Origin of the sequence: Umezawaea tangerina, assembly GCF_003002815.1 — a bacterium.
Taxonomy (GTDB): domain Bacteria; phylum Actinomycetota; class Actinomycetes; order Mycobacteriales; family Pseudonocardiaceae; genus Umezawaea; species Umezawaea tangerina.
Genome location: NZ_PVTF01000014.1, coordinates 172,036 through 224,774 on the forward strand (window position 1 = coordinate 172,036; position 52,739 = coordinate 224,774).

The 52,739-nt window shown below is 71.0% G+C and carries 70 protein-coding genes (2 of these 70 only partly in view); 44 read left to right on the forward strand and 26 right to left on the reverse strand.

The window, feature by feature from the left end:
- The 3 genes from CLV43_RS37700 to CLV43_RS37710 form a co-directional block, all read right to left on the reverse strand.
- Positions 1–513, reverse strand: the 5' end (the start) of a protein-coding gene (locus CLV43_RS37700; RefSeq protein WP_211304749.1) for an ATP-dependent DNA helicase. The gene continues 1,539 nt to the left of window position 1, outside the view; only the first 513 of its 2,052 coding nucleotides appear in the window; it begins with the start codon at positions 511–513; its stop codon lies beyond the left edge, outside the window.
- A gap of 57 nt (positions 514–570) precedes the next feature.
- Positions 571–1,071 (reverse strand): biotin transporter BioY, encoded by a 501-nt coding sequence (locus tag CLV43_RS37705; RefSeq protein WP_425445793.1) that lies wholly within the window; start codon positions 1,069–1,071, stop codon positions 571–573.
- A gap of 164 nt (positions 1,072–1,235) precedes the next feature.
- Complete coding sequence (locus CLV43_RS37710) at positions 1,236–1,940, reverse strand: class I SAM-dependent methyltransferase (protein ID WP_106193692.1); 705 nt, start codon at positions 1,938–1,940, stop codon at positions 1,236–1,238.
- Positions 1,941–2,077: 137 nt separating this feature from the next.
- Between CLV43_RS37710 and CLV43_RS37715 the strand changes: the two genes are divergently transcribed.
- Entirely contained in the window at positions 2,078–3,904 is a 1,827-nt protein-coding gene (locus tag CLV43_RS37715; RefSeq protein WP_106193694.1) for an elongation factor G, read from the forward strand.
- Here CLV43_RS37715 and CLV43_RS37720 read toward each other — a convergent pair.
- From CLV43_RS37720 to xrtP, 4 genes are read right to left on the reverse strand one after another with little or no spacing between them, the layout of a single operon-like run.
- Entirely contained in the window at positions 3,858–4,763 is a 906-nt protein-coding gene (locus tag CLV43_RS37720) for a hypothetical protein (protein ID WP_146175062.1), read from the reverse strand. The genes CLV43_RS37715 and CLV43_RS37720 overlap by 47 nt on opposite strands.
- Complete coding sequence (locus CLV43_RS37725) at positions 4,724–7,021, reverse strand: NACHT domain-containing protein (RefSeq protein ID WP_146175063.1); 2,298 nt, start codon at positions 7,019–7,021, stop codon at positions 4,724–4,726. The genes CLV43_RS37720 and CLV43_RS37725 overlap by 40 nt, the downstream gene beginning before the upstream one ends.
- Complete coding sequence (locus tag CLV43_RS37730) at positions 6,973–8,340, reverse strand: XrtP-associated glycosyltransferase (RefSeq protein ID WP_245887271.1); 1,368 nt, start codon at positions 8,338–8,340, stop codon at positions 6,973–6,975. The genes CLV43_RS37725 and CLV43_RS37730 overlap by 49 nt, the downstream gene beginning before the upstream one ends.
- On the reverse strand, positions 8,337–8,867 hold the full coding sequence (xrtP, locus tag CLV43_RS37735) for an exosortase P (protein WP_245887273.1): 531 nt from the start codon (positions 8,865–8,867) through the stop codon (positions 8,337–8,339). The genes CLV43_RS37730 and xrtP overlap by 4 nt, the downstream gene beginning before the upstream one ends.
- Before the next feature lie 312 nt (positions 8,868–9,179).
- Here xrtP and CLV43_RS37740 point away from each other — a divergent pair, with 312 nt between their 5' ends.
- The 4 genes from CLV43_RS37740 (at position 9,180) to CLV43_RS37755 (ending at position 12,298) form a co-directional block, all read left to right on the forward strand.
- Positions 9,180–9,977, forward strand: a complete 798-nt coding sequence (locus tag CLV43_RS37740; protein WP_106193699.1) for a choice-of-anchor protein CoaP — start codon at positions 9,180–9,182, stop codon at positions 9,975–9,977.
- Between the two features lie 18 nt (positions 9,978–9,995).
- Positions 9,996–10,166, forward strand: a complete 171-nt coding sequence (locus tag CLV43_RS37745; protein ID WP_106193701.1) for an LPXTG cell wall anchor domain-containing protein — start codon at positions 9,996–9,998, stop codon at positions 10,164–10,166.
- A 64-nt stretch (positions 10,167–10,230) separates the two neighbouring features.
- On the forward strand, positions 10,231–11,403 hold the full coding sequence (gene wecB, locus CLV43_RS37750; protein WP_106193702.1) for a non-hydrolyzing UDP-N-acetylglucosamine 2-epimerase: 1,173 nt from the start codon (positions 10,231–10,233) through the stop codon (positions 11,401–11,403).
- 235 nt (positions 11,404–11,638) lie between these two features.
- Positions 11,639–12,298, forward strand: coding sequence for a hypothetical protein (locus CLV43_RS37755; RefSeq protein WP_106193704.1), 660 nt, complete (start codon positions 11,639–11,641; stop codon positions 12,296–12,298).
- 1 nt (position 12,299) lies between these two features.
- On the opposite strand, the gene CLV43_RS37760 is transcribed toward CLV43_RS37755, so the two are convergent.
- Positions 12,300–12,869 carry an isochorismatase family protein gene (locus CLV43_RS37760; RefSeq protein WP_106193705.1) on the reverse strand — a complete coding sequence of 190 codons (570 nt, stop codon included), beginning with the start codon at positions 12,867–12,869 and terminating at the stop codon, positions 12,300–12,302.
- Positions 12,870–12,879: 10 nt separating this feature from the next.
- Positions 12,880–14,154, reverse strand: a complete 1,275-nt coding sequence (locus CLV43_RS37765; RefSeq protein ID WP_106193707.1) for a nicotinate phosphoribosyltransferase — start codon at positions 14,152–14,154, stop codon at positions 12,880–12,882.
- Between the two features lie 120 nt (positions 14,155–14,274).
- Between CLV43_RS37765 and clpS the strand changes: the two genes are divergently transcribed.
- The 7 genes from clpS to CLV43_RS37800 are packed head-to-tail and all read left to right on the forward strand — an operon-like array spanning position 14,275 to position 18,321.
- Entirely contained in the window at positions 14,275–14,574 is a 300-nt protein-coding gene (gene clpS, locus CLV43_RS37770; RefSeq protein WP_106193709.1) for an ATP-dependent Clp protease adapter ClpS, read from the forward strand.
- Positions 14,571–15,128, forward strand: a complete 558-nt coding sequence (locus tag CLV43_RS37775; RefSeq protein WP_106193710.1) for a DUF2017 domain-containing protein — start codon at positions 14,571–14,573, stop codon at positions 15,126–15,128. The genes clpS and CLV43_RS37775 overlap by 4 nt, the downstream gene beginning before the upstream one ends.
- Positions 15,125–15,739 carry a P1 family peptidase gene (locus CLV43_RS37780; RefSeq protein WP_106193712.1) on the forward strand — a complete coding sequence of 205 codons (615 nt, stop codon included), beginning with the start codon at positions 15,125–15,127 and terminating at the stop codon, positions 15,737–15,739. Before CLV43_RS37775 ends, CLV43_RS37780 begins: the two co-directional genes overlap by 4 nt.
- 51 nt (positions 15,740–15,790) lie before the next feature.
- The gene (locus CLV43_RS37785; RefSeq protein WP_281262196.1) at positions 15,791–16,246 is read left to right on the forward strand and encodes a M67 family metallopeptidase; all 456 of its coding nucleotides are present in this window, start codon (positions 15,791–15,793) and stop codon (positions 16,244–16,246) included.
- 49 nt (positions 16,247–16,295) lie between these two features.
- Positions 16,296–16,568, forward strand: coding sequence for a MoaD/ThiS family protein (locus CLV43_RS37790; protein ID WP_106193713.1), 273 nt, complete (start codon positions 16,296–16,298; stop codon positions 16,566–16,568).
- A 6-nt stretch (positions 16,569–16,574) separates the two neighbouring features.
- Positions 16,575–17,525: a PLP-dependent cysteine synthase family protein gene (locus tag CLV43_RS37795; protein ID WP_106193715.1), complete on the forward strand. Its 951-nt coding sequence runs from the start codon at positions 16,575–16,577 to the stop codon at positions 17,523–17,525.
- 31 nt (positions 17,526–17,556) lie between these two features.
- On the forward strand, positions 17,557–18,321 hold the full coding sequence (locus tag CLV43_RS37800; protein WP_106193716.1) for an MBL fold metallo-hydrolase: 765 nt from the start codon (positions 17,557–17,559) through the stop codon (positions 18,319–18,321).
- Positions 18,322–18,324: 3 nt separating this feature from the next.
- On the opposite strand, the gene CLV43_RS37805 is transcribed toward CLV43_RS37800, so the two are convergent.
- The 3 genes from CLV43_RS37805 to CLV43_RS37815 all read right to left on the reverse strand — a co-directional run bounded on the left by CLV43_RS37805 (position 18,325) and on the right by CLV43_RS37815 (position 21,078).
- A complete protein-coding gene (locus CLV43_RS37805) occupies positions 18,325–19,521 on the reverse strand; it encodes an FAD-dependent oxidoreductase (RefSeq protein WP_106193718.1) in 1,197 nt (398 codons plus the stop codon).
- Positions 19,518–20,114 carry a PadR family transcriptional regulator gene (locus CLV43_RS37810; protein WP_106193720.1) on the reverse strand — a complete coding sequence of 199 codons (597 nt, stop codon included), beginning with the start codon at positions 20,112–20,114 and terminating at the stop codon, positions 19,518–19,520. Before CLV43_RS37810 ends, CLV43_RS37805 begins: the two co-directional genes overlap by 4 nt.
- Positions 20,115–20,217: 103 nt before the next feature.
- Entirely contained in the window at positions 20,218–21,078 is an 861-nt protein-coding gene (locus tag CLV43_RS37815; protein WP_106193722.1) for an SMP-30/gluconolactonase/LRE family protein, read from the reverse strand.
- A gap of 56 nt (positions 21,079–21,134) precedes the next feature.
- Here CLV43_RS37815 and CLV43_RS37820 point away from each other — a divergent pair, with 56 nt between their 5' ends.
- From CLV43_RS37820 to CLV43_RS37840, 5 genes are read left to right on the forward strand one after another with little or no spacing between them, the layout of a single operon-like run.
- Positions 21,135–21,770, forward strand: coding sequence for a rhomboid family intramembrane serine protease (locus CLV43_RS37820; protein ID WP_245887275.1), 636 nt, complete (start codon positions 21,135–21,137; stop codon positions 21,768–21,770).
- Positions 21,767–22,561 (forward strand): glutamate racemase, encoded by a 795-nt coding sequence (murI, locus tag CLV43_RS37825; protein WP_106193723.1) that lies wholly within the window; start codon positions 21,767–21,769, stop codon positions 22,559–22,561. The genes CLV43_RS37820 and murI overlap by 4 nt, the downstream gene beginning before the upstream one ends.
- Positions 22,562–22,579: 18 nt before the next feature.
- A complete protein-coding gene (locus tag CLV43_RS37830; RefSeq protein ID WP_106193725.1) occupies positions 22,580–23,302 on the forward strand; it encodes an MBL fold metallo-hydrolase in 723 nt (240 codons plus the stop codon).
- Between the two features lie 46 nt (positions 23,303–23,348).
- A complete protein-coding gene (locus CLV43_RS37835) occupies positions 23,349–23,852 on the forward strand; it encodes a hemerythrin domain-containing protein (protein ID WP_106193727.1) in 504 nt (167 codons plus the stop codon).
- A gap of 10 nt (positions 23,853–23,862) precedes the next feature.
- Positions 23,863–24,255, forward strand: coding sequence for an OsmC family protein (locus tag CLV43_RS37840; protein ID WP_245887276.1), 393 nt, complete (start codon positions 23,863–23,865; stop codon positions 24,253–24,255).
- Positions 24,256–24,343: 88 nt separating this feature from the next.
- Here CLV43_RS37840 and CLV43_RS37845 read toward each other — a convergent pair whose 3' ends face one another.
- Positions 24,344–24,862, reverse strand: coding sequence for a DUF2231 domain-containing protein (locus CLV43_RS37845; protein ID WP_106193729.1), 519 nt, complete (start codon positions 24,860–24,862; stop codon positions 24,344–24,346).
- Between the two features lie 62 nt (positions 24,863–24,924).
- On the opposite strand from CLV43_RS37845, the gene rph reads away from it, so the two are divergent.
- Positions 24,925–25,695: a ribonuclease PH gene (gene rph / locus CLV43_RS37850; RefSeq protein WP_106193731.1), complete on the forward strand. Its 771-nt coding sequence runs from the start codon at positions 24,925–24,927 to the stop codon at positions 25,693–25,695.
- Positions 25,692–26,294, forward strand: coding sequence for an RdgB/HAM1 family non-canonical purine NTP pyrophosphatase (gene rdgB, locus CLV43_RS37855; RefSeq protein ID WP_106193732.1), 603 nt, complete (start codon positions 25,692–25,694; stop codon positions 26,292–26,294). The genes rph and rdgB overlap by 4 nt, the downstream gene beginning before the upstream one ends.
- 132 nt (positions 26,295–26,426) lie before the next feature.
- Here rdgB and bcp read toward each other — a convergent pair whose 3' ends face one another.
- From bcp to CLV43_RS37875, 4 genes are all read right to left on the reverse strand, one after another.
- Positions 26,427–26,900 carry a thioredoxin-dependent thiol peroxidase gene (gene bcp / locus CLV43_RS37860; protein WP_106193734.1) on the reverse strand — a complete coding sequence of 158 codons (474 nt, stop codon included), beginning with the start codon at positions 26,898–26,900 and terminating at the stop codon, positions 26,427–26,429.
- A gap of 14 nt (positions 26,901–26,914) precedes the next feature.
- Positions 26,915–27,463 (reverse strand): hypothetical protein, encoded by a 549-nt coding sequence (locus CLV43_RS37865; RefSeq protein WP_106193735.1) that lies wholly within the window; start codon positions 27,461–27,463, stop codon positions 26,915–26,917.
- 348 nt (positions 27,464–27,811) lie between these two features.
- Positions 27,812–28,819: an LLM class flavin-dependent oxidoreductase gene (locus tag CLV43_RS37870; RefSeq protein WP_106193737.1), complete on the reverse strand. Its 1,008-nt coding sequence runs from the start codon at positions 28,817–28,819 to the stop codon at positions 27,812–27,814.
- Between the two features lie 57 nt (positions 28,820–28,876).
- The gene (locus CLV43_RS37875) at positions 28,877–29,782 is read right to left on the reverse strand and encodes a serine hydrolase (RefSeq protein WP_245887277.1); all 906 of its coding nucleotides are present in this window, start codon (positions 29,780–29,782) and stop codon (positions 28,877–28,879) included.
- 94 nt (positions 29,783–29,876) lie between these two features.
- Between CLV43_RS37875 and CLV43_RS37880 the strand changes: the two genes are divergently transcribed.
- The 3 genes from CLV43_RS37880 to CLV43_RS37890 are packed head-to-tail and all read left to right on the forward strand — an operon-like array spanning position 29,877 to position 32,627.
- A complete protein-coding gene (locus tag CLV43_RS37880; protein WP_106193740.1) occupies positions 29,877–30,923 on the forward strand; it encodes an NAD(P)-binding domain-containing protein in 1,047 nt (348 codons plus the stop codon).
- A gap of 4 nt (positions 30,924–30,927) precedes the next feature.
- Positions 30,928–31,998, forward strand: a complete 1,071-nt coding sequence (locus tag CLV43_RS37885) for a sensor histidine kinase (RefSeq protein WP_106193742.1) — start codon at positions 30,928–30,930, stop codon at positions 31,996–31,998.
- Positions 31,989–32,627: a response regulator transcription factor gene (locus CLV43_RS37890; RefSeq protein WP_170156191.1), complete on the forward strand. Its 639-nt coding sequence runs from the start codon at positions 31,989–31,991 to the stop codon at positions 32,625–32,627. Before CLV43_RS37885 ends, CLV43_RS37890 begins: the two co-directional genes overlap by 10 nt.
- Here the strand turns inward: CLV43_RS37890 and CLV43_RS37895 are convergent.
- Complete coding sequence (locus CLV43_RS37895; RefSeq protein ID WP_106193744.1) at positions 32,612–33,265, reverse strand: DedA family protein; 654 nt, start codon at positions 33,263–33,265, stop codon at positions 32,612–32,614. The two genes, CLV43_RS37890 and CLV43_RS37895, sit on opposite strands and share 16 nt — an antisense overlap.
- Before the next feature lie 71 nt (positions 33,266–33,336).
- Positions 33,337–33,783, reverse strand: a complete 447-nt coding sequence (locus tag CLV43_RS37900; protein WP_106194016.1) for an SRPBCC family protein — start codon at positions 33,781–33,783, stop codon at positions 33,337–33,339.
- A 23-nt stretch (positions 33,784–33,806) separates the two neighbouring features.
- Here CLV43_RS37900 and CLV43_RS37905 point away from each other — a divergent pair, with 23 nt between their 5' ends.
- Positions 33,807–34,367 carry a TetR/AcrR family transcriptional regulator gene (locus CLV43_RS37905; protein WP_106193745.1) on the forward strand — a complete coding sequence of 187 codons (561 nt, stop codon included), beginning with the start codon at positions 33,807–33,809 and terminating at the stop codon, positions 34,365–34,367.
- Between the two features lie 111 nt (positions 34,368–34,478).
- A complete protein-coding gene (locus tag CLV43_RS47365) occupies positions 34,479–35,459 on the forward strand; it encodes a hypothetical protein (protein WP_146175064.1) in 981 nt (326 codons plus the stop codon).
- A gap of 186 nt (positions 35,460–35,645) precedes the next feature.
- Here CLV43_RS47365 and CLV43_RS37920 read toward each other — a convergent pair whose 3' ends face one another.
- From CLV43_RS37920 to CLV43_RS37930, 3 genes are all read right to left on the reverse strand, one after another.
- Positions 35,646–36,209, reverse strand: a complete 564-nt coding sequence (locus CLV43_RS37920) for a TetR/AcrR family transcriptional regulator (protein ID WP_106193751.1) — start codon at positions 36,207–36,209, stop codon at positions 35,646–35,648.
- Positions 36,210–36,234: 25 nt separating this feature from the next.
- Positions 36,235–37,074: an aldo/keto reductase gene (locus CLV43_RS37925; RefSeq protein ID WP_211304750.1), complete on the reverse strand. Its 840-nt coding sequence runs from the start codon at positions 37,072–37,074 to the stop codon at positions 36,235–36,237.
- Positions 37,075–37,141: 67 nt separating this feature from the next.
- Entirely contained in the window at positions 37,142–37,570 is a 429-nt protein-coding gene (locus tag CLV43_RS37930) for a MarR family winged helix-turn-helix transcriptional regulator (RefSeq protein ID WP_106193755.1), read from the reverse strand.
- Positions 37,571–37,698: 128 nt separating this feature from the next.
- Between CLV43_RS37930 and CLV43_RS37935 the strand changes: the two genes are divergently transcribed.
- Both CLV43_RS37935 and CLV43_RS37940 read left to right on the forward strand, forming a co-directional pair.
- On the forward strand, positions 37,699–38,643 hold the full coding sequence (locus CLV43_RS37935) for an ABC transporter ATP-binding protein (RefSeq protein ID WP_106193757.1): 945 nt from the start codon (positions 37,699–37,701) through the stop codon (positions 38,641–38,643).
- Positions 38,640–39,389, forward strand: coding sequence for an ABC transporter permease (locus CLV43_RS37940; RefSeq protein ID WP_106193759.1), 750 nt, complete (start codon positions 38,640–38,642; stop codon positions 39,387–39,389). The genes CLV43_RS37935 and CLV43_RS37940 overlap by 4 nt, the downstream gene beginning before the upstream one ends.
- Here the strand turns inward: CLV43_RS37940 and CLV43_RS37945 are convergent.
- A complete protein-coding gene (locus tag CLV43_RS37945; RefSeq protein WP_170156192.1) occupies positions 39,386–40,327 on the reverse strand; it encodes an endonuclease/exonuclease/phosphatase family protein in 942 nt (313 codons plus the stop codon). The two genes, CLV43_RS37940 and CLV43_RS37945, sit on opposite strands and share 4 nt — an antisense overlap.
- A gap of 74 nt (positions 40,328–40,401) precedes the next feature.
- Between CLV43_RS37945 and CLV43_RS37950 the strand changes: the two genes are divergently transcribed.
- The gene (locus CLV43_RS37950; RefSeq protein ID WP_106193761.1) at positions 40,402–41,025 is read left to right on the forward strand and encodes a nucleotidyltransferase domain-containing protein; all 624 of its coding nucleotides are present in this window, start codon (positions 40,402–40,404) and stop codon (positions 41,023–41,025) included.
- Between the two features lie 313 nt (positions 41,026–41,338).
- Here the strand turns inward: CLV43_RS37950 and CLV43_RS37955 are convergent, their stop codons facing one another.
- From CLV43_RS37955 to CLV43_RS37965, 3 genes are all read right to left on the reverse strand, one after another.
- The gene (locus tag CLV43_RS37955) at positions 41,339–42,571 is read right to left on the reverse strand and encodes a tyrosine-type recombinase/integrase (RefSeq protein ID WP_106193762.1); all 1,233 of its coding nucleotides are present in this window, start codon (positions 42,569–42,571) and stop codon (positions 41,339–41,341) included.
- Entirely contained in the window at positions 42,571–42,993 is a 423-nt protein-coding gene (locus tag CLV43_RS37960; RefSeq protein WP_146175065.1) for a hypothetical protein, read from the reverse strand. The genes CLV43_RS37955 and CLV43_RS37960 overlap by 1 nt, the downstream gene beginning before the upstream one ends.
- 158 nt (positions 42,994–43,151) lie before the next feature.
- The gene (locus CLV43_RS37965) at positions 43,152–43,601 is read right to left on the reverse strand and encodes a helix-turn-helix domain-containing protein (protein WP_170156193.1); all 450 of its coding nucleotides are present in this window, start codon (positions 43,599–43,601) and stop codon (positions 43,152–43,154) included.
- 235 nt (positions 43,602–43,836) lie between these two features.
- On the opposite strand from CLV43_RS37965, the gene CLV43_RS37970 reads away from it, so the two are divergent.
- From CLV43_RS37970 to CLV43_RS38035, 17 genes are all read left to right on the forward strand, one after another.
- Positions 43,837–44,091, forward strand: coding sequence for a helix-turn-helix domain-containing protein (locus CLV43_RS37970; protein WP_106193767.1), 255 nt, complete (start codon positions 43,837–43,839; stop codon positions 44,089–44,091).
- Positions 44,088–44,363, forward strand: a complete 276-nt coding sequence (locus CLV43_RS37975) for a helix-turn-helix domain-containing protein (protein WP_106193769.1) — start codon at positions 44,088–44,090, stop codon at positions 44,361–44,363. Before CLV43_RS37970 ends, CLV43_RS37975 begins: the two co-directional genes overlap by 4 nt.
- A complete protein-coding gene (locus tag CLV43_RS48150; RefSeq protein WP_170156194.1) occupies positions 44,360–44,518 on the forward strand; it encodes a hypothetical protein in 159 nt (52 codons plus the stop codon). Before CLV43_RS37975 ends, CLV43_RS48150 begins: the two co-directional genes overlap by 4 nt.
- Before the next feature lie 249 nt (positions 44,519–44,767).
- Complete coding sequence (locus CLV43_RS37980; protein WP_106193771.1) at positions 44,768–45,013, forward strand: globin family protein; 246 nt, start codon at positions 44,768–44,770, stop codon at positions 45,011–45,013.
- Positions 45,010–45,672: a hypothetical protein gene (locus CLV43_RS37985; protein ID WP_106193773.1), complete on the forward strand. Its 663-nt coding sequence runs from the start codon at positions 45,010–45,012 to the stop codon at positions 45,670–45,672. The genes CLV43_RS37980 and CLV43_RS37985 overlap by 4 nt, the downstream gene beginning before the upstream one ends.
- Positions 45,669–46,850 (forward strand): hypothetical protein, encoded by a 1,182-nt coding sequence (locus CLV43_RS37990; protein WP_106193775.1) that lies wholly within the window; start codon positions 45,669–45,671, stop codon positions 46,848–46,850. Before CLV43_RS37985 ends, CLV43_RS37990 begins: the two co-directional genes overlap by 4 nt.
- Positions 46,847–47,206 (forward strand): hypothetical protein, encoded by a 360-nt coding sequence (locus CLV43_RS37995; protein ID WP_106193777.1) that lies wholly within the window; start codon positions 46,847–46,849, stop codon positions 47,204–47,206. The genes CLV43_RS37990 and CLV43_RS37995 overlap by 4 nt, the downstream gene beginning before the upstream one ends.
- Complete coding sequence (locus CLV43_RS38000) at positions 47,203–47,661, forward strand: RNA methyltransferase (RefSeq protein WP_106193779.1); 459 nt, start codon at positions 47,203–47,205, stop codon at positions 47,659–47,661. The genes CLV43_RS37995 and CLV43_RS38000 overlap by 4 nt, the downstream gene beginning before the upstream one ends.
- Complete coding sequence (locus CLV43_RS38005; RefSeq protein ID WP_146175066.1) at positions 47,658–48,143, forward strand: hypothetical protein; 486 nt, start codon at positions 47,658–47,660, stop codon at positions 48,141–48,143. Before CLV43_RS38000 ends, CLV43_RS38005 begins: the two co-directional genes overlap by 4 nt.
- Positions 48,140–48,496, forward strand: a complete 357-nt coding sequence (locus tag CLV43_RS47370; RefSeq protein WP_146175067.1) for an HNH endonuclease — start codon at positions 48,140–48,142, stop codon at positions 48,494–48,496. The genes CLV43_RS38005 and CLV43_RS47370 overlap by 4 nt, the downstream gene beginning before the upstream one ends.
- A complete protein-coding gene (locus CLV43_RS38015) occupies positions 48,493–49,020 on the forward strand; it encodes a helix-turn-helix domain-containing protein (RefSeq protein WP_106193783.1) in 528 nt (175 codons plus the stop codon). Before CLV43_RS47370 ends, CLV43_RS38015 begins: the two co-directional genes overlap by 4 nt.
- Before the next feature lie 46 nt (positions 49,021–49,066).
- Positions 49,067–49,843, forward strand: coding sequence for a hypothetical protein (locus CLV43_RS47375; RefSeq protein WP_146175068.1), 777 nt, complete (start codon positions 49,067–49,069; stop codon positions 49,841–49,843).
- The gene (locus CLV43_RS38020; RefSeq protein WP_146175069.1) at positions 49,840–50,112 is read left to right on the forward strand and encodes a hypothetical protein; all 273 of its coding nucleotides are present in this window, start codon (positions 49,840–49,842) and stop codon (positions 50,110–50,112) included. Before CLV43_RS47375 ends, CLV43_RS38020 begins: the two co-directional genes overlap by 4 nt.
- 211 nt (positions 50,113–50,323) lie before the next feature.
- Positions 50,324–50,815 (forward strand): hypothetical protein, encoded by a 492-nt coding sequence (locus CLV43_RS38025; protein ID WP_106193786.1) that lies wholly within the window; start codon positions 50,324–50,326, stop codon positions 50,813–50,815.
- Complete coding sequence (locus CLV43_RS38030; protein WP_106193788.1) at positions 50,812–51,573, forward strand: hypothetical protein; 762 nt, start codon at positions 50,812–50,814, stop codon at positions 51,571–51,573. The genes CLV43_RS38025 and CLV43_RS38030 overlap by 4 nt, the downstream gene beginning before the upstream one ends.
- On the forward strand, positions 51,573–51,725 hold the full coding sequence (locus tag CLV43_RS48155; protein ID WP_170156195.1) for a hypothetical protein: 153 nt from the start codon (positions 51,573–51,575) through the stop codon (positions 51,723–51,725). The genes CLV43_RS38030 and CLV43_RS48155 overlap by 1 nt, the downstream gene beginning before the upstream one ends.
- A protein-coding gene (locus CLV43_RS38035; protein ID WP_106193790.1) for a DUF5131 family protein crosses the window boundary here: on the forward strand, positions 51,718–52,739 show its 5' portion. The gene runs 88 nt beyond the window's last position; only the first 1,022 of its 1,110 coding nucleotides appear in the window; it begins with the start codon at positions 51,718–51,720; its stop codon lies beyond the right edge, outside the window. The genes CLV43_RS48155 and CLV43_RS38035 overlap by 8 nt, the downstream gene beginning before the upstream one ends.

Consider the following 52,739-nt stretch of genomic DNA (forward strand, 5'->3'; position numbering starts at 1 on the left):
GGGCACCAGCTCGTCGCGGTCACCGGTCTCGGTGTCGGACGACCACTCGTGCAGCCGCTTCACCTCGCGCCCCAGCCGCGACACCGCGAACGGGTCGAACAGGGCGCCGTCGTCGGGTTCGTCCGGTGCGCCGGAGTGCAGCCGGTGCATGCACAGGTAGTTGCGCCTGCCCTTGAGGATCGCGAAGTTCGGCTCGCGTCCCAGCTCCTTCTTCAACGCCTTCGCCAGCCGCGGCAGGTCCCGGTCGACCAGCTGCCGCTGCAACGCGATCGTGGCCGTCGAGACGACGACCGTCGCCTCCTCGGCGACCGCGTGCCTCAGCGCGGGAACGAGGTACGCCAACGACTTCCCGGTGCCGGTCCCGGCCTGCACGGCCAGGTGTTCGCCGGTGCGGATCGAGTGGTCGACCGCCTCGGCCATGTCGACCTGACCCTGGCGCTCGGCTCCGCCCACCGACTCCACGGCGGTGGCGAGCAGGGTGCGGGTGTCGGGGATCGCGGAGGTGGCGGGCACACCGGAGAAGGTACCCGGAGGCACCGTCAGTTCCGCGCACGCACCAGCCGGTGGTCCCTACCGGAACCGGCGGACCAGGGCCCATCCGGCGGGCAGGAGCCCGGCGGCGAGGACGACCTTCAGGGCGTCACCGAGCAGGAACGGCACCACGCCCAGCTCCAGCGCCCGGCCGAGGCCGACGTTCGTGGCCGCCATCAGCCACGGCACGCCGAAGGCGTAGATGACGAGGCTGCCGAGCACCATCGTGCCCACCGTGCGCACCGGCGTGCGGTCACCGCCGCGACCCGCCAGCGTGCCGACCAGGGCCCCGGCGAACACGAACCCGACCACGTAGCCGAGCGACGCCGTCGCACCGGCCGCGCCGCCCTGGAACCACGGCACACCGGACACCCCGGCGATCAGGTAGAGCAGCATCGAGGTCGCGCCGCGCTGCCAGCCGAGGGACGCGCCCACGAGCAGGGCGGCGAACGTCTGCCCGGTGATCGGCACGGGACTGCCCGGAACCGGGAACGCGACCTGCGCGGCGAGCCCGGTGACCACGGCTCCGCCGATGACCATCGCGACGTCGCGCGCGATCGATCCGGGGACGAAGTCGGCCAGGACCGCCCTGCGGGGAATGGCGAGAACGGACACGGGACCTCCCAGGTGGAACGCGGCGCTCCAAGCAGGTTAACCGGATTTCCCGGTTCTGCTCCCTTGTCCACATCGACAAGTTGCGAACCTCACGCCCTCCTCACGACCGTGACCAGCTCTGGACTGGACTCGGACACCGGACCCCTCGCCCAGTCGCCGTACCGCTCGGCGACCTCGAGCCCCGCCTCGTGGAGGAACCCGTCCAGCCGTTCGGCGGACAGGAACCGCAGGCTGCCCCGGCTCACCTGCGGCTCGGGCCACGGCGGCCCGCTGAACGTCTCGCTGAGCCGGACCACGTCGCCGACGAGCTCGGCGTCGTGCTCGATCCGCACGGTCACGCCGTCCCTGGTCACCTCGGTGCCGTTCGCGGGCGTCCACCGCTCCCACGCCCGCGCGGCCGGGTTCCGGGTCTCGAACGCGAACCGCCCGGTGCCGGTGAGGGCGTTCCGGACCGCCGCCAGCGCCTCGCGCACCTCGTCGTCGGTGATCAGCGCCTGGAACGCGTGCCCGGTCATCACGGCCAGCTCGAACTCCCGGTCCCAGCGCGCCGAGGCGGCGTCCCCGAGCACCCACTCCACGTCGGACCGGCGGCGGGCCACGGCCAGCATCCCCTCGTCGGGGTCGAGCCCGACGAGCCGCCCGGTGTGCCCGGCGTCCCGTGCCGCCGCGAGCAGCGACCCGGTGCCGCAGCCGACGTCCAGCACGGACGCCTCGGGCAGCACCAGCCCGAGGTAGAAGTCGTCGCTCGCGTCCCAGGTGTTGACGGTGTCGTACCAGTCCGCCGTGTCGGCCATCGGGGCAGGTTATTCGGTTGCGCCCGTTGTTACCTTGGAATTTCGACGCCCCTGCGATCGAGGAGATGACGTGCCCCGAAAGACCTGTGTTGCGCCGGTTCCGCACGTGACGACCGAACACAGGGGACAAGCACGCCATGAAGACCGTGAACATCGGGATCCTCGCCCATGTTGACGCCGGGAAGACCAGCCTGACCGAACGGCTGCTGCACGCCACGGGCGTCATCGACCACGTGGGCAGCGTCGACCGCGGCGACACCCAGACCGACACCGACGACCTGGAGCGCAAGCGGGGCATCACCATCCGCTCCGCCGTGGTCGCCTTCACCGTCGGCGACGTCAAGGTCAACCTCATCGACACACCGGGCCACCCGGACTTCATCTCCGAGGTCGAACGGGCCCTCGCCGTGCTCGACGGCGTCATCCTGGTCGTCTCCGCGGTGGAGGGCGTCCAGGCGCACACCAGGCTGCTCATGCGCACGCTGGTGCGGCTCGGCCTGCCCGTGCTGCTGTTCGTGAACAAGATCGACCGCCGCGGCGCCCGCTACGCCGACCTGCTCGCCTCGATCCGCACCGCCCTCACCCCGGCGCTGGTGCCGATGAGCACCGTCACCGACCTGGGCACCCGCTCCGCGAGTCCCGTCCCGCGCGGTTTCGCGGCCGACCTCGCCGAGCACGACGACACGTTCCTGGCCCGCTACCTGGACACCACGCTGACCTACGACGACTGCCGCGCCGAGCTCGCCCGGCAGTCCCGCGCGGGCCGCCTGCACCCGGTCTTCTTCGGCTCGGCGGTCACCGGCGCGGGCATCCCCGGCCTGGTCGACGCCATCACCCGCTACTTCCCGGTCAACCACCCCGCACCCGACCTGCGCGCCACCGTGTTCAAGATCGACCGCGACGGCAGCGCCTACGTCCGCCTGCACTCCGGCACGCTCGCCGCGCGGGAGAAGGTCGACTTCCACCGCGGCGACACGTCGCTCACCGCCCGCCTGACCAGCGTTCTCGTCTTCTCCCACGGCTCCAGGACGGTCGCGGGCGTCGCGGGCAGCGGCGAGATCGCCAAGATCCGCGGCCCCCGCGACCTGCGCATCGGCGACCAGCTGGGCACCCCGCACCCCGCCGCCCACCACTTCTTCGCCCCGCCGACGTTGGAGACCGTCGTCGAGTCCCCGTCACCCGACCTGTACGACGCGCTGGTCCAGCTGTCCTCGCAGGACCCGTTCATCAACGTCCGCAAGGGCTCCGACATCGTCGTGTCGCTCTACGGCGAGGTGCAGAAGGAGGTCATCGCCGACACCCTCCTGCACGACCACGGCATCCCCGCCACGTTCTCCCCGACCAGCGTCATCTGCGTCGAACACCCCGCGGGCACCGGCTCGGCGCTGGTCGAGATGGGCGCGGGCAACCCCTTCGTCGCCACCGTCGGCCTCCGCGTCGAACCGTGGCCCACCCGCTCCTACGGCCTGGAGGTCGAGCTCGGCTCGTTGCCGCTCGCGTTCCACAAGGCCATCGAGGACACCGTGCTGGCCACCCTCGCCAGGGGCCCGCACGGCTGGGCGGTCCACGACATCCGCGTCACCCTCACCCACTGCGCCTACTCCAGCCCCGTCACCGTCGCCGCCGACTTCCGCGGCCTGGCACCGCTCGTGCTCATGGAGGCCTTGCGGAGCGCGGGCACCACGGTCCTCGAACCGGTCGCCCACTTCGACCTGGAGGTACCCGTCGACACCACCAGCCCCGTACTGGCCGCCCTGGCCGCGCACGGGGCCGTGCCGGAGGTGGTCGACGGACCGCTGATCGAGGGCACGATCCCGTTGCGGACGGTCCACGCCTTCACCCACCTCCTGCCCGGCCTGAGCCACGGCGAGGGGGTGCTGGTCAGCCGGTTCGACAGCTACCGGCCGGTGGTCGGGGCTAGGGCTCCCAGCCCTGTTCCAGCGCGACGTTCCGGAGCCGTTTGACCAGATCTGGCCGGGACAAGGCGACTTTGCCCTGATCCACCATGGACCACACGAAAGTGAGGTCGAGCAAATCCGTGTCACCGCCGCCTTCGGCCAGCCGGAGGGCCGCGTCGAGGGCGGCGATGTCGATCTGCTGGAACCCCCAGACGACGCTGGGCAGATTCACCGCCTCCGCCATCGTGTCGTCGTCCCCGCCTCGCCCGATGCGGTCGAACAGCAATGTCGTCATCTCGACTCCCATGACACTCCCTAAGAGGCCCAGGGGAACAACCGCGTCGAAGTGGGCGGAAGACCTCAGCAGGCGAGCAGTCAGGTTCCAGTCCTCGTCAAGAGCGTTCCAGAGGCCTGGTTCTCGCGCGTTCGCCTCAGCATGGCCGGAAAGAAGTTCGAGCATGGCGTAGGTCGGACTCGTACTCGTCCCGCGAGCGCGGTAGATCGCAAAAGGAGAGGGGCCCATGCTCTCCGCAGGAGCGACTGCATACCGGTAGTAGTCGATCACTGGATCGCAGAGGAAGTGGGCGTCCTCATCGGGGAAGAGGGTGTACCAGCCGTCGTTCTGATCGTGCGGCGGGGTGCTTATCTGCCAGCTCAGGTCTGGTTCGGGAATCGAGTCATCCGGCCGAGGCAGACGCAGGAGCAGGTCGCGCGTGTCGTTGCGCCAGATCTTGGTCAGGTGGATCGCGTCGACCAGACCTTGCCATTCGGCCCCGACGATCTGGGATTTCCACAGGAGTGCTTGTCGGTGCCAGGTGGACGGTACGTCCACAGGTCCGAACAAGGCCTCTGCCGAGAGTTCGCCGTGGGTGATGACCGAGAGGATCACGATGTTGGCGCTGTAGAAGGCGTATCTGCTCGGCATGTGAAAGGCACGGGTTCGTAGTCCGTCTTGTCCCTGTGCCGGTTCGCGGGGTAGAAGATCCGCAGCAGCATCGCCGCCAGGTCGGCGCGGATCGCCGATTCCCCGGCCAGTTCGTCGAGAAAACGTATGACTGGCTGCCGTGAGGACAGCGGTGCGAAGGACAGGAGGCTGTACAACTCGCTGTCGTCCAGTGCTCGGGAGCGGTTCAGGCGTGATGCGGACTTCTCCGCGTGCAGCAGGTTCTCCAAAGTGCGCCAGACGAACCGCGCCACCAGGTACTCGCTGAAGGTGGCGTGCAGGAACTCGTAGGTCCGCAGCACTTGTTCGTCGCGGACGGCTTGGGCGCGTTGGATGAAGAAGAAGCGGCCGAGCACTGCTTCGCCGGGACCGAGGGGTTTTCGGGTGCCGGTTCGTTCCGGGCGTTCGCCGAGCAGGGCCGCCAGGTCGCGGTCGAGTTCGTGTTCCTCGATCCACTGGGTGCCGCGGTTGAACATCGCGAGCGCGACCACGGACAGTCGTTGGAGTTCGTGCTCGACCGCTTCCTCGACGTGCTCCGGCGAGTGTTCCTCTACGTCCTTGTCGATCTCGCGGCGGGCGAAGCTGACGAGCAGTTGTTCGTACAGTTGGGCTTCACTGATGGTGCCGCTGAGGGGTTGGAGGGCGTTGTACAGGGCGAGCATCAACAGCAGCAGTGGCTGCTCGGCGAGTTCCGGGTAAGCGAGCACGGTGGCCACGTCGAGTGATGCGCCGTTGGCGTCGTTCCACGCCTGGACCCAGCGTCCGGTCTGTTCCGCGTCGAACGGCGCCAGACGCATGATCGTGGACTGGTCGGGGATGGTCGCGCGGTCGGCCACGCTGATGCGGCTGGTGACGATGACCGCGACCGGGCGGCGTTTGGCGGCGCTGTCGTGTTGGAACTGCTCGATCCTCTTCAGGTAGTTGGTCTGGCTGACGCCGGTGGCCTGGAGCAGTTCGTCGAAGCCGTCCAGGAACACCACCGGCAGCGCGCCGTCGGCCGACCTGGCGAAGTCCGCCCAGGTCACGGGCTCGTCGAGGACGGTGCGGAGGCTGTGTTCGAGCTGCTGGACCAGGTCGGCTTCAGTCGGTGCGGTGCGGAGTTCGACCCGCAGCGGCAGGAAGTCGGTGGCGGGCAGGCGGGCGGAGAGGACCTTGGTCAGCACCGACTTCCCGGAGCCGGGATCACCGAGGACGAGCAGGGGGACCTGGGTGGCTTTGGGGGAGGTCAGGTAGCCGACGAAGAAGTCGTGGGCGTCTGTGCGCACCGGCAACGATTTCCAGGACTGCGTCTGCGCCGGGCCGGACGGATGGCCGACCTGGAAGCGGGGATCGATGTAGCAGTCGCGGAACAACGGGATGGTCAGCCCGTCCGGCACCTCGCCGGGCGCGATGATCGGGGAGTCCAGCACCGAGTGGTACCAGTGGGCCAGCTCCGCGCGCCGCTGCTGCGGCGTGTTGCCCACCGTCAGGGTGGCGAAGAGGCGTTCGACCTCGGCCAACGCCGTCCGCACCACCACACGGGTCGCCTGGTGGTCCTGCGAGGACGACCAGAAGGCGAACTCCGGGCAGTCCACCGCGAGCCTGCGGATGTTCTCCTCGTACCGGCGGCAGGCGGCCTCGTGGAGGTCGTCCAGCAGTCCTCGCTGGCGCTCGTCCATGTCGTCCCATACCGCCAGCCCGCGCACGAAGGACGTCATCCCCACCGCCAAGCCCCGGTAGTACCTGGTGAGTGCTTCGAGGTTGTCCTCGTACGGGCGCTCCGGCGACACCAGTGGTACGGGGGATGTCGCGAGACCGGCCAGTTCGGGGAGCACCTTCGCCAGGCTCACCCCGTCCTTCTGGAGAAACCCCAAGTCCGCTGTGGAAAACGGCACGCCGGACTCGTCGACGACCTCGAAGAACGACACCAGCACGATGACGGTGTGCGCCGCGTGCAACCGCTGGGTCCGGTCGTAGCGGGAGATGCCGCTGCGCTTCTCCGACAGCTTCACCGCGTACTCGTGCGAGAAGCGGATGAGGTCCGCTTTGGCGTCGAACCAGCTGAGCACGTCGGGGATGCCCAGCACCGATCCGGCCAGCAGCGTTCCGCCGAGCAGCTTGTCGAGCACCGCGACGGCCTTGTGCTCGGAAGCCCCCATGAGCTTGACGGCGTCGCGATAGCTGAACGTGGTTATACCACCCAAGTCGAAGATCAGGTGTGAACCGTTAGCGGGTCGTCGTTGCGGCGGGTCTTGGTCCACGTGTTGTCGCGGCGGAGCAGGCGGGCCAGGGCGCGCCAGGACGTGACGTAGAACGTGTAGATGTACAGCGCGTAGCCGAATCCGTAGGCGAGGGAGCGCAGCAGGGAGGTGTCGGGGGAGCAGCGCTTGCGGTAGACGGGGCCCCACAGGACGAACGGGAGCAGGCCGAAGGCGCCGTAGACGGCGAAGAGGATCCAGGCGCCGTCGGAGAACCACGTCCACACCTCGCCGGGCGAGACGAGGGTGCGGTGGGCGAGCAGGAGCAGGGGGATGGGGTAGACGAGGCTGCCGAGGAGCTGCATCCAGGGTTGGGCGAGGTAGTAGAGCATCTCGGCGGCGCCCAGGGTGGACAGGTGCGGGGAGTCCCAGATGCGGCGCAGGTAGCGCATGCACTGCATGGTGCCCTGGCCCCACCGGGTGCGTTGGGCGAGGAACCGCCGCAGGCTGTAGAGCCCCTCCTGCCGCACGTGGGTGTCCATGGTGAAACCGGTGCGCCACCCGGCGGTGAGCAGGTGGACGCCCAGCTCGAAGTCCTCCAGCAGCGAGCCGCGCCACGGCTGCCCGGTGGGTCCGGCGATGGAGTCCAGCGCGGACAGCCTGGTGAACTGGCCGTTGCCGCCCATGGAGATGGTGCCGGTGACGCCGCGGGACAGCTGGATGGCGGCGATGGCGGTGCGGAACTCCAGGTCCTGCATGCGGACCAGCGCGGTGCCGAAGCGCCTGCGCCACCACGACCCGGAGGCCTGGGGGACGCCGGTGTTGCTCATCCGCACGTCGACCTGGACGGCGCCGACGCGGGGGTCGCCGAAGAGGTGGTCGGCGGCGCAGACCTCCAGGCAGTCGCGGGCCGGGCGCCCGTCGGCGTCGACGACCACGACGAGCACGCGGTCGGGGTCGGCGTGCCTGCCCATGGACAGCTTGAGCGCGCGGTAGGCGTCGTTGAGGGCGTCGCCCTTGCCGGTCCGCGCCAGCGGCAGCGCCCGGCTGACCAGGTGGATGTGGGTGTCCTCGACGCCACCGCCCTCCTGCCACAGCCGCACGACGGTGGCGGTGCCGTCGTCGGAGGCGTCGTCGACGACCCACACGTGCGCGGTGGGGAAGTTCATCCGCAGGTACGCGAGGGTGTCGCCGATGACCGCCTCCTCGTCGCGGCACGGCACCAGGAAGTGCCACTCGTAGTCGCCGGGCCTGCCCGCGGGGGCGGGGCGGTGCCGCAGGTACGGCACGACGATCACGAGCACGTAGGTGACGAACGCGACCGACATCGTCAGCGCGAGGGCCTGGGTGAACCCCAGCAGCACGTCCAGGCTCGACGTCATCCGCGGGTGGCCAGCCTGGCGAACAGCACGAGCGCGGCGGCGCCGCCCAGGACGCTGACCATCGACCCGAGCAGGGTGTGGCCCCAGTAGTAGCCGGTGTCGGTGCCCAGCCACTCCACCAGTCCGGCCAGCGCGAGCACGCGCACCTGGTTCACCACCACGACGGCCACCGCGGCGACGCCGACGGCGAGCAGCACCCGCCGCGCGACCCGCGGCCGCAGCGCGACCATGACCGCGCCGATCACCAGCAGCGGCAGCACCAGGAACGCCGACGTGCACTCCGGCGTCATCCGCAGGCCCAGCGGCGTGCCCGAGTGGAGTCCGAAGTAGACGGTCTGGCGCTCGGCGACCACCGCGACGCCGTCCGGGTCGACGGCCCCGAGCAGCAGGCCGGACACCGAGATCTCGGCGTCGCGGTAGGCGCGGTTCGCGAACACCAGGGCCGCGGCGACACCCAGGAGGGCTACGACGACCACCCGGCTCGGCAGGTCGGTGCGACGGGCCGCCGGGGAATCCGCAAGCGCCACCCCAGGTTCCTTTCAGCCATTGGAGAAAGCCCGAAAGAGGTACTGACTGGCCATCGGCCGGTCCTATCCCGAACAAAACCCCCGGATCGGGTGACCAAATCGGGCCGGTTCGAGCTAACCGTCCACTTTGGGTGGCTCCGACTGGGCGATCCGGGTGTACGCCGTCACTCCTTACGGTCAGCAACCCTTAATACGACGGTGTGTCCGCCGATGGGTAATTGCTGGCCACCGAGGTGTGGAGAGCGCTGCCCCGGTCGTGACCCCACCCGCGGATCACCCTTGTCCGGGACGCGGACGGGAAAGGGAGCTGTCATGCGTGTTCGTCCTCATCGGGCGTCGACCTCGGCGCGGAGGGGTTGCCTCGCCGTGCTGGCCGCCACCGCCGCGCTGCTGATCGGCGCGGTGCCCGCGTCGGCGGCGCCGGGGGACGCGTCCGCCCACGGCGTCAAGCTCGCCCTGTCGCTGCAGGGCAGCAAGGCCGCGTCGGCGGGCCCGTTCGCGGCCTCCGACGCGAACGGGCCGAGCACCAACACGTTCGCGGGCGTCGAGGTGCCCGGCGTGCTGAAGACCGGCGCCGTCAACACCTCCGCCTCCCGCGACGACAAGACCGGCGGGGTGTACGCCAACGCGAGCACGGCGGACGTGCGGGTCGACCTGCTCAAGTCGGTGACCGGCGGGATCACCGCCGCGGTCGTCGAGGCCGACTGCCAGGCGACGCAGAAGGGCCTGTCCGGCAAGACGAAGCTCGTCGGCGCCGACCTCGGGACGCTCGGCGTGGTGGGCTCCGACCCGGCGCCGAACACGACTGTCGACGTGGAGCTCGTCGGCGTCGACATCGCGCACGTCGTGTTCAACGAGCAGGTGCACAACGCCGACGGCAGCCTCACCGTCAACGCGGTCCACGTGGAGCTGGTCGGCGGTGTGCTCGGCTCGATCGGCACGGGCGACCTCGTGCTGTCGTCGGCCACCTGCGGCCCCGCGGGCCTGCCCATCCCGCTGGCGTCCGGCGCCGGGCTGTGGGTCAGCCTCGGACTGCTCGCGGTGTCCGCGGTCCCGGTCGGCGCGGTCGCCATCCGCCGGTACCGGTCCGACGACCCCAACGCGCTCTGACCGGCTGAGGAGCACGGCATGTACAAGGTCCCCGGCAGCGGGGTCGCCATCGGCACGGGTGTCGGGTCGCTCGCCGCGACCGGCGCGAACGTGACGTGGTGGCTCGCCGCCGCACTGGTGCTGCTGGTGGTGGGCGGCCTCCTCCTGCACGCGACCCGCAGGCGCAAGGCAGCGCGCGCACCCCGGTAGCCCGCGGGCGTCCCGGCCGGATCGCCCCGTCCGGCCGGGACCCCGCACCCCTGGAAGGAGAACGGTGACCAAGGAAATCCTGCTGCTGGCCGGGACGAGGCCCGAGGCGGTCAAGATCGCGCCGGTCGCGCTCGCGCTGGCGGACCACGCGGTGCTGCGGCCGTTCATCGTCCACAGTGGACAGCACGCCGACATGGTCGGCCAGGCGCTGGAGGCGTTCGGCCTCGCGCCGGACGCGACGCTGGAGGTGCCGCGCGCCGGTGGTGGCCAGGCCGAGCTGATCGCGGGCCTGTTACCCCGGTTCGACCGCGTGCTCGCCGAACGCGCGCCCGCCGCCGTCGTGGTCCAGGGCGACACCGCGACCACGCTGGCGGGCGCGCTCGCCGCGTTCTGGCGCGGGATCCCGGTGGCGCACCTGGAAGCGGGCCTGCGCACCGGCGACCTCGCCGGGCCGTTCCCCGAGGAGGGGACCCGGCAGATGATCTCCCGGATCGCCTCCCTGCACCTCGCGCCGACCGACGAGGCGGCCAGCGCGCTGAGCGCGGAACGCCCGCCGGGCAGCGACATCGTGGTCACCGGCAACACCGTCGTCGACGCCGTGCTCCGCGTCGCCGCGGCCGGGCTGCCCGCCAAGGACCCCGACCTGGCCGCGCTGGAGGAGGAGCTCGACGGGACCGGCGGCAGGCTCGTGCTGGTCACGGTGCACCGCCGCGAGTCGTGGGGCGCGCCGCTGCACCGGGTGCTGCACGCCGTGCGGTCCATCGCCGACCGCCACCCCGACATCCGGATCCTGCTGCCCGCGCACCCGAACCCGGTGGTGCGCGCGCAGGTCCGCGAAGTGCTCGGCGGCCACCGCGGCATCGTGATCACCGAGCCGCTGGACTACTCCGACCTGGTGCGCGCGCTGGTCCGCGCCGCGCTGGTGCTCACCGACTCCGGCGGAATCCAGGAGGAGGCGCCGTCGTTCGGCGTGCCGGTCCTGGTGCTGCGCGACTCGACCGAGCGGATGGCCGCCGTCGAGGCGGGCAGCGCGTGGGTGGTGGGCACCGACCCGACCCGGATCCTCGCCGAGGCGGGCTGGGTGCTGGGCTCCCGGCTGCGCCTCCCGTTGGGCCGCAACCCCTTCGGCGACGGGCTCGCCGCGGGCCGGGTGCGGGCGGCGCTGGAGCGCATGCTCGGGCTGGTGCCCGTGACCAAGCCGATCCGCTGGCGCGACCAGCTGGTGGTCAGCGGGTGAGGATTCAGTCAACTCCTGGCCCTTGCGCCCGCGAAGGCGGGTGGTCGTCGAGGTAATCCGCGAACGCGTTCCGTGACCAGCAGCTCGCTGTGCTCCCGGTCGGGTACTGCACGTGCCCCGACGGGTGACATGGGGTGCCGAGCTGTTACCGGCGGGCCCATCCCGATGGAGGGTGGAGCCGCCGGTGTCCGGCGTTCCGGGCCCGGCGGCAGAATTCTCGGAAGGGGAGCACCAGATGAACAGCACCACGGCGCGGCGCGCGGGGTTGGTGGCGGTCGGACTCGTCACCGGGCTGCTCGCGTCCACGGCACCCGCCTCGGCCGCGAGCCCGGCCGGGACCGCCTCGGTGGGCTTCGTCGACTTCACCAAGGCGGGGCGGCAGGTCTCGTTGCCGACCCAGGCGCCCTGCGCGGTCGACGGGGCCACGTCGGGCTCCGCGCCCGCCGTGAACGACCAGCCGGGCCTGAGGTTCGGCGGCGGCACGTCGTCGTGCACCACCAAGGCCGTCGACGGCGACCGCACGGAGACGACCTCGGAGGCCACCGGCCAGTCGTTCGAGCTCTCCGCCCTGATGTCCCAGGGCGGACCGCGGCTCAAGATCGGCTCGTGGAAGGCCGTCTGCGTCGGCAAGGAGACCGGCACCGACGCGGGGTGGCAGCTCGGCGGCATCTCCGGCTTCAGCGGTCTGCCGAGCCAGATCCCGAGCAACTACGTGCACCAGGTCAAGAGCTCGAAGGGCGTCGTCCTGGCGAACGTGACCTTCAGCGAGGTGGTGCTGCCCGAGCCCAACGACGGCGGCATCGGCATCAACGCCGTGCACTTCCGCTTCACGCCCGAGTCGGACGTGACCGGCGAGATCGTGCTCGGCGCGGCGGCCTGCTCGCCGACGCCGTAGCTCAGCCGACGCGGGGGTCGCCGCTCAGCACGACCCCCGCGTCGCGCAACCTCCCCAACGCGCTGTCCACGGTGGCCGCGGCCACGCCCGCGGTGAGGTCGAGCAGCACGGTCGTGGCGAACCCGGCCCGCGCGGCGTCGATCGCGGTCGCCCGCACGCAGTGGTCGGTGGCGATGCCGACCACGTCGACCCGGTCCACGTCGTGCACCCGCAGCCAGTCGGTGAGCTGCTCACCGGTGCCGCTGGTGCCCTCGAAGCCCGAGTACGCGGCCGCGTAGGCGCCTTTGGAGAACACCGCCCGCACCGCGGTGACGTCCAGCTCGGGGTGGAACGAGGCCCCGGCCGTCCCGGCGACGCAGTGCACCGGCCAGGAGTCGACGTAGTCGGGCGTCTCGCTGAAGTGGTCGCCGGGGTCCACGTGGTAGTCCCTGGTGGCGACGACGTGGTCGTAGTCGCTCGCGGCGATGTGCGCGGACACCGCGGCCGCGACGGCGGCCCCGCCCGCCACGGCCAGCGAACCGCCTTCGCAGAAGTCGTTCTGCACGTCCACGACGATCAGCGCCTTGGTCACAAGCACTCCTTCACAGGAACGTGGTCGGGATCGCGGGCTCGCCGCGGGACAGCTTCAGGCCCTCCCACGGCACGCTGACGAGCGCCGCCCGCAGTCGTTCGCGGCTCTGGGCCAGCGTGGCCACCTCGCCCGCCGGTTGTCCACCGCGCAACAGGGGGACCTGGAGCAGCCGGTCGTGCTCGTCGAGGTCGGGCTGGTGGTCGAACGGGAACACGACCTCCTCCAACGAGGTGCCGGTGTCCTTGTGCTTGCGCAGCGCGCCCTTGCGGCCGCCGCGCGACTCCTTGTGCGAGCTGCGCTTGGCGACCGGCCGCCCGTCGACCTCGACGAGCTTGTAGACCATGCCCGCCGTCGGGGCGCCGGACCCGGTGACCAGCGAGGTGCCGACGCCGTAGGAGTCGACCGGTTCGGCGCGCAGCGCGGCGATCGAGTACTCGTCGAGGTCGCCGGACACCACGATGCGGGTGTTCTTGGCGCCCAGCGAGTCCAGCTGCTCACGGGCCTGCCGGGCGAGCACGCCCAGGTCGCCGGAGTCGATCCGCACCGCGCCCAGCCCCGGCCCCGCGGCCCGGACGGCGAGCTCGATGCCGTTGGTGATGTCGTAGGTGTCGACCAGCAGCGTGGTGTCCGCGCCCAGCGCCTCGACCTGGCTGCGGAACGCCTCCTCCTCGCTGTCGTGCAGCAGCGTGAAGGCGTGCGCGCAGGTGCCCGCGGTCGGGATCCCGTGCCTGCGCCCGGCCTCCAGGTTCGACGTCGCGGTGAACCCGGCCAGGTACGCGGCGCGCGCCGCGGCGACGGCGGCCTCCTCGTGGGTGCGCCGGGAGCCCATCTCGATCATCCGGCGGCCGTTGGCGGCGCCGACCATGCGGGCCGCGGCCGAGGCGATCGCGCTGTCGTGGTTGAGGATCGACAGCGCCAAGGTCTCCAGCACGACGCCGACGCCGAAGGACGCCCGCACCGACAGGACGGGGGAGCCGGGGAAGTACAGCTCGCCCTCGGGGTAGCCGTCGACCTCGCCGGTGAACTCGTAGTCCGCGAGCCACGCCAGCGTGCGGTCGTCGACGACGCCGGTCCTCTCGAGCACGTCCAGCTCGGCCTCGCCGAAGCGGAAGTCGCGGATCGCGTCGAGCAGCCTGCCGGTGCCCGCGACCACGCCGTAGCGCCTGCCCTCCGGCAGCCTCCGGGCGAAGACCTCGAAGACGCACGGCCGGTCCGCCGTGCCGTCGCGCAACGCGGCGGCCAGCATCGTCAGCTCGTAGTGGTCGGTGAGCAGCGCTGTCGACATGAGCCGAGAGCCTAAGCGGGGCCCGCGCACATCCGCAGCGGAAAGCCCCTATGGGGTGCGCCACCCCCGGCGTGCCCCTCCGGGCACCACGGGTACGTGGGCCATGACACCATTGGCGGTATGACCACGCCCGTCGAGCATGAACGGACGCAGGTTGAGCCGGCAGGCGTGGAGGTCCGCGCCGAGGACAGACCATGGCAGGCCGTGGTCTGGAACGACCCGGTGAACCTGATGTCCTACGTGACGTACGTGTTCCAGAAGCTGTTCGGCTACAGCAGGGACAAGGCGACGAAGTTGATGTTGGACGTGCACCACAAGGGCCGGGCGATCGTGTCCTCGGGGACGAAGGACAAGGTCGAGGCGGACGTGGCGAAGCTGCACGCCGCCGGGCTCTGGGCGACCATGCAGCGCGCGTCGTGAGGAAGTGGACCCGCGACGGGGAGGTCGTCGTCGGCCGGTTCGACCGCCAGGAGGCGGCGGTGGTCCGCGGTCTGGTCAGCCAGATCCAGGACATGCTGCTGGCGCGCGCCGACGAGGCCCCGCAGGACGAGCTGTCCGAGCTGACCGGCATCCGCACCGGGCCGTCGACGGCGCCGGACGACCCGATCCTCGGCCGCCTGCTGCCCGACTTCCACCGGCTCGACCCGGACGCGCCCGACCCCGGTGACCTCGACTCCGCCGCGGCCCTGCGCTCGCTGCACGAGCCGGAGCTGCTGGACCTCAAGACCGGGACGGCGGGTGTCGTGCTGGACACCTGCCCGCCCGAGGGCGGTGAGGTCCGGCTGCTGCCCGAGCAGGCCGAGGCGTGGCTCGCGTCGATCAACGACGTGCGGCTGGCACTGGGCACGGCGCTGGACGTGAACGAGGACATGCCGGACGAGCTGCCGCCCGACGACCCGCGCTCCCCGCACCTCGGCGTCTACCACTGGCTGACCTGGGTGCAGGAGACGCTCATCGAAGCCGTCATGTCGTGATCCCCGGCGTGGTCGTCGGCCGCGACGGCGGGGTCACCGTCGTGCTCGTGCCCGAGGGCGCGGTGGCGGGTGTGGACACCCGCGGGGCGCCGACGGGCACGCGGGAGCTGGACCTGCTCGACCCGCCGAACCTCGTGCGGGAGGTCCACGCCGTGTGCGTGGTCTCCGGCGGTCCGCTGGGACTCGCGGGCGCCGACGGCGTGGTCCGCTGGCTCGCCGAGCGCCACCGCGGCCTGCCCGTCGGCACCGAGCCGCACGAGGTCGTGCCGCTGGTGCCCGCCGCGGCCGTGGCCGACGGCCCGCCGTCGACCTCCGCCGAGGGGTACGCGGCCTGCTCGGCGCCGGTCGACCTCGGCGCGTCCACCGCGGTGGGCGAGCACACCGTGGCCGGGTTCGCGCTGGCCGGGGTGGCGGTCGTCGTGACCGACGCGGTGCTGACCAAGGCCGAGTGCCGCCGCCTGGCGATGTCCGGCCACGACGCCCTGGTCCGCGCGGGCCACCGGGGCCCGGCGACGGTGTTCGCGCTCGCCACCGGACGCCGCGAGCTCGCCTCCCCGCTCGACCTCGACGGGCTGTGCACCGCCGTCTCCGACGTGCTCGAACCGGTGTAGTGCGGGTTCTCACACGGTAGGACGCCTTCCGCCACCACGTAGGATGGAGGCGTGTTGGTGATTCGTCGTGACCTGGTGGACGCGATGGTGGCGCACGCCCGTCGTGACCACCCCGACGAGGCGTGCGGCCAGATCGCCGGGCCCGAGGGCTCCGACCGCCCCGAGCGGTTCGTCCCCATGCTCAACGCCGAGCGCTCGCCGACCTTCTACCGCTTCGACGCGACCGAGCAGCTCAAGGTGCACCGCGAGATGGAGCGCAACGACGAGGTGCCGGTGGTCGTCTACCACTCGCACACGGCCACCGAGCCGTACCCGTCGCGCACCGACATCTCCTACGCCCAGGAGCCCGACGCGCACTACGTGCTGATCTCCACCAGGGATCCCGAGGAGCACGAGCTGCGCTCGTACCGGATCGTGGACGGCGTGGTGACCGAGGAACCGGTGCAGGTGGTGGAGTCGTACATGTTCGCCCACACCGGTGTCGACGACACCCCCGACGGTTCCTGAGCGCGTCCTCGCACGTTCGTCCCCGTTGTTCCCTCCCGGAGGTTCCAGCATGGCCATCACCGTCTCCATCCCCACCATCCTGCGCACCCACACCGGTGGGCAGAAGTCCGTCGAGGCCGCGGGCACCACGCTCGCCCAGGTCATCGACGACCTGGAGGCCAACCACGGCGGCCTGAAGTCCCGCCTGGTCAAGGAGGGCTCGCTGCACCGGTTCGTGAACGTCTACGTCAACGACGAGGACGTCCGCTTCTCCGGTGGGCTCGAGGCCGCCGTCAAGGACGGCGACAACGTCACGATCCTCCCGGCCGTCGCGGGCGGCTGACCCACTGTGGCCCGGTACGACTCGCTGCTCGACGCGCTCGGCGACACCCCGCTGGTCGGTCTCCCCAGGCTCTCGCCGTCGGAGGACGTCCGGATCTGGGCGAAGCTGGAGGACCGCAACCCGACCGGCTCGATCAAGGACCGGCCCGCGCTGGCCATGATCGAGGCGGCGGAGCGGGACGGGCTGCTGACACCGGGCTGCACGATCCTGGAGCCCACCTCGGGCAACACCGGGATCGCGTTGGCGATGGCCGCGAAGCTCAAGGGCTACGGCCTGGTGTGCGTGATGCCGGAGAACACGTCGGTGGAGCGCAAGCAGCTGCTCCAGGCGTACGGGGCGAGGATCGTGTACTCGCCCGCCGCGGGCGGCTCCAACCAGGCCGTGGCGAGCGCCAAGGAGCTGGCCAAGCAGAACCCGGACTGGGTGATGCTCTACCAGTACGGCAACCCCGCCAACGCGCTCGCGCACTACAACGGCACCGGGCCGGAGATCCTGCGCGACCTGCCGGGCATCACGCACTTCGTCGCCGGGCTGGGCACGACGGGCACGCTCGTCGGCGTCGGCCGGTACCTGCGCGAGAAGAAGCCGGACGTGCAGGTCATCGCCGCCGAACCGCGCTACGGCGAGCTCGTCTACGGCCTGCGCAACCTCGAAGAGGGCTTCGTGCCGGAGCTGTACGACGCCTCCGTGCTCACCGGCCGCTACTCGGTCGGCTCCTACGACGCCCTGCGCCGCACCCGTCAGCTGCTGGAGTCCGAAGGCATCTTCGCGGGCATCTCCACCGGGGCCATCCTGCACGCCGCGCTCGCCGTGGCGGAGAAGGCGGCGGGTACCGGCGACCAGGCTGACGTGGTGTTCATCGTGGCCGACGGCGGGTGGAAGTACCTGTCCACCGGGGCCTACTCGGGCACGCTCGACGAGGCGTCGGAACGCCTCGACGGTCACCTTTGGGCCTGATCGTCGCGTTCGTCGCGGTTATCCTCCTCCGGTGAAGATCACCGTGCTCGGCTGTTCGGGGAGCGTGCCGGGCCCTGGTCTCCCGACGTCGGGCTACCTCGTCGAGGCCGACGGCCTCCGGCTGGTGGTCGAGCTCGGTGGCGGCACGTTCCGCAACCTCCAGCGGCACTGCTCGCCGTTCGACCTCGACGCGCTGCTGCTGTCGCACCTGCACCTCGACCACTGCGCGGACTTCGCGGCCCTCACGACGTTCCGCCGCCACCACCCCCGTCCGCCCTACGACCCGAGGGAGCGCAGGCTGCCGGTGCACGCCCCGGCTGGGGCGCCCGAACGGCTCGCCCACGCGCACGCCGCGAGCCGGGAGGACCCGGAGTCGCTGGAGGACGTGTTCGACTTCCTCCCGTTGCGGCCCGGCGCGTTCCGGCTCGGGCCGTGCACCGTCGAGGTGGCGCCGATGCGGCACATCTGCGAGGCGTACGGGTTCCGGATCGAGTGCGGCGGCCGGTCGCTGGTGTTCTCCGGCGACACGGCGGTGTGCCCGGAGCTGGTGGAGCTCGCCAGGGGAGCGGACGTGCTGCTCGCCGACACGGCGTGGGTCGACCGCGGCAGCAGGCCGGACAACCTGCACATGAGCGGCCGGGAGGCGGCGGGCGTCGCGGTCGAGGCGGGGGTGGGCCGGTTGCTGCTCACCCACGTGCTGCCCTGGTCCGACCGCGACGCCGTGCTCGCCGACGCCGCGAGCGTCTTCCCCGACCGCTCGTCGCTCGTCGAGCTGGACGGCGTCTACGACGTGTAGTTCTTACGCGGCAACGGTGTCCGACCACTCGATGTGGTGCCGCTGCTCCAGGCCGAGCATCTTCTCCGGGGTGAGGAACGTCTTCATCGCGAGCGGCATCACCAGACCCATCACGGCGCTCGCGACGGGGCCGAAACCCTTGGTGTTGTTGGTCTTCGCGGCCCGTGCGGCCACCTTCTCCACCCGCGGTCGGCGCAGCCGCTCGTAGGCGGCGAACGCGCTGGGCACGTCCGGCAGGTCGCGCAGGCACCGGGCGAGCTGCACGGCGCTCTCGGCGGCCAGCGACGCGCCCTGGCCCGAGCTGGACGACGGCGCGTGCGCGGCGTCGCCGACGAGCACCACGCGGCCGCGGTGCCAGGTCGTGACCCTCGGCAGGATCTCCATCGACCCGAACGCGCACAGCCGCGCGGGATCGGTGTGCGCCAACAGCTCCCGGCCCGGCACGTCGTCGGCGTAGACCTCGCGGAGCCGGTCGAGCCACTGCCGCGCGGGCACCGCGCGCGCTTCGGCGGAGCTCATCCTGGCCTGGTGCGGCAGGTTGCCGAACCACGACGTGCGGCCGTCGGGCTGGATCCAGTAGCCGAGGAAGGCCCGCCTGCCGAACACGAAGTAGGTGGCGTCCGGCGCGGCGGGCACCGAGATGTCGGCGGCCGCCCCGAAGTTGAGCAGCGGCACGTGCGACGGGCCCGCCGCGGCCGGGTCGATCAGCGTCCGCACGGTCGAGTTGATCCCGTCCGCGCCGACCAGCACGTCCGCGGTCGCGCTGGTCCCGTCGGCGAACCGGGCGGTGACGCCGGTCGGGCTCTCGTCCACGCCGACCAGCCGCTTGCCGTGCTCGGTCCGCACGCCTTCCGCGGCGGCGTGGTCGTGCAGCGCCCGGTACAGCTCGGAGCGCCACATCGTCCGGCTCGGCTCCAGGTCCGGCAGCGCCTCGAACTCGGCGAGCACCCGGCCCCGGCCGTTGGCCATCACGGTGCGCCGCATCGGCAGCCCGACGGCCTTGACGGCCTCCGCCGCCCCGATGGTCGCCAGCGCGTCCAGCCCGTTCGGCGCCACGGTCAGCTGCCCGCCGATCCCGTCGGCCGTGGTCGCGTACGCCTCGTACACGGTCGCGTCCACGCCCGCCTTGCGCAGCGCCAACGCCGTCACCGGGCCCGCGAGCCCGCCACCGACGACGAGCGCGGTCCTGACTCCACTCATGTCTCCCCCTCGAACATCTCCTGCCACTTCCGGACGTACTCCGGCTTCCCGAGCTGCTCGACGAGGGTCGTGACGAAGCGGATCTCGGCGTCGAGCACGGCGAGGCGGTACTCCTCCTCCACCACGAACACCCACTCCAGGCCGCCGTCGACGGAGGCCTTGACGTCGGCGCGGATCTCCTCGGTCTCCAGGGTCAGCGCGTCCCTGCGCCTGCCGAGCAGCTCGACCGCCTCGGCGGGCGGCAGCACGACCAGCAGCGACAGCGCGACCCCGAACTTCGGGAACTCGTGCTCCGGCCGGGCGACCAGGTCCCGCAGCCAGTCGTAGAGCTCGGCCTTCCCGTCCTCGGTGAGCGCGTAGATCGTCCGCTCCGGCCGCTGGGTGTCCCGGACCGTCCCGTCCTCGCTGATGAACCCGGCCTTCGCCAGCTGCTCCACGACCATGTAGAGCGAGCCGCGGGTGTACTTGATGTTGCGGCCCTTGTCCTGCAGCGTCAGCCGCCGCCCGATCTCGTACGGGTGCAGGGGCCCCATCAGCAGCTGGGCGAGCACCGCCAGCGCGAGCGGGTTCGACACCTTGCGCCTCTTCGCCACGACATCCTCATCTCGTAGTCAGGATCGACTATCCATGCTCGACTAGTCAGTGTCAACTATTTTGAACCGCGCGCTCGTCCGCGGGACGGGCAAGGGGGAGCGGTCAGCCCGCGAACGCGCTCGACGGCAGGCCGACGCCGACACCGGGCAGGACCAGCACGGAGCCGGACAGCGGCCGGGCGGCCAGCGCGCCCTCGTCGAGACCCGTCCGCGCGGACGTCACGTACAGGTCGGTGTAGTCGTCACCGCCGAAGCAGCACGCGGTGGGCTGGTCGACCGGCAGCGGGATCTCGCGGTCCAACCGGCCGTCGGGGGTGTACCGGCGCACCGCGGCCCCGCCCCACAGCGCCACCCAGACGCAGCCGTCGGCGTCCACGGTCAGGCCGTCCGGGCCACCCGCGGTGCCCTCGATCGCGCACAGCGGCCGCCGCGCCTTGGCCTCGCCGGTCTCGACGTCGTAGTCCAGGACGTCGATCCGCTTCTCCGGGGTGTCGATGTAGTACATCAGCGTGCCGTCGGGGCTCCAGCCGATGCCGTTGCTGATGGTCACCTCGTCCAGCACCACCTTCGCGGCGCCGGTCGGCTCCACGCGGGCCAGCCAGCCGCCGCCCGCGCCCTCGTCGTAGCGCATGGTGCCCGCCCACAGCCTGCCCGCGGCGTCGACGGCGGCGTCGTTGCCGCGCACGCCGTCGCGCGCCCAGTAGACGAGCCACGTCTTGGTGCCGTCGCGGTCGACCAGCGCGACGCCCTCGGCCAGGTTCAGCACCAGCCCGCCCATGACCCGCGGCTTGGCCGCCCCGACGTGCTGGGGGACGGTCAGCACCGCGTCGTCGTCGCGCGAGGGCGCGTAGCGGTGCACCTCCCCGGCCAGGATGTCCACCCACAACAGGGTGGAGCTCGCCCGGTCCCAGGTAGGTCCTTCGCCCAGTTCGGCCTGGATGCGCACCGCTACGTCGATCGACACGGGCCCACCTTAGGCGGACCTGCCCTTTTTCCCCGCGCCGCACGTAACCTGGTGAGGTGGACTCGACACGGGTGCAGGCTCCGAGGCAGCTCTCCAGGCGGATCATCCCGCCGCAGCCGCTGCTGTCCGCGGCGGTCGTCGCGGGTTTCGTCGGGCTGCTGTTCGTGATCGAGGCGGTGGACACCGCGCTCGGGCACACGCTCGACGGCGACGGCGTGATCCCGCGCGACTTCAGCCAGTGGGACAACCTGATCTGGTACCCGCTGCTGCACGGCGGCTGGAGCCACCTGACCGGCAACGCGGTCCCGCTGCTGATCCTCGGCTTCCTGGCGACCTCGGGCGGGCTCAAGCAGTTCTCGCAGATCACGGTCGTCATCTGGCTGACCAGCGGGCTGGGCGTCTGGATCTTCGGCTCGCCCGCGAGCCACATCGGCGCGTCCGGGCTGATCTTCGGCTACCTGGCGTTCCTGCTGGTGCGCGGCATCTTCGCGCGCAGCCCGCTGCAGATCCTGGTGGCCGTCGCGGTGTTCACCGCGTACGGCTGGGCGCTGTGGGGCGTGCTGCCCGGCCAGCCCGGGGTGTCCTGGGAGGGCCACCTGTTCGGCGCGCTCGGCGGCATCCTGGCCGCGTGGGGCGTGGCCAGGGACGCGCGCCGCGTGCCCGCCGCGCCGCCAGCTAGCCTCGGGATGTGACTTCAGCGGACGACCCGATCGGCATCTTCGACTCCGGTGGCGGCGGGCTCACCGTCGCGCGGGCGATCATGGAACAGCTGCCCGCCGAGCGGATCCGGTACATCGGCGACACCGCGAACGGCCCGTACGGCCCGCTGCCGATCGCCGAGGTCCGCAAGCACGCGCTGGCGCTGGCCGACCGGCTGGTGGCCGACGGCGCCAAGATGATCGTGATGGCCTGCAACACCGCGTCCGCGGCCTGCCTGCGCGACGCCCGCGAGCGCTACGACGTGCCCGTGGTCGAGGTGATCGTCCCGGCCGTGCGGCGCGCGGTCACCACCACCCGCACCGGTCGGATCGGCGTGATCGGCACCGTCAGCACGATCAACTCCGGCGCCTACCAGGACTCCTTCGCCGCCGCCCGCGACGTCGAGGTGACCGCCGTGGCGTGCCCGCGGTTCGTCGACTTCGTCGAGCGCGGCACCACCTCCGGCCGCCAGGTGCTCGGGCTGGCGCAGGGGTACCTGGAGCCGTTGCAGCAGGCCGACGTCGACACCCTCGTGCTCGGCTGCACGCACTACCCGCTGCTGACCGGCGTCCTCCAGATCGTGATGGGGGAGCAGGTCACGCTCGTGTCCAGCGCCGAGGAGACGGTCAAGGACGTCATGCGGGTGCTCACCGAGCGCGACCTGTTCCGCGAGGGCGAACCCGACCAGCTGTTCAGCTGCACCGGCCCGCTGGCCCCGTTCACCAAGCTGGCCAGGCGGTTCCTACCCCAACTGGGTGTCACTTCGTTTCACACCACGGGGTGACGTGCGAGGCTCGCACGCGTGCTCCTGACCATTCTCGGCTGCTCAGGCGGCTTACCCGGACCCGACGCCGCCGCGTCGGGTTACCTCCTCGAGGCCGACGGCTTCCGGCTCGTCGTCGACCTCGGCAGCGGCGCGCTCGCCGCGCTCCAGACCCGGTGCGACGCGTTCGAGGTCGACGCGCTGCTGCTGTCGCGCCTGTGCCCCGACCACTGCAGCGACCTCACGGCGCTGACCGTGCTGCGCCGCTACCACACGCACCCGCCCTACGACACGACCGCGCGCCGGCTGCCCGTGCACGCCCCCGGCGAGGCGCCGGACCGGTTCGCCAGGGCCTACGCCGAGAACGCCGACGAGCTGGCGCGGACCGACCTGTCGGACGTCTTCGACTTCCGGCCGCTGGACGACGGCACCATCCACATCGGACCGTTCGAGGTCGTCGCCGCCCGCGCGGGCCACGGCCGGGCGTTCGGCTTCCGGATCACGGCGGGAGCGGCGTCGCTGGCCTACCCCGCGCTCAGTCCCGTGCTGCCCCTCGCGGCCGGGGTCGACCTGCTGCTGGCCGAGGCGGGCCGCACCGGCTGCCCGGTCGGCAGCTCGGCCACCGCCGCGGGCGTCCGCAAGGTCCTGCTCACGCACATCGAGCCGTGGACCGACCCGCAGACCGTGCTCACGCACGCGCGCGCCGGGTTCACCGGTCCGGTGGAACTCGCCCGGCAGGGGCGCAGCTACCGGATTGGCTAGCGGGCCCGGTGGGTACTCCAGCTACCCACCACATGGAGGACGAAACATGGCTACCGATGTCGTCGAGCTGATCCTGGCCGACCACCGCCGGTTCGAAGAGCTGTTCCGCGAGCTGCGGGACCGCACCGCCGACCGCACCGCCCTCCTGGGCGACCTCGCCGAGCTGCTCGTGGCGCACGCGGAGGCGGAGGAGTCGAAGGTCTACCCGGCGCTCAAGCGCTACAAGCAGGTCGACGACCACGAGGTCGACCACGGCGCCGAGGAGCACGCCGAGGGCCACCAGGCGCTGCTCGCGCTGATGGAGGTCTCCGACACCGAGTCCGAGGAGTGGGAGGACAAGCTCGAGGAGCTGGTCGAGGCCCTCAACCACCACGTGGACGAGGAGGAGCGGACCATCCTCAACGACGCCCGCGAGCAGGTCGCCGAGGAGCGCCGCGCCGAGCTGGGCAAGGACTTCGTCGAGGAGCGCCAGGAGCGCATCGCCGACGGCTGCGGCGACATCGAGTACGTCCGCAGGCTGGCCAAGGCCACCGCCGACCGGATCGACTAGCTTCGGCGGTGTGTCGAACGTAGAGGTGCGCCGGGTCGGTCAGCACAGCTTCGTCGCGTCCAACGGGCGCGGCGCCGAGGTCCGGATCGGGCGCAAGGACCAGGACGGGTCCTTCAGCCCGGTCGAGCTGCTGCTGGCCGCCGCGGCGGGGTGCGCCGCCGTGACGGCCGAGACGCTGATCACCCGTCGGGCGGGCGAGTTCACGGCGCGCGCCGACCACGTGCAGGCCGAAGGCGCGCACGAGGTCGGCACCGTGCCGGTGTCGCTGGACTACGACCTGTCCGGGTTGGACGACGCCCAGCGCGCGGCGCTGGAGTCCGTGGTGCGCCGAGCTGTCGACCAGCTGTGCACGGTCACGCGCACGCTGAAGCGCTCGGCCACCACGCCCCTGTCGCTGCCCTAGGACCTGTCCTCGGCGGGCGGTCCGGGGGCAGCCGCCCGCTGCCCCGCCTTGACGACGGAACTCCCCGGCAGCGGTTCGTGGTCCCGTACTAGCCGGCGCCGACGCCGTCCCACACGGCCGTGGCGCCGCTGTGTCCGATCCGGACGGTCTCCACCGTGCTCGCGACGCCCGCGAGCACCACCAGCACCGACATCGCGATCGCGATGCGCCGCCACGTCTTCGGGACGTCCGGCGACTCCGCCGCGGCCGTGCGCTCGCGGTCGGCGAGGCGGCCCGCGACCACCAGCAGCACCACGGCCACCAGGAAGCCCAGCGCGAACGGCAGCAGGTCGTTGCCCAGCTCCGCGTGCTTCGCGATCAGCGGGTTGTCCAGGTTCTCCAGCTTCTTCTGCAGCTGCTCACCGGCCTCCTGGGCCAGTGGGACCGCCCCCACGCCCGCCACGGTCAGCGCGAGCACGGGCCAGGCGTACTTGCGCCGCCACTGCGGCCGGACCGCCAGCGCGATCGCGCCCACCGCCGCCAGCGGCAGCAGGACCACCACGGCGTGGACCAGAAGGGGGTGCGCCGGTATCCCGTCGAGCGTCACCAGGTCGTCTGCGAGTGCCATGCCTCTCCCTACGCCGGTGGGCCGTCCCTTGGTTCACCTGGCGAGCACCTTAGGGTAGTGACGTGCTGAGGACCGATGGCAGGAACGACGACGTGCTGCGCGACATCCGGATCACCCGCGGCTACCAGCAGTGGCCTGCTGGCTCCGTGCTGGTGGAGTTCGGCAACACCAGGGTGCTGTGCGCCGCGAGCGTGACCGAGGGCGTCCCGCGCTGGCGGGCGGGCTCCGGGCTGGGGTGGGTGACGGCCGAGTACGCGATGCTGCCGTCCGCCACGCACAGCCGCAGCGACCGCGAGTCCGTGAAGGGCAGGATCGGTGGCCGCACCCACGAGATCAGCAGGCTGATCGGCCGCTCGCTGCGCGCCTGCATCGACCTCGCCGCTCTCGGCGAGAACACCATCGTGATCGACTGCGACGTCATCCAGGCCGACGGCGGCACCCGCACCGCCGCCGTGACCGGCGGTTACGTGGCGCTCGCCGACGCCATCACGTGGCTCGGCGCCGCGGGCCGCCTCGCCGACCCCAAGCCGTTGGCGTGCGCCGTGTCGGCCGTCTCGGTCGGCGTTGTGGACGGTCGCGTCCGGCTGGACCTCCCGTACGAGGAGGACTCGCGGGCGGAGGTCGACATGAACGTCGTCGCCACCGACGCGGGCACGCTCATCGAGGTCCAGGGCACCGGCGAGGGCGCCACCTTCGCCAGGTCCACTCTGGACAAGATGCTCGACTTCGCCCTCGCGGGCTGCGCCGAGCTCAACCGCCTCCAGGCCGAGGCGCTGGCCAAGCCCTACCCCGGCGTCCTCCCCGAGCCCAAGCCGAAGAAGTCCCGGTCGTGACCCGCCTCCTGCTGGCGTCCCGCAACGCCAAGAAGCTGGCCGAGCTGCGCCGCATCCTCGCCGCCGAGGGTCTCGACGGCATCGAGGTCATCGGCCTGGACGACGTGCCCGAGTTCCCGGAGGCCCCGGAGACCGAGCCGACGTTCGAGGGCAACGCCCTGGCCAAGGCCCGCGACGCCGCCGCCGCGACGGGCCTGCCGTCCGTCGCCGACGACTCCGGCATCGCCATCGACGCCCTCAACGGCATGCCCGGCGTCCTGTCGGCCCGCTGGTCCGGCGTCCACGGCGACGACCAGGCCAACGTCGACCTCGTCCTCAGCCAGCTCGGCGACGTCCCCGACGACCGCCGCGGCGGCGGCTTCGTGTGCGCCGCCGCACTGGTCGTGCCCGGCGGCGAGTCGACGGTCGTGCGCGGCGAGTGGCGCGGCACCATCGCCCGCGGCATGACCGGCACCAACGGCTTCGGCTACGACCCGATCTTCGTGCCCGAGGGCCACGAGGTCACCTCGGCGCAACTGAGCCCGGAGGAGAAGGACGCGCTGTCGCACCGCGGACGCGCGCTGAGGCTGCTGCTGCCGAACCTGAGGGCGTTGGCCTAGTCCGATCCTGGACGTGACCACCTGGCCCAGTTCGGCGGCCAGGGTGGTCCGGCAGACCGGTGACTCCCCCGTTCGCGGCCCAGAGGCTCGGACAGGGGAGTCACCACCGGCAAGGCGGCGTCCAGGTGGGGATCAGGCAGGAAGCTCGCGGAGCAGCTTGGCGACGTGGCCGGTCGCGCGGACGTTGTACATGGCCTTGGCGATCTTGCCCTCGGCGTCCACCAGGAACGTCGAGCGGATCACGCCGACCACGGTCTTGCCGTAGTTCTGCTTCTCGCCGTACGCGCCCCAGGCCGCCAGCACCGAGCGGTCCACATCGGACAGCAGGGGGAAGTTCAGGCCCTCGGCGGCGGCGAACTTGGCGAGCTTCTCGGGCTTGTCGGGGGAGATGCCGACGACGTCGTAGCCCGACTCGCCGAGCGTCCCGATGCTGTCGCGGAAGTCGCAGGCCTGCTTCGTGCAGCCGGGGGTGCTCGCGGCGGGGTAGAAGTAGACGACGACGGATCGGCCCAGGTAGTCCGACAGGGAGACCGGCTTGCCCTCGCTGTCGGGGAGGGTGAACGCCGGCGCCTGGTCGCCGGCGGAAAGGCGCTTCTGCTCGCTCATGCCGAAGACGCTACTCAGGCCTGGCCCTCGAAGGTCGCGCTGGGTTCCGCGTCGGCGGCGTTGGGCTCGACGGTGAGCTGCAGGTGCACCGCTTCCTTGGGCACGGCGAACGCGAGCGTGACGGTCGTGTCGCGGCCCGCGGGCAGCTCGCGCACGGCGGCGCCGATGCCGTTGAGGCCCTGCACCGAGTCGATGACCTCCTGGGCGGGCTTGCCGTCGACCACCGCGTGCACCGAGAGCTGCGCGGGGTGGTACTCGGACTTGCTGCCGTTGGAGATCGTCACGGTGAACACGGCCGTGCGCGGCGCCTGCGGGAACGCGGTCTCGCTGGGTTGCAGCGACCGGGGCTGGCCGATGGTGATCGACAGCCCGGTCGTCCACACGTGCTGCGCGCCGAACGCGGTGTACGGGGCGGCCGAGGGCGCGTCGGCGACACCACCGGCTCGCAACGCTGGGGTTTCCTTGGCCTGGGCGGCGGGCGCGCTGACGAGATCGGGGGCGCCCGCACATCCCGCCACGGCCATGGTCAGGCAGATGCCGACGGCCAGTTTGGCGAACTTCACGAACTCCCCTTTCCGCCCCGGCGGTGGGCGCGACTGCGACTGCCACCACCATGACGGTGTTTTGGGGAGTGCGGTGCGGATTCGGCCCCTTGATTCGCACCTGGTGCCTGGCTGTGGCCAAGACGTGATGACCAGCCGCCGACGGCGTGGTCGGCGCCACTGGGGGCGCCGGCCACGCCGATCGCGGCGGCGGCCGATATGTGGTGCTTCACCACGGACCCGGAGGTCCGCCAGTAAGTGAGCGCGTCGGGGGGCGTGCGCGCTCACTGGGGTCATCGCGCGTCGTGCGGCAGGTGCTACACCCTTCTGGCGGATTCACCCGTTCGGGTTAGTTGAGTAATCCTCACATCAGACGGTGACCGGATGACCCGCCAGCTCGCTGATGAGCTCGTAGGACCGGATCCGGTCGGCGTTGGAGTGCACCATGGTCGTGATCATGAGCTCGTCGGCCCGCGTGTCGTCGAGCAGCTTGGCCAGCCCGGCGTCCACGGTCTCCGGGTCGCCGATGACCATCGACGACGCCCTGTCCTCGATGAACATCCGCTCCAGGTCGCTGTAGGGGTACTCGGCGGCCTCCTCCGGCGTGGGGAACAGGCCGGGGTTGCCGCTGCGCAGCCGCAGGAACGACAGCGCGGCCGGACCGGAGATCCACCGGGCGTGCTCCATCGTGTCGGCGGCCATCACGGCGGCGCAGATCATCGCGTAGGGCTCGCTCAGCACGGCGGACGGCTTGAAGTTCTGCCGGTACAGGGCCAGCGCGGGCAGCGTGTTCTCCGCGCTGAAGTGGTGGGCGAACGCGAACGGCAGGCCGAGGATGCCCGCGACCTGGGCGCTGTAGCCGCTGGACCCGAGCAGCCACACCGGCGGCCTGTTGCCGGGGGCGGGCACGGCGCTGATGTCCTCGGTGCCCTCGAAGTACCCCATCAGCTCGGTCAGCTGCTGCGGGAAGTCCTCGGCGGACATCACGCCGGAGGAGCGGCGCAGCGCGCGGGCCGTCTTCTGGTCGGTGCCGGGCGCGCGGCCGATGCCGAGGTCGATGCGGCCGGGGTGCAGGGCGGTGAGCGTGCCGAACTGCTCCGCGACGACGAGCGGCGCGTGGTTGGGCAGCATCACGCCGCCGGAGCCGACGCGCAGCGTGCTGGTCGCCGAGGCGACGTGCCCGATGAGCACGGCGGGCGACGAGCTGGCGACGCCGGGCATGCCGTGGTGCTCGGCCAGCCAGAACCGCTGGTACCCGAGGTGCTCCACCCGCTGGGCGAGCTCGGTCGTGTTCCGCAGCGCCGCGGTCGCGTCCGAGCCGCTGCCGATGACGGCCAGGTCTAGTACGGACAGCGGGACGTCGCGGAGTCTGCTCATACAACGAGCAACCACGCACGGGCGGAGGAATTCCCGCCCGTGCGTGGTGTCACAGGCTCAGCCCGAGATGAAGCGCTCGGCGAGGTACACCGCGCCCGTCACCAGCGTGATCCGCTGGGCGGACTCGTCCCAGGTCGTGCCCTCCGGCTCCAGCGTCAGCACGGCCATGATCTTGCGGTCGTGGCCGCCGTAGGTGCCGGTGGTGTGCATCGCGGGACTGGTCAGGTCGAGGTCCGCCGACACCCCTCGTTCGGACAGCGGACCCTCCTTCGCGGCCCCGTTGGCGATCTTGGGCTTCGGCTCGACGCACGGCCGCGGCGGCACGTCGCCGAACCGCGACCAGCCCTGCTTGAACGCGACGTCACCCGGCACCGCGCGCGGGATGCCGAACGACTGGTCGAACCCGTCGGTCGCGCACGCCGTCGCCTGGTGCAGGTTCCCCATGACGAAGTCGCGGACCTTCGGGTGCGCCTCGTCGAGGACGTACCGGTAGATCGTCACGACGTCCGCCGCGCTGAGCGCCGTGTACCCCCAGAACCCCACGTTGACCGGCGGTGCGGTGTCGTGCAGGTGCAGCCGCACGACCGCGCGTTCGACGATCTTCTCCCAGCCCAGCCGGACCCAGAGCTCGCTGGCGGCGTTGTCGTCGCTGGAGCGCAGCATCGGCTGGAGCAGGGCGAGGTCCGCCGCCGGGATCTCGGTGTCGGCCCCGTAGGTCTCGAAGTAGTCGAGCGCGATGAGGATCTTCACGATCGACGCGGACCTGATCTTCTTGTGTTCGTTGTACTGCAGCGTGGTGCGGTTCGACGCGCGGTCGAACACCGCGAACGCCACCGTGACGTCGGAGGACACCACGGACTGCGGAGCGGCCGGTGCTTCCTGCGCACTGGCGGGGAGCACCGCGGTCGCCGCCATCGCGGCTGCTGCGACGAAGGCGGTTGCTGTGGAACGGATCTTGTTCACGGGCCGAACCTAGCGACCGGCGCTGACATTTCGCTCACGTCCGGTGTGACCGGGGCGACGGAAGCACTCGCGGAGCGCGTGCGTTGCACGGGATGTGGTCGAAGTCGACGTCGTGGTGGTCGGTGCGGGGCAGGCGGGCTTGTCCAGCGGGTACTTCCTGCGCCGGGCCGGGCTGGAGCACGTGGTGCTGGACGCCGACGCGGGCCCCGGCGGCGCGTGGCGGCACCGCTGGCCGACGTTGCGGATGGCCACCGTGCACGGCATCCACGACCTGCCGGGCATGCCGTTCGAGGTGGTCGACGACAGCGCGCCCGCCAACGAGGTGCTGCCCGCCTACTTCGCCGACTTCGAGCGGCGCAACGACTTGGCCGTCGTCCGCCCGGTGGGCGTGACCGCGGTCCGCGAGGGCGAGGGCGGCAGGCTGCTGGTCGAGAGCGCCGACGAGACCTGGTCCGCCCGCGCGCTGGTCAACGCCACCGGCACGTGGACGCACCCGTTCTGGCCGCACTACCCCGGCCAGGAGACCTTCCGCGGCCGCCAGCTGCACACCGCCGACTACGCGCGTCCCGAGGAGTTCGCCGGGCAGCACGTCGTGGTCGTCGGCGGCGGCTCGTCCGCGATCCAGCTCCAGCTGGAGATCGCCCGGCACGCCACCGTCACCTGGGTGACCCGCCGCGAGCCGCTGTTCACCGACGAGCCGTTCACCCACGAGATCGGCCGGGCCGTGGTCGCACGGGTCGACGAGGCTGTCCGCGCGGGCCGCCCACCGGCCAGCGTCGTCAGCGTCACCGGCCTCTTCCGCACGCCCGAGGTGCGCGCGGCGCAGGAGGCGGGCCTGCTGGACCGGCTGCCGATGTTCGACCGGATCACCCCGACCGGCGTCGCCTGGGCCGACGGCCGCGAGGTGCGCGCCGACGCGATCCTGTGGGCCACCGGCTTCCGCGCCGCCATCGACCACCTGGCCCCGTTGCGCCTGCGCGGTCCCGGCGGCGGCATCAAGCTCGACGGCACCCGCGTGGTCGCCGACCCGCGCGTCCACCTGGTCGGCTACGGCCCGTCGGCCAGCACCGTCGGTGCCTCCAGGGCAGGCCGCGCCGCCGTGCGCGAGATCAAGGAGCTGCTGGCGCCCGCACTAGTCTGACCGGGTGGGGAAAGCCGTTCGTCTGCTCGTCGGGCTGTCGCTCGGCTTCGTCGCGGCGCTCGTCGAGCTCCCGCTGCTGGTGTTCACGTGGTCGTCCGACCGCGTCGTGACCCGGCTCGCCGCGCTGGAACGCCGACGGCTGCTGGTGTTCCTCGGTGTGGACAGCGCGGAGCCCCTCGACCACCAGGCCCGCCGGTTCGTGGCCGTGCGGGCGCCGGTCGGCCTGCTGGGCGGTGTGGTGCTGGCCTGGCTCGGGTACGGCCTGTACTGGGCGGCGGTGATCGCCTGGATGCTCGTGACCGGTGGGCTGGACCTCTCGAACCTGCCGGAGCTCGGCTGGACGGCGCTGGCCGGTGTCGTGCTGCTCTACGTCGAGGTGCAGGGGATCGCCGGTGTGGTCGCGCTGGAGCGCAAGGTGGCGCACCGGTTCCTCGGGCCTGGCGAGCGGGAGCTGCTGCGGCGGAGGGTCGAGCAGCTGGCGCTGAGCCGGGCGGGGATCGTGGAGGCCGTGGACGCGGAGCGCAGGCGCATCGAACGCGACCTGCACGACGGCGTGCAGCAGCGGTTGGTGGCGCTGGGCATGCTGCTCGGCCGGGCGCGGCGCAACCCGGCGAAGGCGGAGGACCTGCTGCGCCAGGCGCACGAGGAGTCGGAGCGGGTGCTGGACGACCTGCGCGAGGTCGCCTGGCGGGTGTACCCGACGGCGCTCGACTCGCTCGGGCTCGGCGAGGCGGTGGCGGCCGTGGCGGACCGGTCGGAGATCCCGGTGCGCGTCGACTGCCGGGTCGACGGCGAGCTGGACGGCCACGTGGAGACGGCCGCCTACTTCGTGGTCTGCGAGGCCGTGACGAACGCGGCGAAGCACTCCGGTGCGACCGGGATCAGCGTGGGGATCAGGCGGGACGACGGGGGAGTGCGCGTGCTGGTGCGGGACGACGGCCGCGGGGGAGCGGACCCAGGGGGCGGAGGGCTGGCCGGGTTGGCGCGGCGGGTGTCCGCGCTGGACGGGACGTTCACGGTGAGCAGCCCGGTGGGCGGGCCGACCACGATCATCGCGGAGCTGCCGTGCGGGTGATCCTGGCCGAGGACTCGACGCTGCTGCGCGAGGGCCTGGTGCGGCTGCTCGTCGAGGAGGGGCATGAGGTCGTCGCGGCGGTGGGCGACGCGAAGACGCTGGTGCACGCGGTTGCCGCGCACCAGCCCGACGTCGTGGTGACCGACGTGCGGATGCCCCCGACGAACACCGACGAGGGCCTGCACGCGGCGTTGGAGATCCGCCGCCGCTGGCCCGGTGTCGGCGTGCTGGTGCTGTCGCAGTACGTGGAGCAGCGGTACGCCGTCGACCTGCTCACCGGGCCGTCCGACGGCGTCGGCTACCTGCTCAAGGACCGGGTCGTGCGGGTGGACGAGTTCCTCGACGCCCTGCACCGCGTCGGCGACGGCGGCGCGGCGTTCGACCCCGAGGTGGTGCGCAGGTTGCTGTCGCGCACCACCCGCGAGATCGGTGGGCTCACGCCGCGCGAGCGGGACGTGCTGTCCGCCATGGCCGAGGGCTGCACGAACGCCACCATCGCGGCGCGGCTGCACATCTCGCGCAGCGCGGTGGAGAAGCACGTGAACGGCGTGTTCGAGAAGCTGGGACTGTCCGCTGTGGACGGTTACAGCAGGCGCGTGCTGGCCGTGCTGCGCTACCTGGGGTCCTGACCGTCCCGGCTGTCCCGGCTGTCCTGTCCGCGCCGGGCCAGCCGGGACACCACGAACCAGGCGAGCGCGATCCCGATGAGCACGAGGACGGCGGTCGACACGAGCCCCAGGTACTCCTCGACCAGGTGCCACTGCTCGCCGAGCAGGTACCCGGCCATGATCAGGGCGGTGTTCCAGACCAGGCTGCCCGCTGTCGTCAGCGCGACGAACCTCGGCAAGGGCATGCGCTCGATGCCCGCGGGGATGGAGATCAGGCTGCGGAACACCGGGACCATCCGGCCGAAGAACACGGCCTTGGTGCCGTGCCTGGCGAACCACTCCTCGGTGCGGTCCACATCGGACACGTCCACCAGCGGCAGCCGGTCCGCGATGGCGCGGATCCGGTCGCGTCCCAGCAGTGCGCCGAGCTGGTAGAGCACCAGGGCTCCGACGAGGGATCCGGCCGTGGTCCACGCGATCGCGGCCACCAGGCTCATCCCGCCGCGACTGGCGGTGAACCCGGCCAGCGGCAGGAACAGCTCGCTGGGCAGGGGCGGGAAGAGGTTCTCCAGGGCGATGGCGATGCCTGCACCGGGGGCGCCGAGCGTGGTCATCAACCCGGTGACCCACTCGACGACGGCTGTGACGGGGCTGTTCATGGCCTCCAAGCTAGGAATCGCACCCCGTCGTCCACCATGAGGACGACCACACGACCGGGGTGTGGTTCTCCTCAACTGTTACCCGCGGCCGCCTCCGCCAAACCGCGCGCGCACCTGGTCATGATCTGCTGGAGGGCCCGCCGGTAGAGCCACCCGGTGCCCGGCACGACCGGCCGGAACGACGAGTGCCAGCGGATCCTGGTGCCCCCGCCGACCGGTTCGAGGTCGACGTAGGCGCGGTAGTCGCGCACCGCGAGACCGGACAGCAGCGCGTACCCGAGCCTGCGGTCGGGCACCAGCTCGATGATCTCCTCGCGGCTCACGACCGGCTTCGGGAACCGGTTCGTGCGGAACACCCGGATCGCGCCGACGCCCTCGCGCTCGGTCTCGCCCGGCCGTTCCAGCTCGAAGGAGTCCAACGTCGACCACGACGGCCACGTGGCCCCGTCCCGCACCAGCGCGTACACCCGTTCCGGACTCGCGGTCGTCTCGGCGGTGGCGTCCACTCTCTGTACCATGTGGTACATGTACCATCTGGTACATGCCGGGACAAGGGGATCGCCTGCTCGCCGCCGTGATCGAGCACGTCGCCGCGCACGGCGTCGCGGACCTGAGCCTGCGGTCGATCGCCGCGGCGGTCGGCACCAGCCACCGCATGCTCAACTACCACTTCGGCTCCAAGGAGGGCCTGCTCGTCGCCGTCGTCCGCGCCGTCGAGGAGAACCAGCGGCAGGCGCTGGCCGAGCTCACCGCAGACCGCGACAGCACTCCGGAACAGCTCGCCCGCCGGTTCTGGAAGCACCTCACCGACCCGGCGCTGCGCGCACACGAACGGCTGTTCTTCGAGCTGTACGGCCAAGCCGTGCAGGGCAGGCCGGGGACGACGGCGCTGCTCGACGGGATCGTCGAGGCGTGGGTCGACCCGCTCGCGGCCTACGAGCACCGCGCCGGACTGCCGCTCGACGTCGCCCGCGCACGGGCCCGCCTCGGCCTCGCCGTGTCCCGCGGCCTGCTGCTGGACCTGGTCGCCACCAACGACCTCGACGCGGTGAACGCCGCCATGGAGGAGTTCCTGGCGCTCCTCGGACGATCGTCGGACTGACGCTCCCGTTACCCCTACCGGGCGGTCGTGACCGGTTCGTATCCGGTGGTAACGGGTGGCGCGCCCCTCCGATGCTCTGGCCAACAACCGTTTCAGCGTCTGGAGTGCGTCGTGGTCGAGAACTCGTCCGCCGGTCTGGAGAAGTTGGCTGCCGAGGTGACGGTCACCGTCACCCGCGAGGAGCACCACCAGACCGCGCTGGCCCGCTACCCCGTGGCCACGGGGGAACAGCGGCACGTCGCCGTGGAGTTGGCGTGGTGCACGATCGGCTCCGGCAAGTACCGGGGGCAGCCCGCCATCGAGGTCCGCCTCGACGGCGAGCGCGTCGGCGAGCTGACGCACCTGATGTCGTTGCGCTACGCGGGAGCCGTCGCCCAGATCACCGCTCGCGGCGGCCGTCCCGGCTGCGAGGCGACGGTCGAACGCGGCGCCAAGGGGCTGGAGGTCTTCCTGCGGATGCCCCGCCACGAGGACGGCGTGCTCCCGATGCCCGCCCCCGCGGTCGTGGCGCCCGTCCCGATGGCGCCCGGCCAGGCTCCGATGGCCCCGGTCGCGCAGTTCCCGGCCGCCCCGCAGCGCCGCGGCCCGTTCGCGACGCACCGCCCCGCGTGGATCGCCGCGGCCGTGGTCGGCGTGTTCTTCATCGCCGCGATCGCCAACTCCGGCGACGACAGGTCGCCGTCGACGACCACCGCCGCCCAGCTCGGCGCGACCAGTGCCGCCGCCACGACGACCGCCGCCGCGAAGGCGGTCACCACCACGGTGAAGCCGACCACGACGTCGGCGACCACCACGACCACGACCACCACCACGACGACCACGACGACGACCGCGCCGCCCGTCGTGACGACGACCCAGCAGACCGCCGCCGCGCCGCCGCCCGCGCCGGTCCCCGCGCCCGCCCCGGTGCAGCAGCCCGCGCCGCAGCCGACGTGCGACCCGAACTACTCGGGCTGCGTGCCGATCGCCACCGACGTGGACTGCCAGGGCGGCAGCGGCGACGGGCCCGCGTACGTCCGGGGACCCGTCACCGTGATCGGGACCGACATCTACAAGCTGGACAACGACAAGGACGGCATCGGCTGCGAGTAGCCGCCAGGGCGTGTTCCGCGTCTAGGGCGTGTGTCGAAGTCCGTGTTCGCGGTAGCCGGGCCTGAGGCGGCCCCTGGGGGCACGGCCGACTGGCCCGCATACAACAGCGGTATGCGGGCCAGTCGGCCGCACCGCCAGGAACCACCTCAGGCGCGACTCCCATCGAACGAGACTTCGACACACGCCCTAGCGCGCCAGCAGCCCGTGGAGCGCGGCCGTCGTGATGGCGTCCGCCTCCTCCCGGCTCAGCGGCGCGTGGCCGCTGAGCAGGCGGAAGATCAACGGTCCGAACAGCATGTCGATCGCCGTCTCCACGTCGACCTCGTCGTCCACCTCGCCGCGCTCCAGCGCGCGTCGCCACAGCAGCGCGACGGCCTCCCGGCGCCCGGCCAGGAAGAACTCGCGGAAGTACGGCGCCCCCGCCGGGTCGGTCACGCACGCCGCCAGCAGCTGCGCGAACGTGGTCCCGGCGGGGCTCGCGTAGAACTCGCTGACCCGGCGGACCTGCTCGGCCAGGTCGCCCGCCGCGCTGCCGGTGTCCGGCGACGGGACGGCGTGCGCCATCTCGGCCCCGAACGCCTCGGCGGCGACGGCCGTGCGGCTGGGCCAGTGCTTGTAGATGGTCGCCTTGCTGACCCCCGACCGGGCGCTGATCGCGTCGACCGTCGCCGCGGGCAGGCCGCCCTCGTGGAGCAGCGCGCAGGTGGCCGCGAGCACCGACTCGCGGGCCCGCAGGCTCTGCGGGCGCATCAGACCGCGCTGTCCGACGCCACGGTCACGCCGCCTTGCTCAGCGCGTCGAACTCCTCGGCCGTGAGCTCGATGGACGCGGCGGCCATGTTGTCCTCCAGGTGCTGGACGGACGACGTGCCGGGGATGGGCAGCACCACGGGGGAGCGCTTGAGCAGCCACGCCAGCGCGAGCTGCGACGGGGTCGCGTCGTGCTCCTTGGCGGCGGTGTCCAGCGGGCCGCCCTCCCTGGCGAGCTTGCCGGTCGCGAGCGGGAACCACGGGATGAAGCCGATCCCGTTGGCCTCGCTGTAGTCCAGCAGCGGGTCGGCGTCGCGCTTGGCGAGGTTGTAGAGGTTCTGCACCGACACGATCGTCGCGAACTCGCTCGCGGCCTTCACCTCGTCGACGGACACCTCGCTGAGCCCGATGTGCCGGATCTTGCCCTCCTGCTGGAGCTTCGCCAGCTCGCCGATCTGGTCGGCCAGCGGCACCTTCGGGTCGATGCGGTGCAGCTGCATGAGGTCGACGCGCTCCAGGCCGAGGTGGCGCAGGCTCAGCTCGGTCTGCTGGCGCAGGTACTCGGGGCGGCCGACCGGGATCCACTGGTTCGGGCCCTGCCGGGTGAAGCCGACCTTGGTCGCGATGACGAGGTTGTCCGCGTACGGGTGCAGCGCCTTCTTGATGAGCAGGTCCGCGGTGAACGGGCCGTAGGCGTCGGCGGTGTCGATGAGCGTGACGCCCAGCTCGACCGCGCGGCGCAGCACGGCGACCGCGTTGTCGGGGTCGGGGGACTCGCCCCACACGCCCTTGCCGGGGAGCTGCATGGCGCCGTAGCCGAGGCGGGTGACTTCGAGGTCGCCGCCGATGGTGAACGTGCTGGTCACACTGTCCTCCAAAAAGTAAACTGAACGTACAGTTCACTTTAGCCCTGTTCGCCGTCCGCCGCCATGCCTAGAGCCACGCCTCGTCGTCGGTAGCGCGCGCCAGCACCCGGCGCAGCAACGTGCGCAGGGCCTCGGCCTCCCGTGCCGACGTCCCGCGCAGGAACTCCGCCTCCGCGCGCGCCAGCGGGCCGTGCGCCGCGACCAGCAGCCGTTCGGCGCTCGGCGTGAGCACCAGCCTGCGCGTGCGGCCGGACGCGCCGGGCTCGCGGACCAGGTGCCCCGCCCGTTCCAGCTCGCCGGTCATCTGGTGCAGCGACTGCCGGGTCACGCCGAGCTGGCGGGCTAGCTCGGAGGTGGTCAGCTCGGGCTCGTCGCGCAGCTGCGCCAGCAGCCCGAACTGGCGGACGGTCAGTCCGAGCGGCCGCAGTTCGGCGTCGGCGGTCCGCGACGCGATCGTGTGGGCGTAGGCGAGCAGGTACGGGATCGACGGACGCATTCGCCGATTGTCAGGCACCCTGACAGTTGGCGTGATTTCGGCCCTATTCTGCTCGGGCTTTCGCACCCGCAAGCCAGTCGGCGCCCTCTCCGGCGCGGCTGGCGCATGCCCGGAACCAGGAGGAAGAGTTGATCAGCACACGGGGGTTGACCAGGCATTTCAAGGTCAAACGGCGAATAGTGGAGGCGGTGCGGGGGCTCGACCTCGAGGTGGCGGAAGGCGAGCTGGTCGCATTCCTCGGCCCGAACGGGGCCGGCAAGTCCACGTCGCTGCGGATGCTGACGACATTGCTCGCGCCGACTTCCGGTGAGGCGCGGATCGCGGGCCACGACGTGCGCGCGGACCCGGCCGCGGTGCGCCGCCGGATCGGCTACGTCGGCCAGGGCAACGGCGCGGGCCCGTACTTCCGGGTCCGCGACGAGCTGGTGACGCAGGGCCGGTGCTACGGGTTCGACGCCGCCGAGTCGCGGCGGCGGGCCGACGAGCTGCTCGACACGATGGAGCTGGCCGACCTCGCCGACCGGCCCGCGGGCACGCTGTCCGGCGGCCAGCGGCGGCGGCTCGACATCGCGCTGGGGATGGTGCACCGGCCTGAGCTGCTGTTCCTGGACGAGCCGTCGTCCGGCCTGGACCCGCAGAACCGGGCGAACCTGTGGGAGCACATCCTGCGGCTGCGCGCGTCCGGCACGACGGTCTTCCTCACCACCCACTACCTGGAGGAGGCCGACGCGAGGGCCGAGCGGGTCGTGGTGATCGACCACGGCCGGATCATCGCCGACGACACCGCGCGACGGCTGAAGGCGGACCTCGCGGGCGACCACCTCACCGTGACCACCGACGACCCGGTCAGGACCGCGCGGATCGCCGACCGGGTCCCGCTCGCCCGCGAGGTGGTGGTCGACGGGAACGAGGTCCGGCTGCGGGTTCCCGACGGCTCCGCGGTCCTGCCGGTGCTGCTGCGCGCGCTGGACGCGGCCACGGTGGACGTGTGGACGGCCGAGGTCCGGCGGCCCACGCTCGACGACGTGTTCCTCGCGCTGACCGGCCGCAGCCTGCGGGAGGTGGCCGCGTGAGGCTCGTGGCGGAGACCGGGATCGTGTTCACCAGGGAGGTCCGCCCCACCCTGCGCAACCCGGTCGGGCTCGTCTTCGGGATGGCACAGCCGGTGGTGTTCCTGGTCGTGTTCGGTTCGCTGCTGTCCGGCCTGACCTGGGGTGACGGCGCCTCGTGGCAGTGGTTCGTGCCGGGCACGCTGATCATGATGGGGCTGTCCGGCACGGTGTCGGCCGGGTACCTGCTGCTGGCGGAGATGTCCGGCGGCTCGCTGGACCGGATGCTCGTCACCCCGGTCAGCCGGGCCGCGATGCTGGTGGGGCGCACGCTGAAGGAGTCGGTGCTGCTGCTCGCCCAGTCGACGCTGATCATCGTTGTGGTGCTGCCCTTCGGCTTCCGGCTGCACCTCGTCGGCGCCCTCGTGGCGATGCTGCTGCTGTCCGTGGTCGGCGTCGGGCTCGGCGCGTTCTCCTGCGCGCTGGCGGTCGTGGCGCGCAAGCAGGAGCCGATGTTCTACGTCGTGCAGCAGACGCTGATGTTCCCGCTGCTGATGCTCTCCGGTGTGCTGCTGCCGATCGACACCGCGCCGTCGTGGATGCGCCTGCTGTCCCGGCTGAACCCGTTGACCTACGTCGTCGAGGCCGAGCGCGCGCTGTTCGCCGGTGACGTCGCGGGCTCCGCGGTGCTCGGCGGCCTGGTCAGCGCGGTCGCGTTCGCCGTGGTCGGCGTGCTCGTCGGTGCCCGCGCGATGCGGCGCGTCGCCTAGCGCAGGGCCAGCTCGGCGAACACCAGCCGGTGGTCCGAGCCGGGCAGCGTGCGCTCGGTCGCCGACACGCCCACGAGCCCGTGGCCGTGCAGCACGTGGTCGAGCTGGACCACCGGCAGGGCGGAGGGCCAGGTCGGCGCCCACCCCCGCCCGACCTCGGCGTGGGTGTCGACCAGGCCCGCCGCGAGCAGGTCCCGCATCGACGCGTGGTCGAGGGTCGCGTTGAAGTCGCCCAGCACCACCACGTCCTCACCCGCCACGGACCTGAGTGCCGCCAGGTCCCGCGTCCACAGGTCCACGTCGCCGGCGGGGTAGTAGGTGTGCACGGCCACCACCCGCACGGGTTTCCCGCCCACCGCGACCGTCGCCGTCGTCTGCGGCCACGTCGTCGCCGCGTCGAGCGGACCACCGCCGGTCAGCGGTGTGCGCGAGTACAGCGACGAGTCGTCCCACGGCCTCAGCTCCCGGTACGGCATCAGCTCCCGCAACCCCGCGTCGTCCAGCCCTTCGACGGCTCCCGGCGGCAGCTCCTCCACCGCCAGCACGTCCACCCGCTCCGACCGCGCGAACTCCACCAGCGCCTTCGGGTCCACCTGCCCGACGTGCGAGTTGATCGTCGCCACCCGCACCCGCGCCGTTCCCTCGGGCGCCACCTCGTCGGCCACGAACCGCGGCGCCAGCACCACCAGCTGCACCACCACCAACCCGACCGCCAACCCCGCCGACCACCACGCCCGCACCACCGCCAGCACCCCGGCCACCACCACCCCGACCACAGCCGCCACCGGCACCCCGACCACCACCAACGCCAACACCGTCCCGTCGTCGAGACCGGTCAACCGGATGATCGTCAGCACCGCCGTGCAGACCAGGACGACCGCGCCGACGACTCGGGCGACGGACCGGACACGCCGCCGGGGCGGATCGGCGACTGCCATGGGGTGCTCCGTTTCGAGGGTTGCCCCAACTATAGTGGGGGAGTGCCCACTATAGTTGGTGGTTGGAGGTACGTGTGGAACTGAACAAACCGTTGGCGACGGTCACCCCGACCCTCGACGGCGAGGTCTTGGCCGTGCTCGCGAAGGTCGACACGGCGTTCACGGCGGGGCAGTTGCGACGGGTCCTGGGGCACCACTCGGAGGAGGGCGTCCGAAAGGTGTTGCGGCGCCTGGCCAGGCAAGGTGTCGTGCACGTGGAGAAGGCGGGCAACGCCTTCCTCCACCGGCTCAACCACGACCACCTCGCCGCCCAGCACATCATCGGCCTCGCCCGCCTCCTGGAGACCTTCCTGGCCCGACTGGAAGAACGCCTGGAGTCTTGGCCGGTTCCGCCCGTGTACGCCGCCGTGTTCGGCTCCGCCGCTCGCGGGACGATGACGGTGGACAGCGACCTCGACCTCCTCTTGGTCCGCCCGGACGACGCGGACGACGACCTGTGGGACGCCCAGGTCGCCCACCTGGTTGCCGACGTCGGCCGGTGGACTGGAAACGACCCCCGGCCGCTCCAGTTCACCGCGGCCGAGGTGGAGGCTCGGGGTGTCGACGAACCGGTGTTGCGCGACGTGCTCGACGAAGGTCTCACCGTCGCCGGGAACCGGTCCTGGCTGGCCGGGCGGCTGCGGAAGGAGAAGGGCTGACGTGCGGACGCGATCGTGCGACGACGAAGTCGGGCTGCAGCCACACGTCGGTGACGGCGGAAGAGGTCAAGCGGGCAGGTCGGGCTGGCGTTGGTCGAGCGGGCGCGGCGGGCAGCTGCGGGCTGATCGTAGAGCGGGCCGCGGCTCCCGGAGGCCGCCAGGACGGCCGCACGGCGTCGATCGCGTGATCGACGGCGTGCGGCCACCTCGGGCGGATGGGGCCGGAGAGACTCGAACTCTCACTGGCACGGACCTAGTCGCGACCAGTGTAGCGAGGTGTAGCGGGGCGTAGCGGAAGGACTGTTTTGGCTGGTCAGCTGGCAATTTCAGTACTTCCTGATGTAGCGGGGTGTTGTGCGGTGTAGCGGGACTTTGTCCCACGACTTGCCCCACGAGCACCGGTCGTGTTCAGTGCGATCGCGTCGCGGACGGTGTCGAATCCGGCGTCCGCCAGGTGCGCATACCGCCGACTCACTTCCCAGGACGAGTGCCCCATCGCTCGGGCCAACTCGGCCATGCTCACGCCGTTCTGGATCAGCCAGGAGGCGAATGTGTGGCGGAGGTCGTGAAGCCGGACGCGGCCCTCGATCTCCGCATCGGCCAGAGCGCGCCGCCATGGTCCGCGGCCGAACGGGTCCGACTTCAGTACTCCCCCACGCGGCCCTCGGAACACCAGGCTCCCGCCTGGGCAGCGGCCAGCCGTGTGCTCGACCCCGCACGTCCTCGCCTTCGGCAGAGTGGCCACATGCTGGCGCAGCAGCCCAGCGACATCGGATGGCAGCGGGACGTATCTCCTCTCCTTGTCCTTCGGTACCGCCTTCATGACAAGGCCCTTCTGGTCAAATTGCTCGATCACATTGATGCCGTTGCGTTCGAAATCGATTCGACTCGTGTGCAGTCCGGCTAATTCGCCGACCCGAAGCCCTGACGACACCGCTGTCCACACGATCAAAGCCGCAAGCGGATCCATGAAATGGGTAATGGATTCTACTTCGGTAGGTGTAAGAAAGCGATCCAAACCCTCCGGAAGGTCGGGCCACTTCAATCCTTTTACAGGGTTTACGGAAAGCTTGTTGTCGTGCGGAGGTGTTGCGGCATTGAGGCTTGCACAAAAAATCTGAACGGCCACTCGAATTGTCCACGGTGAGCGCTTCGATTCTTTTGCGGTCCACAATTTATTGTGACGGCTCTCCGGATCCTGGAGCGCCTTGACCCACGTCTTCCCATTGGTCATGTTGATCTGGTCCAAGTCCACATCCTCCCAGTAAGGGAGGATGTGGAGGTTCGCGTTCGAGCGATACTCCCGCTCGGTGGACGTGGCGATCCCGTGCGAGTCGATCCACGTCGCGAACCACTCGCCGTACTTCACCCGGCCTGCCTTCGGGTGCCGTGCTCCGGGAAGCCGTTGCGCCTTCTCGGCGGCCCCCGCCTCGCGTATGGCCTCGGCGGCCGTGTCGAACGTGCCTTCGACGTAACATTTTTTGCCTTGCCAGTCACGGTATCCGCCGCGGAACCGCTTGGACTTGAGCTGCTCTTTCCAGGGCATCAGGCCACCTTCCCGATCGTTGAGGTCCTGTCCTGTCGTGCGAGCGCGATGGCGTGGCGAGCAGTTTGGACGTCGATGCCAAGCGCGGCCGCAAGCTTGCGGGGGTCGACGGTGTCCAGGTCCTCGGGGAGGGCCTCGTCGGGCACCAGCAGTCGAGTGGTCTCGTCGACCACGACGGCTTCGTCGACCTCCTCGTCACCCTCGTAGCAGGGGCCGCGGCGCAGGTGTCGGACTTCGTGCATGAGCGTGACGACGAACTCCGGCAGATCTGCCTCAGCGGACACGGTCACGAGGTTCTCGTCGAAGTCGACAGTCCCCAGTTCGCCGGGGGCTGTCTGGGCTCTGCGGATGACGAGGTACGGAACGGTGTCGAGGAGCGCCAGGAGGTGGACAAGCACTGCGGTATGGGCGGCAGAGGTCATGCGCACCCATGCGCTTCCGGCCTGGAATTTGTTAGCAGCGTGATGATTTTACTGGTCGGTAGTCACACGCCTGGGGCATCAAGGCGTACAAGTGCTAACACGTCTACTGCGCCATGTGGGTTAACCGCCCAATAGTTGAATATTGGAGTTATTCCATGCTACTCGTCATGAGGGGGGCGGGGCCGCAATCGTGCGGCCCTTCGGACGCGGGGGCGCTCGCCAGTCGCCGTACCGGGGCGGAGCTCGGTGACGGACGCCCCCAGCTCGCCGCTCGCGTCGTCGCCGGTGGAGAGCTTTCCTCCGGAGATCAGCAGCTGGCGCACCATGTGGACGATGACCTTCCGCTCGCCCGGGTCGAGTCGGTCGGCTTCGACCGGCAGGAGGAAGGGCTCTGGCTTCTGGACGCCCGCTAGTTCGACCGCGCGATCGCCGGAGATCCTGAGGGCGTCGGCTACCGCGCGGACCGTCTGCTCGTCGGGCCGCTTGGTAACACCGTTCAGGAGGTTCTGGACAGTGGTCGGGGACACATTGGCGGCGTCCGCAATTTGGCGGAGCGACAGGCCATTCTTGTCCTTCGCGGCGTTCAGAAAGTCGGTCAACTCGCTCACGTACAGAACCCCTTTGATCACGGCGGGAAGGCCGATACGCGGGACAGCAAGGGGAAGTGTCCCACGTTTAGTTACCTTGTCGTGACTGAAGTTCGCCAAACCTGCACTACGGAGGTGGCGTAACCAACTCGTGACCGTCCAGTGTCCCGCTACTTGTTGCTGTCACGCGGGACACGTGTCTAGTCTCAGTGGAGTAAGGCCAACCCCGAAAACTGCCGCCTGAAGGGAGGCCTGGGTGCACCTCATAGCGAACGACGCGCTCACGTACTGGATGACGGAGCGCAAGGTCAGTGTCCGAGCGCTCGCCAGGGCGGTCGACCGTGGACCCTCCACGATCGACCGTCTTCGCACCGGCAAGCAGAAGTACTGCGACCCCGAGGTGGCGCGCCGCATTGAGACGGTGCTGAACGTGAGCACCGGAAGCCTCTTTGTCGTGCCCGCCGCGTCCAGCGTCCAGCGCCGCCGCACTGGACAGAAGGTTGCAGCGTGAGCCCCGCGAGCCCGGCCGAGCTGGCGACCACCGACCGGCGCACCTGGCTGAACACCGCCGACGTCGCCGCCCGCTCTCGTCGCCACAACGTGACGATCCGGCGGGCCGCCTCGAGCGGCGAACTGCACAGCCACCAGCCCGCGCAGCGCGGACACCGCAGATTCCACATCGACGCCGTGGACGCCTGGATGCGCGGTCAGAACAAGCAGCAGCAGGCTGCGGCGTGCGGGTGTCAGCGCCTGCAGGGAGTGAAGCGCCGAGGTGCGGCATGACCGAGTCCGAACTGCGCGCGATCTGCGCCGCTCAGGCCCGCGTCGACCTGCAACTGGTTCTGCCGTGGGAGTCCACGGAGAACGAGAAGCTGCGCGCCGCGATCGCTGACCCGTGCGTCGCCTTCTACGGCCGTCGGCCCGACATCACCGCCTAGTCACAAAAAACGGGCCGCCCGAACCCGCACCGGATTGAGCCCGGCGCGGACCGAACGGCCCACGTCCACAGGAGGGAACGCTCCCGTGCAACAGCCTCAGGGTCCCACAAACAGCAGCGCCCCCGCGAACGCGAGCGGACGGCACCGCATGGACGACCCCGCCAAGCTCGACGTCCTGTGCCTCGGCATCAAGCCGGAGAACGGGCACACCCGCCACGACGGCAGCCAGCGCGGACAGCAGGTGGCCTCGTGACCACCGTGCTCCCGCAGTCCACAAAGTCCGATGTGGACGAACTCCGCGCCCAGGTCGAGCACCTGACCGCCGGACTCGCCGCCGTCATCGATGAACTGGTCAGCCGCCACAAGACCGCCCGCTGGAACTACGCGTTCTACGACCCCACGGACGAGGAGTTGGCGGCCATCGACGCCGACGTCCGCGCCTACTGGAACCGCGTTGCCAACGCCGCCACCACGCAGACAGGAGGCGTTGCGTGAGCACCGCCATGCAGGACAACAACACCGACCTCACCGCATCCGGCGACCACAGCGAGGTCGCCACGGGGGCGGCTCTCGCGGCCGACCTGAACGCCGTGCTGCTGAAGCTCGCTGTGAACCACTTCCGCGCCAAGCAGGCGACCAAGGCCGAGACCGCGTCCAAGGCAGCGGTCGCGAAGGTGTTGGGCCGGGGGGCGACCCAGATGGCGGGGAACCCACTGCGGCCCGACCAGGAGATCGCCCAGGTCACCGTCTCCAAGGCGACCTACACCGCCACGGTGGTCGACCAGGCCGCAGTCGAGGAGTGGGTTCGGGAGAACTACGCGGACAAGGTCGAGAAGCGGACCAAGATCCTCGGCAACGACGAGGACGTGCTCAACATCCTGAAGACCTTCGCGCCCTACCTCATCGAGGAGGAGGAGGTCGTCCCCGAGCACGTGTTCCGCGAGTTGGAGCTGAGGTCCGGCCACGCCCGCACGGCGGCAGGTTTCGGCGGGGAGGTCGGCGAGGACGCGCCTCCCGGTATCGAGGTGTTCGTGAGCACCCCGAAGATCAGCGTCACCTTCCGGAACGCCTCACTGATCGACGACCTGCTGATCGCGGGCGTCATCGACGCGGACGGCAACGTCATCGCCAAGGTCGACGGCGGTGAGGAATGACGACGCTGAAGACCAGACGCCCCAACAGAACCAGCACCTGGCCACGCATCCTCCTGTCCGGCGAAGCGGGCACCGACGCCGCGTGGATGGCCGCCAAGCTGACCGCCGACCCGCGACTGGTCGCGAGTTACTGGCTGGAGATCGGTGCCGACGTGAACGCCGACGTCTACGCGGCGGTCCCCGGCGCCGACTTCGACATCATCGTCCACGACGGCACTTGGCTCGACCTCTACGAGCAGCTCAGCGCAGCGTGGGACGAAGCCCACGCCGCCGCCGAGGCCGGACTGCCGAGCGCGCTCGTCGTCACGACGATGAGCGCCGAGTGGTCGATGCTCTCCGACACCGCCGACCGTCGCGCGCGCCGCCGCGAAGGCGTGAACCTCACCAACCGCGGCCTCGACCCGGACGCCGCCTACTCCTCCGAAGTCCCTGTCGACATCGACCCCGACCTGTGGATGCTCTTCGGCCGCCGCCACCGCCAGCTCATGGGCAAGATCCTGACCTGGCCCGGCCCCGTGGTGCTCACCGCCCGCGAGCAACTGAAGGACCACGGCCGGTGGGTACTCCACGCGAAGGACCAGCTCGAGTTCGACTGCACCGCCTGGGTGCGGCTGACCCGTGACGACCACCCCGAAATCCTGTCGTTCACCGCTGCCAACTACCACAGGCTGACGAAGCAGGAGCGCGCAGCGCTGCGACCCGAGTTCACGCTGGAACGCCTGATCTGGGAGTGGGCAGGCTGTAACGCCAAGACCCGCGCTCCCGAGGTACGCACCTTCGACGCCGACCAGGTCATGCCCGGCGAGCGGCCTCCGGTACGCCTCGTCCACGCCGCCGAGCGCCCGCGGCCCCGGCCGGTGCCGAGTCCGCCAGCCGATCCGGAGAAGGCGGGCGACCCACTGCCGTCCGAGGCAGAGCGCGTCCTGCACTTCACCGACGCCTGGCGAACGATCTCGGACCGGAAGCTGGTGCCGGGCCTGACGCAACGCATGTTGACCGACGTCGGGGACGCACTCGACCGGGACGTGCTCGGCTTCCTGTCCGACCAGGACAAGGAAGCGCTGGGCATCACCACCCGTGACCCGTACTCCCTGCGCACCTTGGCGAACACCGCTGCGCTGCACGTCACAACGACTGGGACTGCGATCTGCCCGCACGCCGAAGTCGGTGCGGCGTGAGCAGCGCGCTGGCAATACCGGGCGACGGGCGGAAGGTCACCGCGTGCTGCAGCGGCCACCACGAGGCCTCGGACTGCCTGTGCTGCGCGGAGTGCACGACCAACGTCGAGGTCGGCCGGATGAACCCGGCTGACCGTGCGACCGAGGCGACCGACGACCGTGAGCGCGCCGCCCAGCGGCGCCTCACGGCGCGGCGCGCCGAGCAGCTGGTCACTGCGGCCGCAATCGATGACTGCCTCCGGTCGCTCGCGGAAGCCACGGCCAACGTCGTCCACCAGGCGAACGCCGTGCACGTGCAGGTCCCCGACCACGCTCCGACCACCAACCGGTGGTTCGCGTCGGGGGTGCTGGTGTGAGGGGCTACTACGGGGTGGCCGTCTACCACCCGCGCACCGAGGACAACGTCGGCACGCTGTGGCGCTCGGCGGCAACCTTCGAGGCCGCGTTCCTGGCCACGGTCGGCAGGCGCTACCAGCCGCAGGCCTCCGACACGTGCAAGGCCCCGCTCAGCGTGCCGCTGCACCACTACGCGGACCTGGAGGACCTGCTCGCGCACCTGCCGACGGGGTGCCCGTTGGTCGGTGTCGAGTTGGACGAGCGAGCCGTCCCCTTGCCCGAGTTCGCCCACCCGCTGCGCGCGCTCTACCTGCTCGGCGCGGAGGACCACGGTCTCCCGCCCGCCGTGCTGCAGCGCTGCCATCACCTGGTGCAGGTGCCCACCCCTCAGGCGTGGTCGCTGAACGTGGCGGTCGCGGGCTCGCTGGTGATGAGCGACCGGTACGCCGACCGGCAACGGGGAGCGGCGACATGACCCGAACCGACGGAAGGCGCTGGGGCAAGGCCGGTGAACGCCTCAGCGAACGCGAAGTACGGCAGCGCGTCGGCCGAATCGTGCGGCGGCGTGAGATCGACGTCGAGACTCGACGAGTCGACGACGAGCGGGCCCGCGAGAAGTGGGCGATGGGACTCGTCATCCCGGCGCACATCACCATCGCCCTAGATGCGCTCGGCCTGCACGGGTCCGAGGTCGACGCGGCGTGCGGTGTCCGCGAGCCAGCAGTGGACGACTGGGAAGCAGGCCGCCTCTATCCCACCTGGGAGCAGATCCTGGCGTTGGCCGCGCTCACGGCGAAGAGGCCGATGTACTTCATGGCCCCGGTGCACCCCGTCACCTCGGCCTACGAGACCTCGCTCAGGTTCCACCGCAAGCACGGAGAGCTCATCCCGCTTCCTGTGCACCGGTTCACCACCGGCGCGATGCAGGCCGCCCGGCGGATCGGGGTGACGTCGTGAACGTGACCCTGGCCCGCAAGTTGGTGCGGGAGCGCAGCGCGGGCTTGTGCGAGGTGAAAAGCCCGTGGTGCGAAGGCCGCGCCACCAACTGGTCGCATCGCCTCGCCCAAGGGCAAGGCGGCCTGTGGGCGCCAAGCAACGGGCTCGACGTGTGCGGCATGGGCAACGCGACCGGCTGCCACGGCTACCTGCACCAGCACCCGACCAGGGCGGAGGCCGAGGGCTGGCTGGTCCCGCCCGGCCAGACGGACCCGATCGACGTGCCGACCCGCATCCACACCATCACCCTCGGGCACGCCCTCGTCTTCCTCGACGACGACGGCTGCCTCTCCACAGTGCGAGGTGCAGCGTGAGCACATTCGACGCGAGCGCCCCCACCAAGGGGCGGTACGCGGCACTCCTGCTGCCGCACGTCACGAACATCGTGGCTGCGGTACACGACGACGGCCCGGAAGCGCTCCTTGAGGCGCTCCGCGGAGCGTTCGAACTCGACCACCGACCGGACGACGTGGACCCCGCAGTCGCGGTCATCACGATCCTCGCCGCGATGGTCGACCCGAACGCGACCTGCGAGCAGACCCTCGGATGGGTACGGAACCTGGCGCCCGTGCGCATGGCGCCGAACGCGCGGGAGAGCGAGCGGCCGACGACACGCGCCGCGCGGAAGGCAGCGGCCGAGGTCGACGAGGCGACGGTGCAGCGGGTCATGGACGGCCACCGCGGGGACCTGAGGCTGCGCCGGGTCGACGCGCAGGAAGCCATCCGCCGGCTGCGAGCGAAGGGCACATCGGTATCCGAGGTCGTCCGCATGGTCGGCGTCACCGAGCGCACGGTGAACCGCCACGGGAGGCGCGGTGACCCCAGCCAAGCGGCCTGAACGAGCGCGTTTTCCCACACCCCAACGCATGGAAGGAGGCGAGTGAGTGGCGCCGGAGCCGGAAGAGGTCGAGTTGATCCCCGAAGGGCGGTTCAACTGGGAACGCGTCGTGAGGCGGATCGAGATGCCGAAGGCGCTCAAGCTCGTCGCGCTGCTCCTGGCCACGACAGCGGACGCGGACGGCTCCCGCGTCAAGCCGGGGTACCCGCTCCTCGGCGCGTGGACCGGCGACACCGAACGGAACGTAGGGCGCCTGGTGAAGAAGCTCCGTGACCTCGGGCTGCTGAACCAGGTATCCCGCGGCGGTGGTCGGGGTGGCGAAGGGAAGACCGCCGTCTACCAGCTCACCCTGCCGTCGGATCTGCTCGACCGGGTGACGCTGCTCGACCCCGACGGTCGTGTCGTGTCACGCGGGAAGCAGACGGAGCTTCCTGTTTCACCGGACACCCAGGTGTCCGGTGAAACAGGAAGCCCCTTGGAGGGCAACAACTCCGTTTCAGGAGACATCCAGATGTCCGGTCAATCCCCTGTGGATAACCCGAATGACACGACATCTGACGTCGTTACGGATCGATTGACAGGACATTTCGAGTCGATTGACCGGACACCTGGATGTCCGACTACCAAGGACCAACCACCTAAGAGACCAACACCTGATCTTGACCCAGCGCAACCACAGCACGCGCGACGCGCACCAAGGGCCAAGACGATTTCCCCCTCGACCGTGAAGTGCAGGCCGCACGGCTTGGCCGGCGGTGCCTACGAGGACGGCACGCCGCGCTGCGCGCTGTGCCGCCGCGACGCCCTAGGGGTCGCGTCATGAACGAGCGCTTAGCGACCGTCCACTACCTGCACCCGAGGAGGTGCGCGCCCATGCCCGACCGCTACGGCAACCCCGATGACCTGGACCAGCACGCGTGCAACGACGGCTGGATCGGAAGCCGGGACGTCGACAACCCCGAGCCCTGCCTGGTCTGCAAGCCCCACCTCGACCCGGAGGTACGGCGCGCCGAACTCCAGCGGCAGATCCGCGGGCCCGAGGAGACACCGTTCGACTGGTCCGGACGCCGCCCGCAGCAGAGCAGCGGATGACACCCCGACGGATCTGCCGGGTGTGCGGCGGCCGCCGGATCCCGGTGGAGGGACTCGACCGGCACCCGAACTGCTACCCGGACGACGCCGAACTGTGGCCGCTCTCCGAGCGGCTCGCCTACCTGGCCGAACGGTCCACGCGAGATCCCGGCCAAACCACCACCGAAACACCGTCCACAAACGCTGTGGGCGCGACGAGAGGCAAAACCCGATGACCGATACGGCACCACCGGAGATCAACAAGCAGAGCCCCGGACAGCCGGTCGACCTTGAGTCTGAGGTCGCCGTGCTACGCGCCGAAATCGCCGCGCTACGAGCTGGCGAAGACGACACGCCCGTTCCCGACGACGCGGTCGCCACCCTTGAGCAGCAGCTCTACTACGTGAACCGCATGACCGGGGACGAGCGACGGCAGTGGATGCGCCACATGCTCGAGCTGCAGACCATCGCGTTCACCTGCACCGGTCAGTGGCGCTCGATGGGACACGCTCAGCAGCTCGCCAACCTGGAGGGCGAGAAGTCCCGCCTGCAGGACCACGTGCGGGAGTTGGCGGGCCGCCCCACGCAGTGGGCGTACGAGGCCGCGTGCGAAGCGCTGGAGAAGCGCCGTGTCGCCCTCGTGGCGGCGCTCAAGCTGCCAGCCGAGACGGCCTTCTGCGACGCCGTCGACTTCGCCGCGGCCCTGAGCGGCGGCGCGTCGTGACCTCCACCCCGACCCCGCAGCAGGTCCTCGCAACGCCGATGGGCGACAACGACTCCGGCGCCAGCAGCGTCGGCGGCTACCTGGTCGCGGTCCTGGACGTGATGTGGGACTGCCGGGAGAACTTCAACCCCTTCGGCAACAGCGGCTGGGAGCACGACCTGTACGCCGCCCTGGTCAAGGCCGGTCACATCCAGGGCATGGTCGACAGCGAGGGCTACGTCGAGACCTCCGACCGCGAAGCAGGCAGCGAACTCATCGCAGCCGCGATCGCGTCGCTGACCGAGACCAGCCCCGCAGGCGACGACAGCTCCTCCGGCACGGAAGCCGCCGAGCTGCGCGCACAGCTGGCCGCGATCCGGACCGGTGCCGACGCCACCCCGCGTGAGGCTGGCAGCGAGTACACGCCCGGCCAGCTGTGGCACCGGCTCCTGACCTCTTCGCCCGGCGATCGGGCAACCCAGCTCAACGTCATCCGGACGTGGATGCGCGAGTCCGCCGCCTGCTTCCAAGGCGACCACGTCGGCCTGATCCAGGAGCTGATCAAGAATCTGCGCGCCGTCTCGGCCCCATTCCCGGTCGGCACGCGAGTGCGGATCGGCAAACACCTCGGCACCGTCCACCCCTCCCAGCAGCGGGTCACCGTGCTGATCGACGGCGCCGAGATCGCCGAGGTCCCTGTCGAACTCGTGCACCTCGCCACAGAACCAGAGCCAGCCAACCAGCAGACGGCGTCCGCGCCGGGAACGGAAGGTGCTTGATGGGTGCCGGAAACGAGTGGGCGAACGACGACGACAGCACGCCGGCGCCATGGTGGTCGTGCTCGGTGGTCCTCGGCGCGCTGATCGCGGCGGCCGCGGTGCTGGCTGGCAGCTTCGGCCGCTACAACCGGCGGGGAGGTCCTCGTGGCTGACACCACCATCTCCTGGACGGACAAGACCTGGAACCCCGTCACCGGATGCGACCGCGTCTCGGCCGGGTGCGACAACTGCTACGCGCTGGGCTTGGCCAAGCGGCTCAAGGGGATGGAACTCCAACGGATCGCTGCCGGGAAGCTGGACCCGGCCAAGGCGAAGTACCAGACCGACGGCGATCCGCGCACCTCCGGGCCGGGCTTTGGCGTCGCGATGCACGAGGCCGCGCTGACCACGCCGCTCGGCTGGCGGCACCCGCAGAAGGTCTTCGTCAACTCGATGAGCGACCTGTTCCACACCAAGATCGAAGACACGTTCATCGCCAAGGTATTCGCGACGATGCTGGCCACCCCGCGGCACACCTACCAGGTGTTGACCAAGAGACCCCCTCGGATGCGAGCCTTACTCCGGCAGGAGTGGTTCTGGCTGGCCGTGGTGGAGGAGGCGCGCCAACTCGTCGGACCCCTGATGGCGTTCGAGGAACTCGGAACGGACGGGCCCGGCTCCGGCTGGTTCCTGTCCAACGTCTGGCTGGGGACGTCTGCAGAGGACCAGCGCTCGGCAGACATCCGCGTGCCCGCCCTACTCGGCACCCCGGCCGCCGTCCGGTACCTCTCCTGCGAGCCGCTGATCGGACCGATCGACCTGGCCGGGCCGGTCGTGAACGGGCACCGGCCCAAGCTGACCTACTGGCTGACCGGCCGGCCGAGCTGGGGGCCGGCCGAACAGGAGCCGTCCGGAGTAGAGCTTCGCCCGCTGACCCTCGGCCCGCGGATCGACTGGGTGATCGCTGGCGGCGAGTCCGGCCCCGGCGCCCGGCCCATGCACCCCGCCTGGGCGCGGTCGCTGCGTGACCAGTGCGCCGACGCGGACGTCGCCTTCCACTTCAAGCAGTGGGGGGAATGGGCTCCGACAGAAGTCGCCGCCACCGAGCGCAGCGCGGCCAATGCGCTCTACATCGAGCGCGACGGAGCGACCAGGCCCGCAGCACGAGGCGCCCGCAGCGACGCCGT

Bases quoted from the DNA above. Each gene is read 5' to 3' on its own strand.
- CLV43_RS37705 (WP_425445793.1), bottom strand. From the start codon at position 1,071: ATGGTCATCGGCGGAGCCGTGGTCACCGGGCTCGCCGCGCAGGTCGCG.
- CLV43_RS37710 (WP_106193692.1), bottom strand. From the start codon at position 1,940: ATGGCCGACACGGCGGACTGGTACGACACCGTCAACACCTGGGACGCG.
- CLV43_RS37715 (WP_106193694.1), top strand. From the start codon at position 2,078: ATGAAGACCGTGAACATCGGGATCCTCGCCCATGTTGACGCCGGGAAG.
- CLV43_RS37720 (WP_146175062.1), bottom strand. From the start codon at position 4,763: ATGCCGAGCAGATACGCCTTCTACAGCGCCAACATCGTGATCCTCTCG.
- CLV43_RS37730 (WP_245887271.1), bottom strand. From the start codon at position 8,340: ATGACGTCGAGCCTGGACGTGCTGCTGGGGTTCACCCAGGCCCTCGCG.
- CLV43_RS37740 (WP_106193699.1), top strand. From the start codon at position 9,180: ATGCGTGTTCGTCCTCATCGGGCGTCGACCTCGGCGCGGAGGGGTTGC.
- CLV43_RS37745 (WP_106193701.1), top strand. From the start codon at position 9,996: ATGTACAAGGTCCCCGGCAGCGGGGTCGCCATCGGCACGGGTGTCGGG.
- CLV43_RS37755 (WP_106193704.1), top strand. From the start codon at position 11,639: ATGAACAGCACCACGGCGCGGCGCGCGGGGTTGGTGGCGGTCGGACTC.
- CLV43_RS37765 (WP_106193707.1), bottom strand. From the start codon at position 14,154: ATGTCGACAGCGCTGCTCACCGACCACTACGAGCTGACGATGCTGGCC.
- clpS (WP_106193709.1), top strand. From the start codon at position 14,275: ATGACCACGCCCGTCGAGCATGAACGGACGCAGGTTGAGCCGGCAGGC.
- CLV43_RS37790 (WP_106193713.1), top strand. From the start codon at position 16,296: ATGGCCATCACCGTCTCCATCCCCACCATCCTGCGCACCCACACCGGT.
- CLV43_RS37805 (WP_106193718.1), bottom strand. From the start codon at position 19,521: ATGAGTGGAGTCAGGACCGCGCTCGTCGTCGGTGGCGGGCTCGCGGGC.
- CLV43_RS37835 (WP_106193727.1), top strand. From the start codon at position 23,349: ATGGCTACCGATGTCGTCGAGCTGATCCTGGCCGACCACCGCCGGTTC.
- CLV43_RS37845 (WP_106193729.1), bottom strand. From the start codon at position 24,862: ATGGCACTCGCAGACGACCTGGTGACGCTCGACGGGATACCGGCGCAC.
- bcp (WP_106193734.1), bottom strand. From the start codon at position 26,900: ATGAGCGAGCAGAAGCGCCTTTCCGCCGGCGACCAGGCGCCGGCGTTC.
- CLV43_RS37870 (WP_106193737.1), bottom strand. From the start codon at position 28,819: ATGAGCAGACTCCGCGACGTCCCGCTGTCCGTACTAGACCTGGCCGTC.
- CLV43_RS37895 (WP_106193744.1), bottom strand. From the start codon at position 33,265: ATGAACAGCCCCGTCACAGCCGTCGTCGAGTGGGTCACCGGGTTGATG.
- CLV43_RS37900 (WP_106194016.1), bottom strand. From the start codon at position 33,783: ATGGTACAGAGAGTGGACGCCACCGCCGAGACGACCGCGAGTCCGGAA.
- CLV43_RS37905 (WP_106193745.1), top strand. From the start codon at position 33,807: ATGCCGGGACAAGGGGATCGCCTGCTCGCCGCCGTGATCGAGCACGTC.
- CLV43_RS37920 (WP_106193751.1), bottom strand. From the start codon at position 36,209: ATGCGCCCGCAGAGCCTGCGGGCCCGCGAGTCGGTGCTCGCGGCCACC.
- CLV43_RS37930 (WP_106193755.1), bottom strand. From the start codon at position 37,570: ATGCGTCCGTCGATCCCGTACCTGCTCGCCTACGCCCACACGATCGCG.
- CLV43_RS37945 (WP_170156192.1), bottom strand. From the start codon at position 40,327: ATGGCAGTCGCCGATCCGCCCCGGCGGCGTGTCCGGTCCGTCGCCCGA.
- CLV43_RS37955 (WP_106193762.1), bottom strand. From the start codon at position 42,571: ATGCCCTGGAAAGAGCAGCTCAAGTCCAAGCGGTTCCGCGGCGGATAC.
- CLV43_RS37960 (WP_146175065.1), bottom strand. From the start codon at position 42,993: ATGACCTCTGCCGCCCATACCGCAGTGCTTGTCCACCTCCTGGCGCTC.
- CLV43_RS48150 (WP_170156194.1), top strand. From the start codon at position 44,360: ATGACCGAGTCCGAACTGCGCGCGATCTGCGCCGCTCAGGCCCGCGTC.
- CLV43_RS37990 (WP_106193775.1), top strand. From the start codon at position 45,669: ATGACGACGCTGAAGACCAGACGCCCCAACAGAACCAGCACCTGGCCA.
- CLV43_RS38005 (WP_146175066.1), top strand. From the start codon at position 47,658: ATGACCCGAACCGACGGAAGGCGCTGGGGCAAGGCCGGTGAACGCCTC.
- CLV43_RS38020 (WP_146175069.1), top strand. From the start codon at position 49,840: ATGAACGAGCGCTTAGCGACCGTCCACTACCTGCACCCGAGGAGGTGC.
- CLV43_RS38025 (WP_106193786.1), top strand. From the start codon at position 50,324: ATGACCGATACGGCACCACCGGAGATCAACAAGCAGAGCCCCGGACAG.
- CLV43_RS48155 (WP_170156195.1), top strand. From the start codon at position 51,573: ATGGGTGCCGGAAACGAGTGGGCGAACGACGACGACAGCACGCCGGCG.